Source organism: Microtetraspora malaysiensis (genome assembly GCF_001528665.1).
Lineage (GTDB): Bacteria > Actinomycetota > Actinomycetes > Streptosporangiales > Streptosporangiaceae > Microtetraspora_A > Microtetraspora_A malaysiensis.
The window spans coordinates 283,603-340,387 of record NZ_BBYJ01000008.1; the positions used below are offsets into that span (position 1 = coordinate 283,603).

Sequence of the window (56,785 nt, forward strand, 5' to 3'; positions counted from 1 at the left end):
ACCGCGCGGTCAACGACCGGTTCGCCCGCGCCGCCGCCGACGCCGCGGCGCCCGGCGCGGTCGTCTGGGTGCAGGACTACCAGCTCCAGCTCGTCCCCGCCATGCTGCGCCGGCTCCGTCCCGACCTGCGCATCGGCTTCTTCCTGCACATCCCCTTCCCGCCGGCCGAGCTGTTCTGGCAGCTCCCGTGGCGCAGGGAGATCCTCGAGGGCCTGCTCGGCGCCGACCTGGTCGGGTTCCAGCGGCCCGGCGGCGCCTCCAACTTCGTCCGGCTCTGCCGCCGCCTCCTCGGCCTGCCGAACCACCGGAACGAGCTGCAGGTCGAGGGCCGCACCGTCCGGGCCGAGGCGTTCCCCATCTCGGTCGACTTCGGCGACCTGGACCAGCTCGTCCGTGAGCCGCACATCCTCGCCCGGGCCAAGGAGATCCGGGCCGAGCTCGGCGACCCCGAGCACGTGCTGCTCGGCGTCGACCGGCTCGACTACACCAAGGGCATCGGCCAGCGGCTCAAGGCGTTCGGCGAGCTGCTCGGCGACGGCGCGATCCAGCCGGGGGAGGCGGCGTTCGTGCAGGTCGCCACTCCCACCCGCGAGCGGGTCGCCGAGTACATCCGGCTGCGCAACGACATCGAGTTGCGGGTCGGCCGGATCAACGGCGAGTACGGCATGCTCGGCCGCCAGCCCATCAACTACCTGCACCAGTCGTATGACAAGAACGAGCTGGCCGCGCTCTACCGCGCCGCCGACGTCATGGTCGTCACCCCGCTGCGCGACGGCATGAACCTGGTGGCCAAGGAGTACGTCTCCTGCCGCTACGACCTGCGCGGGGCCCTCGTGCTCAGCGAGTTCGCCGGGGCCGCTGACGAGCTGCGCCAGGCCTACCTGGTCAACCCGTACGACATCGATGGGATGAAGCGGGCGATGTTGGCCGCGATGCGCGCGACGCCGCACGAGCTGGCCCGGAGGATGCGCTCGCTGCGGCGCCGGGTGGCCACCCACGACGTCGACAAGTGGGCGGGGGACTTCCTCACCGCGCTGGAGAACGGCTGAGGGTCAGAGCTTGGTCTCGGTCTCGGACTTCCACGAGTGCCACTTCTTGGCCGCGGCGCGCATCGCGACGATGCGGGCCACCTCCATGCCCAACCCCATCACCACGGCGTAGGCGATGGCCTCACCCAGGCTGATGTCCAATGAGTCCGCGCTGGCCGGAGGCTTCTTCCCGGTCGTCTTCTGCCAGGCGAACGTGAGCACCTTGCGCGAGGCGAAGCCCACGCCGAGGCCCACCAGGCCGCCAACGATCTTCCATGTCATATCGGGCTTTTCCGCCGCGCCTGATTCGTGGCCGGCGTGCGTGATTTCCGCCATGATTCCTCCTCGGTAACGACCCTAGTCTCTCGGTACGGCGCGCCCGCCGACGCCATACCATTAGTCGGCATGACCGAACAGCCACTGCGCACCGCCGCCATGCCCGAGAAGCCCACTCTGGATGGACTCGAGGCGGTATGGGTAGCGCGCTGGGAGTCGGACGCCACCTACCGCTTCGACCGGTCCCGCACCCGCGACGAGATCTACTCGATCGACACGCCGCCGCCCACGGTCTCCGGCTCGCTCCACGTCGGGCATGTCTTCTCCTACACCCACACCGACACGGTCGCCCGCTACCAGCGGATGAGTGGGCGCGAGGTCTTCTACCCCATGGGCTGGGACGACAACGGCCTCCCCACCGAGCGTCGCGTGCAGAACCACTTCGGCGTCCGCTGCGACCCCTCGCTGCCGTACGACCCGGACTTCCAGCCGCCGGCGAGCGGGGGCAAGGGCGCCAAGGGGCAGGTCCCGGTGTCCAGGAAGAACTTCATCGAGTTGTGCGAGCGGCTCACCGCCGAGGACGAGAAGGCGTTCGAGGAGCTGTGGCGCCGTCTCGGCCTGTCCGTGGACTGGTCCCTGACGTACGCCACGATCGGTGAGCGGGCGCGGGTCGCCTCCCAGCGGGCGTTCCTGCGCAACCTCGCCCGCGGCGAGGCCTACCTGTCCGAGGCGCCCACGCTGTGGGACGTGACGTTCCGCACCGCCGTGGCCCAGGCCGAGCTGGAAGACCGGGAATGGCCCGGCGCCTTCCACCGCATCGGGTTCGAGCTGTCGCCCGAGCAGCGCGAGCAGGGCTTCGGCGACCGGGTGTGGATCGAGACGACCCGCCCCGAGCTGATCCCCGCCTGCGTCGCCCTGGTCGCGCACCCCGACGACGAGCGCTACCGCCCGCTGTTCGGCAGCACCGTGCGCACGCCGATCTTCGGCGTCGAGGTGCCGGTCCTCGGCCATCATCTCGCCGAGCCGGACAAGGGCTCGGGCATCGCCATGATCTGCACGTTCGGCGACGTCACCGACGTCACCTGGTGGCGCGAGCTCGACCTGCCCACCCGTCCCATCATCGGCTGGGACGGCCGCCTGCTGGCCGACCCGCCGGACGGCGTGCCCGCCGAGCCGTACAAGGAGCTGGCCGGCAAGACCGTGCACAGCGCCCGCGAGCGGATCGTGGAGATGCTGACCGAGTCGGGCCACCTGGACGGCGACCCGCGCAAGATCGAGCGCCCGGTGAAGTTCTACGAGAAGGGCGACCGGCCGCTGGAGATCGTCACCACCCGCCAGTGGTACATCCGCAACGGCGGACGTGACGTCGAGCTGCGCCTCGCCCTGCTCGACCGCGGCACGGAGCTGCGCTGGCACCCGCCGCACATGCGGGTCAGATACGACAACTGGGTCGAGGGGCTGGCCGGCGACTGGCTCATCTCCCGGCAGCGCTTCTTCGGCGTGCCGATCCCCGTCTGGTACCCGCTGGACCGCGACGGGCAGCCCGTCTACGACGCGCCGATCCCGGCCGGCGAGGCGTCCCTGCCCGTGGACCCGTCCATCGACGTGCCCCCGGGCTTCACCGAGGACATGCGCGGCAAGCCGCTCGGCTTCGTCGGAGACCCCGACGTGATGGACACCTGGGCGACCTCGTCGCTGTCGCCGCAGATCGCGGCCGGCTGGGAGCGCGACGACGATCTGTTCCGCCGGGTCTACCCCATGGACCTGCGCCCGCAGGCCCACGAGATCATCCGGACCTGGCTGTTCTCCACGGTCGTCAGGGCGCACCTGGAGCACGGCGGCCTCCCCTGGAAGCACGCGGCGATCTCCGGCTGGATCCTCGACCCCGACCGCAAGAAGATGTCCAAGTCCAAGGGCAACGTGGTCACGCCCCTCGCCCTGCTGGAGCAGTACGGCTCGGACGCGGTGCGCTACTGGGCGGCGAACGGCCGGCCCGGCACGGACACCGCGTTCGACACCGGGCAGATCAAGATCGGCCGCCGGCTGGCCATCAAGATCTTGAACGCCTCCCGTTTCGTGCTCGGCTTCGGCGAGGTCCCGTCGGGCGAGGAGCGGGTCACCGAGGCGCTCGACCTGTCCATGCTGGCCGCGTTGCGCGCGGTCGTGGCGGAGGCCACCGAGGCGTTCGAGGAGTACGACTACACCCGGGCGCTCGAACGCACGGAGCGCTTCTTCTGGGAGCTGTGCGACGACTACCTGGAGCTGGTCAAGGCCCGCGCCTACGACGGGAACGCCTCGGCCGTCACGGCGCTGCGGCTCGCGCTCGGCGTGCTGCTGCGGCTCTTCGCGCCGTTCCTGCCGTTCGTGACGGAGGAGGTCTGGTCGTGGTGGCGGGGCGGTTCCGTGCACCGCGCCGCCTGGCCGACGCCGTCCGAGATCGACGCCGTGGTCGCGGACGGGGGCGACCCGGCCGTGCTCGGCGCCGTGGCCGAGGTGCTGCGCCGGGTGCGCAAGGCCAAGTCCGAGGCCAAGCTGTCCATGCGGGCGGAGGTCTCCCGGCTCGTCGTGTCCGGCCCGCACGCCCGGCTCGTCCGGCCCGCGCAGGATGACCTGTGCGCGGCGGGCAACGTCGAGGAGTTCGTCCTCGACGCGGCCGGAGACGAGCAGGTGGTGTCCGTCACACTCGCGGGGTGACATGGCGCGATGTTCGTCGTCGGATGAATATTCGGCTGCGCGCATCGGGGGGTGACGTGTCAGTCTGGACGTTGTGATCCCGGAAAAGCAACGTCGCACCCTTCACGTGCCCCCCACACTGCTCACGCTGGCTGTGTGGGGGGCCTGCCTGATCGTGCTCGGCGTCGTGATCTACTTCTTCTGGCAGATCATCGGCCGCGTCGGCATCATCGCGTTGCCAGTCGCGGTGGCCTTCCTGCTGACGGCGCTGCTCTACCCGGTCACCGGACGGCTGCGCCACGTGATGCGGCCGATATACGCCACCTGGCTCACGATGCTGCTCTTCTTCGCGGTCATCGTCGGCATCGGGTTCCTCATCGGCGTCCGGGCCAACGAGGAGGCGCCGCGGCTCATCGACCAGATCGCCAAGACCTCGCACGAGGTGCAGAACTGGCTGATCCACGGGCCCTTCCAGCTGAAGGAGTCCCAGATCACCGGCGTCGTCGACGAGCTGACGAAGCAGCTCACCGAGCGGCGCGGCCAGATCACCGGCACGGTCATCACCGGGGCCACCGCCGTGATCGAGGTGCTCGCCGGCATCGTGCTGATGCTCTTCGTGACGTTCTTCTTCCTCAAGGACGGCGACCGCATCTGGAACTGGTTCCTGCGCGCGTTCGGCGGCGCGGCGCCCCGGGTGGACCGCGCCGGCCGCTCCGCCTGGCGGACGCTCTCCCACTACGTCCAGGGCACCGTCGCGATCTCCGCGATCCACGGCCTCGTCATCGGCGCCACCCTGGCCGTGCTGGGCGTGCCGCTGTGGGCGCCGATCGCGGTGCTGGTCTTCATATCGAGCTTCATCCCGATCGTCGGCATCCTCTTCGCGGGCCTCGTCGGCACGCTCGTGACGTTCGGCTCGCAGGGCTGGCTGGCCGCCGTGATCTTCATCGGCATTCTCATCGTCGAGCAGCAGCTGGAGAACCACGTCCTGCAGCCGCTCATCGTCGGCCGCGCGGTGGAGTTCCACCCCCTGGCGATCATCCTGGTGCTGGGCGTCGGCGGCGTGATTTCCGGGATCGCCGGGGCGGCCGTGGCGGTCCCGGTGTCCGCGGTCATCTACCGCGTGCTGCAGGAACTGCTGCGCCGCGAGCCGCCCGCGCCCGCGCCCGCGGCGGCGGCGCCCCCGGAGTCGCCGCCGCTGCACCCGGAGGGAAACGAGCCCGGGGAACGCTCCACACAGGCGCCGCAGCAGCCTCCGAAATCACCGCCGCACCACCCGGAGGAAGACGACTCCGGGGAACGCTCCACGCCGGAGCCGCCCGCCACCGGAGAGGCGGTATCTCCCCAGCGCAACGGGTAGTGTTCTGGCTCATGAATGTTGAGGTGCTGATCCACCGTCTCGACACGGGGCTCCCGCTTCCCGGCTACGCGCACCCCGGCGACGCCGGGGCCGACCTGTACGCCGTCACGGATGTCGAGTTGCTGCCGGGGGAGCGGGCCGTGGTCGGCACCGGGGTGGCCATCGCCCTCCCGGACGGGTACGCCGCTTTCGTGCACCCCCGCTCGGGGCTCGCGTCCAAGTACGGCGTCACCCTGGTGAACGCGCCGGGCACGGTCGACGCGGGGTATCGCGGCGAGATCAAGGTCACCCTCCTCAACACCGACACCAAGGAAGCCGCCCGGCTCAAGCGCGGCGACCGCGTCGCCCAGCTGGTCATCCAGCGGGTGGAGAGGGCATCCTTCCACGAGGTGGAACGGCTGCCCGGTTCCGTACGCGGGGCGAACGGGTTCGGCTCCACCGGTCGTTGATCAAAGGCGAGCACAGGTCCTAAGGAGTGTGAACGACGTGTTCGGACGCCGCCGGCGCACGGAGGAGGAGACGGCACGGGCCGTCCCCGAGAGGGAGTTCGCCGCTCCCGCGCGCGAATCAGGTCCATGGGACGCCGACGAGGGCCATCCCGAGAGCGAGCGGGTCGACCTGGGTGGTCTGCTCCTGCCCGTCGGCCCCGGGTTCGAGGTCCAGCTCACCGTCTCGGGCGACAGCATCGTCGGCGCCGTCGTCCTCGTCGAGGAGAGCGCCCTGCAGGTGCAGGCGTTCGCCGCGCCGAAGCGCAGCGGCATCTGGGACGAGGTCCGGGCGGAGCTGGCCCGCGAGGTGGCCGCCCTGGGCGGCAGCACCGAGGAGCGCGAGGGGCCCTTCGGCACGGAGCTGGCCGCGCGGGTCCCGGCGGAGGGTCAGGAGCCGCAGCCGGTGCGCTACATCGGCGTGGACGGGCCGCGCTGGCTGCTGCGGGCGGCGTTGAGCGGCCGGGCCGCGCTCGACCCGGACGCGGCGGCGACCCTCGAAGGGGTCGTCCGCGACGTCGTCGTCGTCCGCGGCGACGAGCCGATGGCGCCGCGCGAGCCCATCGAGCTGCGACTGCCCTCGGAGGCCAGGCACGCCATGGAGCAGGAGCCCTCGCCCGACGAGTTGCGGCCGTTCGAGCGGGGTCCGGAGATCTCCGAGATCCGGTGAAACCCGGACCGCGCTTCGCCGCCTCCCATCGCCTACGCTTGGGACTGCATGGACACGGAGCGAGCTCGGTGAGCGCGCGGAGTTCCGGGCGGGCGCCCCACGAGGTGGGAGCGTCCCCGGCGGCGAAGCGGCCCGCGGGGCCCGCGAGGAGACGGTGAACGATCGATGAGCACGGCGGAGCCGGTGAAGAAGGGCCGACTGCGCGGGTTCTTCCAGCGGCTGACCAGCACCCAGGCCGAGTTGGAGGCCGAAGAACTCCGCGAGGACCTCGGGCGGCACGGCGCGACACCCATCGCCTCCTGCGCGGAGCGGCAGCGCTCCTGCGTCGCAGGTACGCTACGGACCGTCACGCTTCGGCCTCGGGGCGGGGCACCCGCCCTGGAGGCGGAGCTGTACGACGGATCCGACGTGATCGATCTGGTCTGGCTCGGCCGCCGCAAGATCGTCGGCATCGAGCCGGGCCGCGTGGTCCGCGCCGAAGGCCTGATCAGCGTTCAGGACGGCCGTAAGGTCATGTTCAACCCACGGTACGAGCTGCGCCCCGCCGGAGGGCAGTGATCAGCTGGGAGCGCGCGTGAGCGCGCTCGCCCGGCGGGCCGACGCGAGTGACGCGCCGCGCGGCCGGATGTGCCGGTCGCGACGCGAGGAGGATTCATGAGTGCAGCGGACGTCACGGCGACGCACGACGCCCACGACACTGTCGAGGCCGCCCTTCGGGCACAGCTCGGCAGGGCGCTCGGCGGCGCGAGAGGGATCGTCGAGGCGGCGGTGCCCACGATCGCCTTCACCGTGATGTGGGTGACCACCAACCAGCTCAAGCCCTCGCTGATCGTCAGCGTCGCCGCCGCGGTGGTCCTGCTGCTGGTGCGGCTCCTGCAGCGCAGCACGCCGCAGTTCGTGATCAACAGCCTCGTCGGCATCGCCGTCGGCGCGTTCTTCGCCACCCGCAGCGGCGACGCGAAGGACTACTTCCTGCCCGGCATCCTCTACAACGCCGCGTACGCCGGGGCCATGCTGGTGTCGATCGTGACCCGATGGCCGGTGGTGGGCTTCCTCATCGGCTCGGTGACGGGGGACCCGACGGCGTGGCACAAGGACCCCGGCATGGTGCGGCTCTGCTCCAAGCTCACCTGGCTGCTGATGCTGCCCTGCCTGATCCGCGTGCTGGTGCAGCTCCCGCTGTACATGTTCGACCAGGTGGTCACGCTCGGCGTCACCAAGATCGCACTGGGCTGGCCACTCCAGGTCGCCGGGCTGGCCGCCATGGTCTGGGTGCTCGCCCGGGGCCGTACGCCGCTCCAGAGTACGGCCGGCTGAGACCCGCCGGTTGAGAGCGGGGCCTGGGGCGGCCCGTCACGAGCGCGCCCCAGGGGCCGCGGCGGCGCCGGGGCTCAGCGCCCCGACAGCAGCTCGGCCAGCTCGTGCTCGACGTCCTGGTTGGCCACGAAGAGCAACTCGTCGCCCGCCTCCAGCGGGTCGTCCGCGGAGGGGACCAGGACGCGGCCCTCGCGCAGGATCGCGACCAGCGCCGCGTCCACCGGCCACGGCACCGAGCCGGTCCGCTGGCCCACCACGGGCGCGTCCTCGGCCAGGGTGAGCTCGACCAGGTTCGCCTGGCCCTGACGGAAGGTCATCAGCCGGACGAGGTCGCCCACGCTGACCGCCTCCTCGACCAGCGCCGACAGCAGGCGCGGCGTCGAGACCGCCACGTCGACGCCCCAGGACTCGTTGAACAACCACTCGTTCTTGGGGTGGTTGATCCGGGCGACGACCCGCGGCACGCCGTATTCGGTCTTGGCCAGCAGGGAGACGACCAGGTTGACCTTGTCGTCGCCGGAGGCCGCGATCACGACCTGGCAGCCGTTCAGCCCCGCCTCGTCGAGCGAGGAGATCTCGCAGGCGTCGGCGAGAAGCCACTCCGCCCGCGGCACGCTGTCGATCTTGATGGCCCGTGGGTCGACGTCCATGAGAAGGACCTCATGGCCGTTCTCCAGGAGTTCGGCGGCGATGGAGCGCCCGACGGCGCCCGCGCCCGCGATGGTGACGCGCATCAGTGCTCACTCTCGGACGGTGCGACGGTCAGCACCTTGTTGATCCGGTCCATGTCGTTCTCCGCGGCGATGACGTGCAGGATGTCGCCGTCCTGGATGACGGTGTCGTCCTTGGGCACCAGGGACTCCCCCATGCGGTTGATGAAGGCGACCCGGCCGCCCGTGGCCTCCTCGACCCTGCGGGTTCGGGTCCCGATCCAGCCGGTGTTGAACGCCATCTCGGCCAGGATCACCGTCCCGGTGGGGTCGCGCCAGAGGGGCTCGGCGCCCTCCGGGAGGACCCGGCGCAGGATCTGGTCGGCGGTCCAGCGGACCGTCGCCACGGTCGGGATGCCGAGGCGCTGATAGACCTCGGCCCGCCGGGGGTCGTAGATACGGGCGACCACGTTGTCCACGCCGAAGGTCTCGCGGGCCACTCGCGCGGAGATGATGTTGGAGTTGTCGCCACTGCTCACCGCGACGAAGGCGGACGCCGTCGCCAGCCCCGCCTCCTCCAGGACGTCGCGGTCGAATCCGACCCCGGTGACCCTGCGGCCGCGGAAGCCCGCGCGCAGCCTACGGAAGGCCTGCGGGTCACGGTCGATGATCGCGACTGAGTGGCCGCTGTCCTCCAGGATGTGGGCGAGAGTCGATCCGACCCGACCGCATCCCATGATCACGATATGCATGCTCTCCCGCCGTTGGGTAGAGGCGGTCTCCTTCGAGCACAGTATGTCTCCCACAGCGGGCGCCGGGTGCGCGGGGAGCCGAGGTGAAGGACTAGCATCGACAGTCGTGTCAAAGGTGACGGACCTCGTCAAGCGGCTCCTGGTGGGGCGTGCGCTTCGCAGCACGCAACTCCATGACCAGTTGCTTCCCAAACGCGTCGCACTTCCGGTTTTCGCCAGTGACGCACTGTCCTCCGTCGCGTACGCGCCGCAGGAGATCCTCGTCATCCTCTCGCTGGGCGGGGCGGCGTTCTACAGCTTCAGCCCGTGGGTGGCCGCGGGCGTCGTGCTGGTCATGCTGACCGTGGTGGCCTCGTACCGGCAGAACGTCCACGCCTATCCGAGCGGCGGCGGCGACTATGAGGTGGCGACCACCAACCTCGGGCCGAGCGCCGGGCTCACGGTGGCCAGCGCCCTCCTCGTGGACTACGTCCTGACGGTCGCGGTCTCCGTGGCCAACGGCGCCGACTATGTGGGCGCCACCGTGCCCTTCGTCGCCGAGAACCGGCCGCTGGTGGCGATCGCGATCGTGGTTCTGCTGACTGTCATGAACCTGCGCGGCATTCGCGAGTCGGGCATGGCGTTCGCCGTCCCGACGTACGCGTTCATGATCGCAGTGATCGGCATGGTGTTCTGGGGGCTGTTCCGGCTGCTCGTGCTCGGAGACGAGCTGCGCGCCCCCACCGCCGACTACAAGATCGTGGCGGAACAGGCCGACATCGCCGGGTTCGCGATGGCGTTCCTGGTGCTGCGCGCGTTCTCGTCCGGCTGCGCCGCGCTGACCGGCGTCGAGGCGATCAGCAACGGCGTGCCCGCGTTCCGCAAGCCCAAGAGCAAGAACGCGGCGACGACGCTGCTCATGATGGGCGTCATCGCGGTCGTCATGTTCAGCGGCATCATCTACCTCGGCCTCAAGTCCGGGGTGAAGCTGACCGAGCCGGCGAACGTCGCCAGGGACATTCTGATCAACGGCCGTCCGGCCGGGACGGGCTACTACCAGCAGCCGATCATCGCGCAGGTCGCGTCCGCCGTGTTCGGCGACGGCTCGATCCTGTTCGTCGCGATCGCTGCGGTGACCGCGCTCATCCTGTTCCTGGCCGCGAACACCGCGTTCAACGGCTTCCCCGTGCTCGCCTCGATCCTCGCCCAGGACCGGTACCTGCCGCGCCAGCTCCACACCCGCGGCGACCGGCTGGCCTTCAGCAACGGCATCGTCCTGCTCGCCGCCGGCGCCTGCCTGCTCATCTGGGCGTTCCAGGCCGACGTCAGCAAGCTGCTCAACCTGTACATCCTCGGCGTCTTCGTGTCGTTCACGCTCAGCCAGATCGGCATGGTCCGACACTGGACCCGGCATCTGAAGACCGAGACCGATCCCAGGACGCGCTTCCGGATGCACCGCTCCCGAGTCATCAACGGGTTCGGCGGCGTCATGACCAGCGTTGTGCTGGCCGTCGTCCTGCTCACGAAGTTCACCCATGGCGCGTGGATCGTCTGCATCGCCATGCCGGTGCTGTTCCTGATGATGAAGGGCATCCGCCACCACTACGACCGGGTGGCCGAGGAGCTGGCCGCGCCCGAGGGCGAGATCGACGAGACGCTGCTGCCCGCGCGCAACCACTCCATCGTGCTCGTGTCCAAGATCCACAAGCCGACGCTGCGCGCCCTCGCGTACGCCCGGGCCACCCGGCCGTCCACACTGGAGGCGGTCACGGTCGGCGTGGACGCCGCCGAGGCGGCCAAGCTCCAGGAGGAGTGGGACCAGCGCGGCATCCCGGTGCCGTTGAAGATCCTCGACTCGCCCTACCGGGAGATCACCGGGCCGGTGCTCGACTACGTCAAGTCGCTGCGCCGCAAATCGCCCCGTGACGTCGTGACCGTGTACATCCCGGAGTACGTCGTGGGCCGCTGGTGGGAGCACCTGCTGCACAATCAGAGCGCGCTGCGGCTGAAGGGGCGGCTGCTCTTCAAGCCCGGAGTGATGGTCACCAGCGTGCCGTGGCAGCTCGCCTCCTCCGACCGGCTCAAGGGGCGTCCCGAGGCGTTCGCGCCCGGCGCGGTACGACGTTCGCACGGCGATGTGAAGAAGGGCGATAACAAGGCATGAGCCGAGATGTGATCGGCGGGGGGAGCACGATGGCGATCGAACTGACGGTGGGTCAGGTCGCGAACGGCGGCTGGTGCGTGGCCCGCCATGAGGGCCGGGTCGTGTTCGTACGGCACGCGTTGCCCGGCGAGCGCGTGATCGCGGAGGTCACCGAGGAAACGGCGCGGTTCCTGCGCGCGGACGCGGTCGAGATCCTGGAGGCGTCGCCGGATCGGGTGACCCCGCCCTGCCCGTTCAGCGGTCCGGGGCGTTGTGGCGGCTGCGACTGGCAGCACGCGTCGCCCGAGGCCCAGCGCCGGCTCAAGGCGGCCGTCGTCGAGGAGCAGCTCGCCCGGCTCGCGGGCGTCGAGCGCCGGGTCACGGTCGAGGAGGTGCCCGGATCGGCGGGCGGGCTCGGCTGGCGGACGCGCGTCCAGTTCGCCGTCGACCGGGACGGCTCCATCGGCCTGCGCCGCCACCGCTCCCACGACGTCGAACGCGTGGACCGCTGCGCGATCGCCCATCCGGCGGTCGAGGAGGTCGGCGTGGAGGCGCTCACCTGGCGCGGGGCGGCGGGCGTCGAGGTGGTGGCCGCCTCCGGCGGCGACCACGCCGTCATCGTCACCCCGAAGCCCGGCAGGAGGGTGTCCCTGCCCGACGTCGACGCCGCGGTCCTGATCGACGAGGGCAAGCGGGGGACGCGCGCGCTGCACGGCCGGGCCTCGATGACCGAGCGCGTCGGCGACCGGGACTTCCGGGTCACCGCGAGCGGATTCTGGCAGGTGCACCCCGGTGCGGCCGCGACCCTCCTCGACGCCGTGCTCGACTTCGCCCGTCCGAAGGCGGGGGAGTGGGCGCTCGACCTGTACTGCGGCGTCGGCCTGTTCGCGGCAGGGCTTGCCGAGGCGGTGGGGCCGGAGGGCGCGGTGCTGGGCGTCGAGTCGGACCCGCAGGCCGTGCAGGACGCCCGGTGGAACCTGCGGGACCTGCCGCAGGCCGTCACCGAGCGGGGCAAGGTCGAGGAGGCGCTCGACCGGCTGGAGATCGAGCGGGCCGACCTCGTCGTCGTGGACCCGCCGCGCGCGGGGCTCGGACGGTCCGTGGTGGACCGGGTGGCCACGCTGGACGCCCCCCGGATCGTCTACGTCTCCTGCGACCCGGCCACCATGTCCCGGGACATCGCGTGGTTCGCCCCGTACGGTTACCGCCTGGCGGACCTGAGGGCGTTCGACCAGTACCCGATGACCCACCACGTGGAGTGCGTCGCGCTCCTGGTCAAAGAGTAAACAGGCGGACCGGGTACTCCGTCGAGGGTGGGTTCAGCTCAAGACGGCGTCGCTGCCGGCCCCGGGCGCGCACCGCGCGCATCGGGGTCGGCAGCGTGCTGTCGTACTGGTCAGCTCGGGTTGAGCTCGTCCTTCCAGAGCTCACGCTCGTCCCGGCGCGGGTCGGAGACGATGGAGTCGCCCGGCTTGTTGTCGCGATAGAAGGTCATCACCGGGCGTTCGGTGGTGTTGTAGGGGGTCCATCCGGCGAGATCACCGGTCTTGACGAACTCGACCCAGCGTCCGTGCAGAGCATCCGCGAGATCTTGGGGCGGGTTCGGGCCGGTGAATTCCTCGCTGTCGGGGTTGTCGAGCGTGTCCCAGGCGAAGGGCAGCGGCAGGCTGTGGCAGGCGCCGAGCTTGACCCGCAGGGTGTTGGGCGCGGTGGGTGAGCGCCAGCCGAACTCGAACACATGGGTGGTCGCCGCATCGGCGCGGGCCTCAGCGACGCGGTAGGTGGGGATGCGGAACATGCGGTCGGTCAGTGCCGCGCAGGCGATGCCGGAGGGCGCGTTGCGGGCGTACGGCTCGATGTTGGTCTCGGCGTAGCGGTCGTAGAACCCGGCCGGGACACCGTAGACCTCGGTCCTGGTCCGGAACTGCTTCGCGCCGGGCCAGGCCACCATGAACGTGGGGACGACGAAGAGCCGGAACTCCTCGACGGTGGTGCCGATCAGCATCGGCACATCAGCGCCCCGTCCCTCGGCGATGGCGTCGATCGGCAGTCGCGGCACCACATCGCCGTCGATCACCGGCATGAGCGACATCCCGCACGAGGCGATGGTGCTCGCCCCGTACTGCTGCGGATCGGCAGTGGTGGTGACGTCGTCGGCCACCTTGTCCTGCGCCGAGACCAGGTCGGCGATGTCCACCGAGGCGAGGGCCCGGGCGGTCGGTTCGACACCCAGCCGCGCGGCGATGGCGGCGGTGACCAGGGCGGCGTCCTCGCGGGTCTGGCCGATGTGCGCGCTGCCGCTTTCGACGATGGCCTGGTGGAACAGGCCCTGGTCGAGGGAGAGCAGGGTCAGCACGCTCATCGCGCCCGCGGACTCTCCGGCCACGGTGACGTTGTTCGGGTCCCCGCCGAAGTTGGCGATGTTGTCCCGCACCCATTCCAAGGCGAAGATCTGGTCGAGCAGGCCACGGTTGGCCGGGACGGGCGCGTCGTCGATGTAGGCGAAGCCGTCCACGCCGAGGCGGTAGTTGATGGTGACGCAGACCACGCCGTCGCGGGCGAAGGTGGCGCCGTCGTAGGCGGCCACCGCGGAGGAGCCGGTGGTGAACGCGCCACCGTGGATCCACACCAGCACCGGTGCGTCACCGTGGACGTCTGGACTCCACACGTTCAGGTTGAGGTAGCCGTCCCCCGGGACGACCGGGTTGTGGAACAGCTCGCCGAGCTTCCCCCTGAGGACCGGCTGCGGCGGGGTCGGGCCGAACTCGTGCGCGTCCCGCACCGTCCTCCATGGCTTGGGTGACACGGGCCGGCCGAACCTGTTCGGCCCGACGGGGGCGGCTGCGTAGGGGATGCCGCGGAAGGAAGAGATCCGGTTCTCGATCAGCCCCGACACCGGACCATAGGCGGTCTGGACGTCAACCGTGGTATGCGACATGGCACTCCTGGCGGCCGGGAAGGGGCGGCGAACGCTCGCGCGGGCGGCCATCCCCCTTCGAGCACCGGCCCGGCCACCAGTCGCGCCAGGCACCACATGACTACCCAGGGTGATGGCTATTCACCCGAAAGTGACGAGATCCATCTATATCCTGAAAAGTCCCGCCGCCAGGCGGGCGACACCGGTCCGGGAAACCCTCGACTTCGCCGCCGCGGGATGCCGTACGCGGAGTGCTGCCGATCAGGGGTTGACGCCGGACGGTTATAGATCCCTCGCAAACAGTGATCAAATTAGAGAAATCGGCACATCTCTCCGTTCGGGGTGGGGAATCTCCTCCTCCGCAGACATACGACACGGCCCGGTCGGCCGGGCGGTCACGATCACGGGGGGAAGCATGAAGCAAGAAGGCAAGATCACGGCGGAGATGCAGCGATGCATCGACAAGTGCATGGAGGTGCACAGCTGCTGTGAGCAGACCATGACCCACTGTCTCCAGCGGGGCGGCAAGCACGCCGACATGGCGATGATGGGCGCCCTGATGGACTGCTCCGACATGACCCGCATCTGCGGCGACATGATGATGCGCCAGTCGCCGATGGCCATGGAGATGGCGTCGCTGTGCGCCCGGGCCGCGGACAAGTGCGCCGAGATGGCGATGTCCATGAGCGACGGCGACCCGATGATGCAGAAGTGCGCGAACACGTGCCACGAGTTCGTCCAGATTGCCCGCAAGATGTCCCCGGCTCGCGCCTGATCTCGGCACCGCCCGCGTCGCCCCGTTCCGCCGCCGCGGAGCGGGGCGTCGTCGCGTCGGGCGTCCCGACCGCTCCGCCCCGGAGGGGCGGCCTCGGCAAGCGGGATGACGGGCTATTTCTCCGCGTACGACCAGGAGTGCCAGGAGGTGACCTGGATCAGGATGACGGGACCGGCGGGCGGCCGCTCCTGGTACTGGGCGTACTTGGCGACGAGGGGGGCCAGGGCGGGCGGCCGCTCCGCGTCATCCTCGACGACCGTGGCGAACCCGTCCGCCCGGACCCACCACAGCTCGATCCAGTCGTCGGAGTAGTGGTCGGCCAGCACGCACACGTTCGGGTTCTCCTCGATGTTCCGGAGACGGCGCAGGCGTGTCGTGCTCTTCGGCTTGTGGTCGACGGCCGTGACGATCGTGTCCCCGGTGAGCGCGAACGTGACGGGCACCATGTGGGGGACGCCGACGCCGCTCACCGTGGCCAGCCGGGCCACCCGCGCCTCCTCCAGCAACCGTCGTGCGTCCATCTCCCCATTGAAACAGCGGCCGGGCGATCAGGATCCGGCGGCGCCCAGGATCCGGCTCACCTCGTCGCTCGGCCGGGCGCCCCGGACCGAGACCCAGGCGAGGCCGTTGCGCGCGCGGAAGCCGGCCAGCCGCCGCGCCCGCCCGCCGCCGAGGTCCGCGGGGGAGGTCAGCACCGGGGCGAGTGCGATCCGCTGCCACGCCGCCCGCCCGGTCAGGCCCAGCACATCCTCGAACTGGGCCTGTACGGCACGGGCCGCCACCGCCAGCCGGTGCAGGTTGCCGGACGCGCCCGTACGGAGGGGCACGAGCAGGTTGACGGCGCGGATCTCCACCCCCGCGGCGCGTACGGCGCGCAGCATGGCGGCGTCGGCGGCGGACAGGCCCGACTCCGCGGCGGGGAGCGTGAAGGTGACGGCGAGCGGTCGCCCGGTGGTCGCGGCCTCCTGCTGCAGCAGACCGAGCGCCGCCGCCCGCCGGGCGGTCGTCGCCGCGTCGGCCGAATCACGCACCTCGAAGTCGATGACGGCGGGGTCGAAGGCCCCGATCACCCGGCGGTAGGCGGCGAGCAGCCGGTCCGGCTCGGGGCAGGTCTGCGCGAGCTCCTGCCCCGAGGGGCCGCCGAACGCGATCCCGGCGTCCCCGCCCTGCGCGCGGAGCGGCCCGAGGCGGTTCGCGACGGGGTTCCGGCCCTGCTCGGTGACGCCGCCCCAGCGCGGCGTGCAGCCGTCCGGCCCGGAGGTGAGATGGCCGAGGCTGTACCAGCCGGCGCCGGTCCGGCGGGCCGCCTCCGCCAGGTCGAAGCCGGGTTCGCGCACCGCGTCCACGAAGACGACGTAGCCGGCGGGGCCGCCGGTCCGCGCCCCCACCCGGATCGGCGTAACCGGCCGGGACGGGTGCCAGGTGGCCGCGCCGGCGCTCACCGCGGGCACGGGGGCGGTCGCGGCGGGGCTGGGCGCCGCGGCGGCGACGCCGGGGACGGGAGTGGCGGCGGAGACCGGGACGGAGGCCGGCATGTCGGGGAGTGCCTTGGCGGGCAGCAGCCACATGACGTATCCGGTGCCGGCGGCCAGGGCAACGGCGGCCAGAGCGACCAGGGGGCGCGGAGGCGTCCCCGGCTCGCGCTCACCTCGGGCGGAATCCACGCGTTCACCACCTGGAGTCATATTGCGACTACGTTACGCGCACGATGTGTGGACCATATCAACCACGCCGGAGTGGCCGGGGAGATAATGGCCGGATGAAGCTGAGGATCTTCACCGAGCCGCAAGAGGGCGTGACGTACGACGATCTGCTCGCCGTGGCGCAGGCCACGGAGCGGCTGGGGTTCGACGCGTTCTTCCGCTCCGACCACTACCTGCGCATCCGCCCCGGCGACCCCGGCCCCGGCTCGACGGACGCCTGGGTGACCCTCGCCGGTCTGGCCAGGGAGACCTCGCGCATCCGGCTGGGCACGCTCGTCACGCCGGTGACCTTCCGGCTGCCCGGCCCCCTCGCCATCAGCGTCGCCCAGGTCGACCAGATGAGCGGCGGCCGGGTCGAGCTGGGCCTCGGCACCGGCTGGTTCGAGGCCGAGCACACCGCGTACGGCATCCCGTTCCCGCCGATGGGCGAGCGCTTCGACCGGTTCGAAGAGCAGCTTGAGATCATCACCGGGCTCTGGGGGGCGACCAAGCCGTACTCCTTCGAGGGTGCGCACTATCGTGTGGAGGAGTCCCCGGCGCTGCCCAAGCCCGCGCAGCGGCCCCGGCCGCCCATCATCATCGGCGGCGGCGGAGCCCGCCGCACTCCTCGGCTGGCCGCCCGGTTCGCGAACGAGTTCAACCTGCCGTTCCGGACGCCGGACGAGACCCGGCAGGCGTTCGGGCGGGTGCGTGCGGCGTGCGAGGCGGTCGGGCGCGAGTCCATGGTCTACTCCGCCGCGCAGACGGTGTGCGTCGGCCGCGACGAGGCCGAGATCGCCCGGCGGGCCGCGGCGATGGACCTGGACGTGGCGTCGCTGCGCGCGGGCGGCCTCGCCGGGACGCCCGCTGAGGTCGTGGAGAAGATCGGCCGGTTCGCGGAGCTCGGCGCGGAGCGGATGTATCTCCAGATCCTGGACCCCACCGACCTCGACCACCTGGAACTGATCGCCGCCGAGGTCATGCCGCACGTGTGACGTCCGCGCCCGGACCGGCGCCCGCGTCCGGGCAGCCGGTCCGGGGGATCGGGCGCGGGCGTCGTGGAGATGCGGCAAACCGGTGGAAAGCGCGGGAGATGGTGCGGAATGCTTGATCCGTGCTTCTCACGATCTCGACCGTTTCCTCCGTGACGTCCCGCCCGGCGACCGATCTCGGCTTCCTCCTGCACAAGCATCCCGATCGGGTGCAGGAGTTCGCCCAGTCGTTCGGCACGGCCCGGGTCTTCTACCCGGAGGCGACGGAGCGGCGCTGCACGGCGGCGCTGCTGCTGGACGTCGACGCGATCCGGCTCGCCCGCTCTCGCGGGAAGACCGCGCCCGACTTCAGCCTGGGCCAGTACGTCAACGACCGTCCGTACGCCGCCTCGTCACTGCTCGCGGTGGCGCTCGCGGACGTCTTCCGTACGGCTCGGGCGGGGCGCTGCGCCGCCAGGCCAGAACTGGCGGCGGCGCCGCTGCCGCTGGAGATCCGCCTGCCCGCGCTGCCGTGCCGCGGCGGCGCGGCGCTCGCCCACCGGCTGTTCGAACCGCTCGGGTGGGAGGTCGCGGCGGAGGCCGTGCCGCTCGACGAGGGGTTCCCCGAATGGGGCGACTCCCGGTACGTACGGCTCGCGCTGCGCGGCGAGGTACGGCTGGCCGACGCGCTCAACCAGCTTTACGTGCTGCTCCCGGTGCTGGACGACGCCAAGCACTACTGGCTCGCGGGCGACGAGGTGGACAAGCTCATCCGGGCGGGTGGGGGCTGGCTGGCCGGGCACCCGGAGAAGGGCCTGATCACCCGCAGGTACCTCGGCCGCCGCAGGGGGCTGGAGCGCACCGCCTTCGCCCGGCTGGCCGAGCTCGGCGACGACGTCGAGGAGGCCCTTGAGCCGCCCGTGGACGAGGAGGTCGTCCCGGAGCGGGAGGACAGCGCCACCGGGACGGATGACTTCACCGGGGCGGATGTGAGCGACCCGGAGGCCCCGGCCGTCGCCGGGGGCCCGGACGGGCGCACGACCGAGCACGCGGGCGAGGCGCCGCACGACTCGGCGGCTTCGGACACTCCGGACGGGGACGCCACCGGCCCGGACGCCGCCCGCGTACCGCTGAACGTCCTGCGTAGGGACGCCGTCGTCGCCGCCGTCGAGGAGCTCGGCGCGCGTACGGTGATCGACCTCGGATGCGGGTCGGGCCAGCTGCTGGCGGCGCTGCTCGCGCGACCGGCCTTCACCAGGATCGCCGGCGCCGACGTGTCCACGCAGGCGCTCGCCATCGCCGCGCGCAAGCTCAAACTGGACCGGATGCCGGACGCGAAACGGGCCCGCCTGGAGCTGTTCCAGGGCGCGCTCACCTACGCCGACCCCCGGTTCGCGGGATACGACGCGGCGGTCCTCATGGAGGTGATCGAGCACGTCGACCCGCCCCGGCTGCCCGCGCTGGAACGGGTCGTCTTCGGCTCGGCGAAGCCCGCGCACGTCGTGGTGACCACGCCCAACCGCGAGTACAACGTGCGCTACGACTTCCTCGGCGAGGGCCGGGCGATGCGCCACCCGGACCACCGGTTCGAGTGGACGAGGGCCGAGTTCGCCGCGTGGGCCCGCGCGGTGGCCGACCGGTACGGCTACCGGGTCGCGTTCCGGGCGGTGGGAGACGACGACCCGGATGTCGGGCCGCCCACACAGATGGCGGTGTTCAGCGTGGCGGGGGAGAGGAGCGAGGGCGATGGTTGAGATCAAGGTCCCGGAGATGGGCCTGGTGGTGCTCGTCGGCGTGTCCGGCAGCGGGAAGTCGACCTTCGCGGCCCGGCACTTCGCGCCCACCCAGGTGATCTCGTCGGACTACTGCCGGGGCCTGGTCTCGGACGACGAGAACGACCAGTCCGCCACCCCGGAAGCGTTCGACCTGCTGCACCACATCGTCGGGGTCCGCCTGCGGCGCGGCCTCCTCACGGTCGTGGACGCCACGAACGTCCAGTACGAGGCGCGCAAGAAGCTGATCGAGCTGGCGAAGAGCCATGACGTGCTCGCCGACGCCATCGTGCTCGACGTCCCCGAGGGCGTGGCCGTCGCCCGCAACGCCGTACGGCCGGACCGGGACTTCGGGCCGCGGGTGGTCGTCCGGCAGAACAAGGACCTGCGGCGCTCGCTCGCCCGGATGTCGAAGGACGGCTTCCGCCGGGTCCACGTCCTGCGCGGGGACGAGATCGACCAGGCGGTCATCGCGTACGAGCGGGCGTGGACCGACAAGACCGAGCTGACCGGCCCGTTCGACATCATCGGCGACGTGCACGGCTGCCGGTCGGAGCTGGAGGCGCTGCTGCGCGCCCTCGGCTGGCAGGTCGGCGCCGCGGGCGCGGTCCACCCCGAGGGGCGTACGGCGGTGTTCGTCGGCGACCTGGTCGACCGCGGGCCGGACACCCCGGGCGTGCTGCGCCTCGTCATGGGCATGGTGGCGGCCGGCACGGCATTGTGCGTCTCCGGGAACCACGAGCAGAAGCTCGTCCGGGCGCTGGGCGGGCGCAAGGTCACGGTCGCGCACGGCCTGAAGGAGTCCCTGGAGCAGCTCGCCGCCGAGCCGGAGGAGTTCCAGCGTGCGGCCAGGGCGTTCATGGACGGCCTCATCAGCCACTACCGGCTCGACGGAGGGCGGCTCGTCGTCGCGCATGCCGGGCTCAAGGAGGCCTACCACGGGCGGGCCAGCGGCCGGGTCCGGTCGTTCGCGCTGTACGGCGACACGACCGGCGAGACCGACGAGTACGGCCTGCCGGTCCGCTACCCGTGGGCGGAGGAGTACCGGGGCCGGGCGATGGTCGTCTACGGCCACACGCCGGTGCCGGAGCCGGAGTGGGTCAACAACACGATCTGCCTGGACACCGGCGCCGTGTTCGGCGGGCGGCTGACCGCGCTGCGCTACCCGGAGCGCGAGCTGGTCTCCGTGCCGGCGGAGCGGGTCTGGTACGAGTCGGTGCGGCCGCTCGGCGTGCCGAAGGCCGGCCGGGAGCCGGGCGCCCTGCGGATCGGCGACGTGTCCGGCACCCGCTATGTGGACACGCGCTTCAGAGGGCGGATCAAGGTCCGCGAGGAGAACGCCGCCGCCGCTCTGGAGATCATGAGCCGGTTCGCGGTCGACCCCCGCTGGCTGGTCTACCTGCCGCCCACCATGGCGCCGCCGGAGACGTCCACGCGCGATGGCTTCCTGGAGCACCCGGCGGAGGCGTTCGAGGAGTTCGCCGCGGCCGGGGTCACGCGGGTCGTGTGCGAGGAGAAGCACATGGGCTCGCGGGCGATCGCCGTACTGGCCCGGACCCCCGAGGTGGCGGCCAAGCGGTTCGGGATCACGGACGGGAGCGCGGGCGCCGTCTACACGCGCACCGGGCGGCCGTTCTTCGGCGACGGCCGGATGGGCGAGCTGGTCGACCGGCTGCGCGAGGAGGCGCGTCCGCTCTGGGACGAGCTGGTCTCGGACTGGGTCGTGCTCGACTGCGAGCTGCTGCCCTGGTCGGCGAAGGCGGAGGAGTTGATCCGCCGCCAGTACGCCTCGGTCGGGGCGGCGGCGCGGGCCGCGCTGCCCGACGCGGTCGCGGTCCTGTCCGCGGCGGCCGGGCGCGGCCTCGACGTCGGCGACCTGCTGGAGGGCACCCAGCGTCGCCTCGACAACGCCGCGCGCTTCCGCGACGCGTACGCGCGGTACTGCTGGCCGGTGTCCGGGCTCGACGGGGTGCGGCTCGCGCCGTTCCAGGTCCTCGCCTGCGAGGGACGGGCGACGGCGGCCACGGAGCCGCACTCGTGGCACCTGGAGGCGCTGTCGCTGCTGACCGGCGAGCCGGACGGGTCCCCGGAGGCGACCGCCGGCCGGCTGTTCGCGCCGACCCGGCACGTCTTCGTGTCCCTGGACTCGGAGCGGGAGCGGGCGGACGCGGTCGAGTGGTGGTCGGCGCTGACCGAGGCCGGCGGCGAGGGCATGGTCGTCAAGCCGGTGGACGTCGTCACCGGCCGCGTGCAGCCGGGCCTCAAGGTGCGCGGGCGCGAGTACCTGCGGATCATCTACGGCCCGGACTACACCGAGTCGCTCGACGTGCTGCGGCGCCGGTTCCTCGGCAAGAAGCGCTCGCTGGCGCTGCGGGAGCACGCGCTCGGCCTGGAGGCGCTCACCCGGCTCGCGGAGGGCGAGCCGCTGTGGCGGGTCCACGAGCCGGTCTTCTCCGTGCTGGCCATGGAATCCGAGCCCGTGGATCCACGCCTGTGATGTCCTCGGGTACGCGGCCGGGGCCGGGGGAAGCCGCGACGGGGGTCGGGGACCTGGTGCCCCGGCACCTCGTCCTGTCCGTGGTCGTCGGTTCGCGCGCGTACGGCCTGGCCACCGCGGACAGCGACGTGGACCGGCGGGGCGTCTTCGTGCCGCCCACGCCGATGTTCTGGCACCTGGACAAGCCGCCCACCCACGTGGAGGGGCCGCGCCCCGAGGAGTTCTCCTGGGAGGTCGAGCGGTTCTGCGTGCTCGCGCTCGGGGCCAATCCCACGGTCCTGGAGTGCCTCTGGTCGCCGCTCGTCGAGCACGCCACCGAAACCGGGGCACGGCTGCGCGCGATCAGGAAGGCGTTCCTCTCGATCCGGGCCGAGGAGACCTTCCTCCGGTACGCCGACGCCCAGTTCCGCCGGATCAGCCCGGAACGGCCGAAATGGAAGCAGGTCATGCACATGATCAGGCTGCTGATCAGCGGCCGCCACCTGGTCCGCGAGGGCGAGCCGCTGCTGGACATGTCCGGGCAGCGGGACCGGTTGCTCGCCGTCCGCCGCGGCGAGGTGCCCTGGCCCGAGGTGGTGCGGTGGCGCGCCGACCTGGTCGCGGACCTCTCCGGGGGCGGCGGCCCCGCCGCACTGCCCGCCGAGCCGGAGCGGGCCGCGGTCGAGGCGTTCCTGATCGACGTGCGCAGGAGCGCGCTGTGACCGCCGTCCCACCCGCCTGGCTCGCCGACGCGGGCCGTCGCGGTGCGGTCTGACATGGCCGGGTCCTCCCGGCCCGCGTAAGGAGACACACCATGTCGGCTCCCGCCGCCGGCCCGGAACTCGGTGCCTTCCTGCGGGCCCACCGGGCCCTGCTCAAACCGGAGGACGTCGGGCTGCCCCCCACCGCCCGCCGCCGGACCCCCGGCCTGCGCCGGGAGGAGGTCGCCTCCCTCTCCGGCGTGAGCATGGCCTGGTACACCTGGCTGGAGCAGGGCCGGGTCATCGCCTCACGGCAGGTGCTGGAGTCCGTCGGGCGGGTGCTGCGGCTCGACGATGCCGAAATGCGCCACGCGTTGCGGCTGGCCGGGTACTACGAGCCGGAGACGAGCGCGTCCCGCGAGCCCGTGCACGTGGCGCTGCAGCCGATGCTGGACTCCTGGCCCACCAGCCCTGCCGTCCTGCTCGACCGGAACTTCGACCTGGTCGCCTGGAACACCGCGTGGACGGCCGTGTGGGGAGAACCCTCCGCGGTGGCGGCCGACCGGCGCAACCTGCTGTGGTTCGTGGTCGCCGACGAGCGGATGCGCGGGGTCCTGCGGGACGCCGACTGGGAGCCGTTCGCGATGAGCGTCTTCCGGCATTTCCGCGCCCAGGCCGGCGCGCGCTCCTCCGACGAGCGTGTCGGCGAGCTGTACCGCCGGCTGGCCACGGACGTGCCCGAGCTGAGTCACTGGTGGAGCTGCCGCTCGGTGGGAGAGCTCACCACCCGCGTCGTGACCGCCGCCCCGGCCGGCAGTGAGCCGATCCGCTTGTCCCTGTCGTCCCTGCGCCCGGTGGACGATCCGGCGTCGCTCATCCTGCTGTTCACCCCGGCCGGCCCGGCCGACGCGGCCGGCGTCTCGGCCCTGGTGAACCGGCCCCTGCGCTCCGTCGGCCGGGAACGCAAAGCGGGCTGAAGGCGCGACCGCGGGGGGGGAACGGATCACCACGCCCTCAGGCCTGTTCCGGTGCTCCCATCGGATCGACGAGCAGTTCACGGTCGGCGTTACGCCGCAGCCGGGTGCCGACCATCAGGCCGCCGAGGGAGGCGACCAGCGCCAGGACGACGCCCACCACCGCGGTGGCCATGGACAGATCGGAGAACAGGCCGATCGCCCACGCGCCCACGCCGGTACCGGCGTACATGGTGGAGGTGAGCCAGGCGCTCGAGGTCGCCCGCAGTTCGGGGGCGGTCGTACCCGCCAGCGTCTGCTGGTCGATGACGAAGCCGCCGCTGGCCACGAACCACAGAGTGACGCCCACCAGGGCCAGGACGAGACCTGGGCCCCAGACCGTCACGGCGATGCCCACGGCCAGCAGAAGGCTCCACACGGCGAGCATCGGCAGGTGCGTACGGCCCCGGGCCCGCGCCCGGTCGCCCAGGCGCCCGCCGGCTGTCGAGCCCACGATGCTGCCGACGCCGACGAGCACGCTGACCAGGCCGAGCGTGCTGACGGACAGGTCGAAGCGCTCCGTGAGAACCGCGCCCATGAAGGTGTAGGCGCCCAAGTTGGCGGCGTTGAACGCGGTGTTGACGAGCAGCGAGGCGCGCAGCGCGGGGTGCCTCCAGGCCGCGAACACCGCTCCGGCACCCATGCCGCGCGCGGCCCGGGCCCCGCCGGCCGGGATCTGCGTGAGCAGCGCCGGGACGACCAGCAGGGTGCCGATGGCCATCGCCCAGAAGGCGGCGCGCCAGCCGGAGGCGCCGGCCAGGAAGCCGCCCAGCGGCACGCCGAGCACCTGCCCGCACGAGAAGAACGCCATGCCCAGGCCCAGAGCGCGCCCGCGTACCGCGTCCTCGGTGGTCTCCGAGATGTGCGCCCAGATCGCGGGACCCGCGGAGGCGGCCGCGATGCCGGCCAGGGCGCGCGAGAGCACCAGGAGCGGCAGGCCGTCGGACAGTGCGGCCGCCGCGTTCGACAGCAGGAACAGCAGCGAACCCGCGAGCAGGGTGCGGCGGCGTCCGACACGGTCGCTCACCAGGCCGAGGAAGGGTGCGCACACCGCGTACACCAGGACGTACGCCGTCACGCTGTACGCCGCCGACTGTTCGCTGATGCCGAGGTCTCCGGCGATCGTCGGCAGCAGCGGAGAAACCAGAAAGGTCTCGGTACCGAACAGGAACAACAGCAGGAACACCGAGGCGTACGGAGCCCAGCGAAAACGCGCTGGGGCGGCGGAATCGGAGGGATGACTGTCCATGGGACGAACTGCCTTTCGCATGGGAGCGGGCGGGGGAATCCGGCTGCCGGCTCGTCCACCTTCGCGATCCCCATGCGGGTCAGCCAGCCAGGCGTTGGTCCTGTTAGTGGAAGTAATGGGGTGAACGCCTGGCTGGTTCGGATCCGTCGTCGTACACGACCCCGAGCAAGCGCAAGGGGGCACCACCTCTCAGACAGGTGGTGCCCCCTTCAGGGCCGTGGCGCGTCCCGGAGGTCTCAGCGCAGGTTGTGGACCCGCTTGTACTCCAGCGTGTAGGCCAGCTTGCCGGGCTTGGCGTCGGAGTACGGCTTGCTCAGCTTGTCGAACTCGCCCTTGTCGGCGGCCTTGCCGCCGTTCCACTGGTCCAGCGCGCCGAGCTCGGTGGCGGTGAAGCCGTTGTCGACGGTGGTGTTCTTGGGCAACGCGGCGATCTTCTCCGTCAGCGCCTTGACGGTGGCCAGGTAGCTGCCGTGGTCGTTCTGGTTCCACTTGGCCAGGTCGATCGGCTTGGCGTCGCGGACCCAGCTGCCCCAGTAGAACTCCTGGAACGGCAGCCCGTTCTGCGCGTAGCCGATGTCGCGGCCGAAGTAGAGCAGGCTGCGGTACTTGTCGTCGGTGAAGTTGGCCAGCCCCACGCCGGTCGGCAACTTGTTCACGGTGACCGGCTTGCCGTTGGGGTCACGCAGCCACACCCACTTGTGCGCCCGCATCTGGTTCCAGAAGTCCTGACGGGTGAGGGTGCTCAGGTTGGCCTGTACCCGCAGCCGCACGTGCAGGCCGGCACCGCCGTCGGGGGTCTCGATGAAGGAGGTGAGCGTGTGGTGCCCGTCGGTGAGGAACGGCTCGCCACCGGGGCCGATGACGACGGTCTTCATGGCGGCGATGCTGTCCGCCGTCTCCGCGCCGACCGCGAGCTGACACGTGAACGAGGACGGGTCGTTCAGGCGCGCGCCGGGCGACACCGACGCCGCCGCTACCCGGCCATCGGCCTCGCACCAGTCGTCGAACTTCTTGTTGATCGCGTCCTTGCCGAGGGTGTAGCGGCCGAGCTTGTAGTACACCTCGTCATAACCCAGCGACGGCTGGGTCGGGTGCACGTCACCGATGCGGACATCGAGCAGGTCATCGGCCTTGGCACACAGGTACTGCGCGAACGGCGTGCTGCGATTGTCATGGTTGCAGAACGACGGCCGGGTCCCCGGCGCACCGGGTGCGGCGAGTGCGACCGGCGCCACGGCGGCACCGGCCCCGACGGAGACGGCGAGGGCCGCCCCAAGCACGGAGGCCCGGCGGTACGAAGATCTGAAGCGCATGTCACGTGCTCCTCGTCGGCAATGCATATGTCGACGGAGAGGGTGCCGGTAGCGGACCAACACGCGAGATCGTGATCCTGACATCCAGGAAAACCGGGGACGAACATCGTTGATCCTGGGGGATTTGTGGAGTTCTTCCGGATTGGCGAGCCTCCTGTACCGTGCCCGTGTGATCAATTCGGTCGATTTGGTGATTTTTGACTGTGACGGGGTGTTGGTGGACAGTGAGCCCATCGCCGTCCGTACGCATTCCGCGGTGCTGACGGAGCTGGGCTGGCCGATCGACGAGGCCGAGGTGACCTCGTTGTTCGTCGGGCGGTCGACGGCTTCCATCAACGAGCTGGTCGAGGAGCGACTCGGGCCTGAGCTCACGAAGGAGGCAGAGAGTCGTTTCCGGCGGCTGCACCACGAGGCGGTGGAGGCCGGGCTGACCCCCGTGGACGGGATCGTCGAGGCGCTGGACGCCATCACGTCGCCGACATGCGTGGCGTCCAGCGGCAGTCACGACAAGATGCGGCACACTCTCGGTCACACCGGCCTGTATCACCGGTTCGACGGGCGGATCTTCAGTGCGACCGAGGTCGCCAGGGGCAAGCCCGCGCCCGACCTGTTCCTGTTCGCCGCGGCACGGATGGGCGTGGCGCCGTCCCACTGTGTGGTCGTCGAGGACAGCCGCTACGGCGTCCAGGCCGCTCGGGCGGCAGGTATGCGCGCCTTCGGTTACGCCGGTGGGCTCACCCCCGCCGCCTGGCTCGACGGACCCGGCACCACCGTCTTCGACGACATGCGCAAGCTGCCCGCGCTCCTGGAGGAGCAGTGAGCGGGCGGCAGATCCCGGGAATCGCGGGGTATCACAACGAGGCGGACGCCCTCGCCGAACAGTACGAAAGCGTCCCGTTCTCCGACGTGCATGGGGACACGATCCAGCTGTTTCCCGCCCAGACCAGCCGCATTCTGGACATCGGGGCCGGGACCGGACGTGACGCGGCCGCGCTCGCCGCGCTGGGTCACCGGGTCGTGGCCGTCGAGCCGACCCCGGAAATGCGCGGGCACGGGCAGCGGCTCCACGCGGACCAGCCCATCGAATGGATCGATGACCACCTCCCGGACCTGGCGCGACTCGGTGGCTCCGACCGCGAGTTCGACCTCGTCCTGCTCACCGCCGTCTGGATGCACCTCGACCGCCCGGAACGGGAACGGGCGATGGCGAGGATCGCCGATCTTCTCGCCCCCGACGGCATCGTGATCATAATCCTGCGGCACGGGCCGATCCCGGCGGGACGGCACATGTTCGACGTCACCGCCGAGGAGACCGTCACGCTCGCCGAAAGCATCGGCCTGCGCACCGTTCACCGGGGCAGCCGCCCGGATCTCCATGGCCGGCGAGGAGTGCACATGAGCACCCTCGGCTTCCGGGCCGTGCCGTGACCGGCAGGGTTTGCCCGGGCAAAAACTGACGGGAGGGGCACTGGCTAGCATCGGAGGGTGCCTCCCGTTCCGCCGCCCACGCCCGCCGATCTCGAAGCGGCGCGGGACGCCGTGATCGACGACGTGCTCGGGCCCGATCTCGACGTGCTCTTCTGCGGGATCAACCCCAGCCTCTACTCGGCCGCGACGGGACACCACTTCGCCCGGCCGGGAAACCGGTTCTGGCCCGCGCTCCACCTGTCCGGCCTCGTGCCGCGCAGGCTGGCGCCGTACGAGCAGCACCTGCTCCCCGGTTACGGCCTCGGCATCACCAACCTGGCGCCCCGGGCGACCGCACGCGCCGAGGAGCTCACGGCCGAGGAGCTGCGCGAGGGCGCCGAGCGGCTCGCCCACCTGGTCGCGGAGATCCGCCCGAGGGTCCTGGCCGTCGCCGGGGTCTCCGCGTACCGGCTCGCGTTCGGGCGGCGCAGGGCCGCGATCGGCCCGCAGGACGAGGAGATCGCGGGCAGCGAGGTGTGGGTGCTGCCCAACCCGAGCGGGCTGAACGCGCGCTGGACCCTGGACGGCATCGCGGCCCAGATGCGCCTACTGCGCCGGCCTTCCTGACCGGCGCGCGCCGGGACTGAACCACTCATCGGTGGGAACGCGTGCCCGCCGCGGCCGGGACACGGCCCCTGTCACCTCTGCTCGGGGAGGTGGCAGGGGCTTTCGTCATGCCGGGCGTTCCGCCGGGGCCTGACCTTCAGCGCGCAGCGCGACCGGATCGGTGACGCCTCCGGGGCAGTAGGTGGCCGCGACGTCCCATCCGGCCCGCCGGGCGCCCGCCTCGTACGCGCTGCGCAGGAAGTCGAGCACGGTCCCGCGCGGATCGGCGGCGGCACGGGCGTCCGCGTAGCGCAGGATCGCCAGATGGCTGCCCCGCAGCGGCTTCCACCGGGCCTCGGGAGGGCGGAGCGGCTCCTTCTCCAACCCCGGCGGTTCCGGCGCCGTATAGGAGTAGAAAGCCGGTTCGGGCACGTCGGGGTCGCCGAACCAGAACCCCGCGCTGATCACCTCTCGTGAGTACGCCTCGCGGGTCACCACGTCGACCTGCGGCTCCTGGTCCACGCGGCGCTCGGAGAATCGGGTGACCGCGATGTCGAAGGTGTGCCAGAAATGGTGGACCGGGCTGATCTTCCCGGAGAAGCCCGCCGCATAGAGTTCGAGCACCTGGGCGACCTGGCTGAGCACCTGCCAGTAGCGGGTCACCATGGTCGTGTCGTACGCCCGGTGGACGGTGTCCTCGGCGAAGGGGATGTGGTCTTCAAGATCGAACGGCGTCGCCCGGATGGGCACGTCGATGCCGAGCCGGTTCAACTCGCCGAACAGCTCGTGGTAGAACGACGCGACCGAGTGGCCGGGCATGGAGAACGAGGCGGTGCGTCCGTCGATGACGTTCACCACGAGCCGGTGATCGACGAAGTCGAAGTCGATGGCGAAAACGGGCGTCCGGTCATCCAGTCCGCCCATCGGGCGCGTGGTGGTGCCCCGCCCGGTCAGGTGGAAGGGCACGTTCCACCAGTGGTTGCGGCGGACGCCCGCGGCCAGCCGTACCTTGCCCACGATCTGGGCGAACCTGTGGACCGTCGCCTTGCTGTCGGCCCAGGCCTCCAGCGGGATGTCCGGGAAGATCTCCATGGGGCGCACTCCTTCACGCGGTTAAACCACACTCGGGGCATCCCCCGGAGTGTGTCACGGCAAGGCCATCGCAGGGGACCGCGATGTCCTACCGCTGTGGGTTTCCGCCTCGTGCCGGTGACCGAGCGGGGTGAGGTGGTACGAAACGACCGACTTACCTCACACGTTCGCGCTGGTGACGGGCCGCATCTCGGGGCGCTTGGCGGTGCGGCCGTCGCCGGAGGAGCGGCCTTGGATGCGGCGGAGGATCCACGGCCCCAGGAAGGCGCCGGCCCAGGCGAGTTCGACCCCCGCGCGTCGCCATATCGGCATGGGCGGGAGCGGTGGGAGGGGATCGGCCCAATTCGGGTCGGCGCCGGGGACCTTCAGGGCGTCCGCGACGGCCGCGGCTATGCGCGCGTGACCGAGTGAGGTCGCGTGAATGCGGTCGTCGCTCCACAGGCGCGGATCTGTGGTGATCGGCTGGTGGAAGGTGTCGACCAGGGTGGCGCCGTGCCGTTCGGCCATGACGCGAATGCGGTCGTTGAAGTCGAGGACCTTGGGACGCAGGTGGCGGGCCAGCGGCGCGATTTTGGCGACGTCGGGAAAGGTGAAGGTGACCACGGTCGCGCCGGAGGCCGTCAACGCCTTCAACATGGCCTCCAGGTCGGCCGCCACGGCGGTGGCGTCGAAGCCGGGGCGGACCAGGTCGTTCATGCCCGCCATGACGGTGACCAGGTCGGGGTTCAGCGCGAGGGCGGCCTCGGCCTGTTCGGCTCTGATCTGGGCGGCGAGGCGCCCCCGGACGGCGAGGTTGGCGTACCGGAAGTCCGGGTGGTGGGTGGCGAGGGTCTCGGCCAGGCGGTCGGCCCAGCCCCGGTAACCGGTCCTTTCGGCGCCGTCGTTGAGACCCTCGGTCTGGCTGTCGCCGATTGCGACATAACGCTGGTACGGCATGGCTACTCCGCGGGGATGTTGGTGCGGTGATCGAGGATGGCCACGGCCCGGCGGATCCAGCGGACGTTCTCGCGTTCGAAGGCCAGGCCGCGGAGCAGGGTCAGGTACGGGCCGATGCGGTCGGCCTGCGTGAGGTGTTCCTCCTCGGTGCGGCCGTTCAGGAGGCGTGCGCGGAGGCGTTCGAAGCGGGCGATCTTGGCTTCGGCCCAGCTCATGCGTTCACGGAGGGCGTTCTTGACGGCTTCGATGTCACCCGCGTCGACCGCCTGGACCTGCACCATGAGCTCGTCGCGGATCGCGCCGGGGTGTGGCGGCGCGGCGGTGAACTCGTGCAGGGCGCGGCGGCCGGCCTCGGTCAGGGAGAACAACCGCTTGTTGGGACGGCGGTCCTGCTGAACGACCCGGCCCCGGATCAGCCCGTCGGCCGCCATCTTCTCCAGCTCCCGGTAGAGCTGCTGGGGGGTGGCCATCCAGAAATTGGCCACCGACGCATCGAAGCTCTTGGCCAGGTCGTACCCGGATGCCTCACCCTCCAGGAGTACGGCCAAGACGGCATTGCGCAACGACATGCCCTGAACGTAGCACCTGATGTACCCATATATGCGAATAGTCAACTAAGTGACTATTCGCGGGGGCTTGCCAGGCCGGACATGACCGGTGACGACTACGCCTCGAAGCCGAGCCCTACCTGACCGCTACGCCGCGGCGCTCCGGAGCTTCGGGAGCCCCGGGCCGTCCCGGGCGCCGGACCCTACTTTCGTCAGGGGTGGTTGTGGCGGATCGCCGGATCTTTCGGAGGCGGCCGATTTCTAGCGTGTCCTTCCGTGAAACGAAAGCTCATCACCTTCGCCCGGCGGACCGGCCTGGCCGCGTCCCTCGCTGTGTCCCTCGTGTCCCCCTTGACCTTGTCCCTCGCGGTGGCCCCCACCGCGGCCACCGCCGTATCTGGGCTGACCGCGCCCGTGGGCGGTGAGCCGTCCCCGGCCGCCATCGACGCCTACCTCGCCGAGGCCATGGAATCCACGGCTCTGCCCGGGATGTCCGTCGTCGTGACCCACAACGGGAAGATCGTGCACGCCGCCGGGTACGGTCACGACTCAGCGGGCCGGCCCGTCACCGAGAGCACCCCGATGCGCGTCGCCTCGCTCAGCAAGTCGTTCACCGCCATGGCCGTCATGACCCTGGTCGACGACGGCAGGCTCTCACTGGACAAGCCGGTCGCCGAGCAGCTGCCCGAGTTCCGCCTGGCCGACCCGCGAGCCCGCGGCATCACGCTGCGGCACCTGCTGAACCAGACCTCGGGCATCTCCGACGGCACCGTCGACATCCGCGCGGCGGAGTCCGCGACGACCCTCGCCGGCTACGTGGCCGCGCTGCGCGGCGGCACCCTGGCCGCCGACCCCGGCACCCGCTGGGCGTACTGCAACGTCAACTACGAGGTGGCCGCCCGGCTGGTCGAGGTCGCGGGCGGCATGAGCTTCGGCGCGTACATGAAGCAGCGCGTCTTCGGGCCGCTCGGCATGACCGGCAGCGCCGTCGGCGATCAGAAGGTCAGGCCGTCCAAGGGGTTCAACTCACTGTTCGGGGCCTGGGTGCCGCGGCCGGAGCTGCGCGACTTCCTCTACGGCGGCGGCGCGGGCGGCGTCATCACCGACGCGGCCGACATGGGCAAATGGCTGATCAGTCAGAACGGCGCCGGCGCACAGCTGGTGCGGCCGGAGAGCCTGACGACCATGCACACCTCCTCCGGCGTACGCGACTACGGCATGGGCTGGGGCCGGGAGACAGTGGACGGCGCCGACCTGCTCGTGCACTCGGGCAACCTGTTCACGTACACCGCCGTGGAGGCGATCGCTCCGGACACGGGGTACGGCTTCGCCGTCATGACCAACGGCGCCGGCCTCTACGACGACGTCTACGACGTGCTCACCGGGCTTGTGGCGATGAGCCGGGGCAGGACCCCGGAGGTGCCGGGCGGCGGCCGGCAGCAGGCCGAGCTGGTCCTGGGCCTGATCGCGCTGGCCGCGGCGGGGCTGGGCGTGCTCGGCGTGCTGCGGTCGCGCCGCTGGGCGAGCCGGCGCACGGGGAGTCCCGCGTGGCGGGTCGGGCTGCGCCTGGTCCCGGCGCTGCTGCCGGTGCTGCTGTTCGCGCTGTACCGGGACCTGATCTCGTTCCTGATGAACGGCCGGACCGTCACCTGGGAGCAGCTCACCTACTCCGCCGCGCCCATGACGATCACCTTCGCCGTCGCGGCCGCGGCGGGCGCGGCCACCGTCGTGACGCGGCTGCTCAGACTGCGCGAATCGCGATCGGTAGTCTCATCGCGGTGAGAAACCGTGTGATCCTGGCGGTGATCGCCGAGATCAGCGTCGTCAACGGGCTGCGCCTCGACGACGTCCCGCCGTGGCGGCAGCTTCTGTTCGCCGTGCTGGCCGTCGCCGCCTACCTCCATGGACGTCACCTGCCCGAACGGCGCGACGGGCTGCTGCTCGCCGTCGCCGCGACGCCCGGGGCGGTCTTCGTCGTGCCGGACTTCTGGGAGGGCGTCACGGCACTGATGGCCCTCGGCCTCTTCGTGGTGCTGCCGTGGCTCGCCGGACGCTTCCGGCGGCAGCAGGCCGAACTGGTGCTGGCGGGCCGGGAACGGGTGGCCCGGCTCGAACGCGAGCAGGAGCTGATCGCCGAACGCGCCCGGCTCCGGGAACGCGCCCGCATCGCCGCCGACATGCACGACTCGCTCGGTCACGAGCTGGCACTGATCGCGCTGCGCGCCGGAGCGCTGGAACTCGCCGCCGACATGACCGAGCCGAACCGGGAGGCGGTGGCGCGACTGCGGGCGTGCGCGGTCACCGCGACCGACCGGCTCCGCCGTACGGTCGGAGTGCTGCGGGAGACCGGCGCCGCCCCCGCGGACGTGACCGGAGGGGTGGGCGACGTGGCGAGCCGGACGCCGACTCAGCCGCCGGACGAGACCGTCGAGGCGCTGGTGGATCGCGCCCGCGACGCCGGGATGGCGGTCGAGTTCCGGCACGACGGAGAGCCGGCGGCGCTGCCTCCCCTGGTGGACAGGGCCGTCCACCGGGTGGTGCAGGAGTCGCTGACCAACGCCGCCCGGCACGCGCCCGGCGCGGACGTGCTCGTCCACGTCGAGCGGTCCGCCCGGGCGGTCGCGGTCACGGTGCGCAACTCCGCGGCTCGCCACGAGCCCGGGCCGCCCGGCGGCGGCAGCGGCCTGGCGGGTCTGCGCGAGCGGGTACGGCTGCTCGGCGGCACGCTGCGCGCCGGACCGCACGAGAGTGGGTTCGCCGTGACGGCACGGTTTCCAAGCGGCCAGGGAGAAAGCGAGGTGAGCCGGTGATCCGGGTGGTGCTGGCCGACGACGAGCCCATGATCCGGGTAGGGGTGCGGTCGATCCTGACCACGGACCCGGAGATCGAGGTGGTCGCCGAGGCCGCGGACGGGCGCGAGGCGGTCGAGCTGGTGCGCGCGCACCGGCCCGACATCGCGATGCTCGACATCCGCATGCCCCGGCTCGACGGCCTGTCCGCCGTCACTGAGCTGCGCGCCGCCGTACCCGACGTCGCGATCATCGTGCTGACCACGTTCGACGAGGACGAGTACGTCTCCCGAGCGCTCGCCGAGGGGGCCGCCGGTTTCCTGCTCAAGGCCGCCGACCCGCGCGAGCTGATCATCGGGGTGCGGGCGGTCGCCGACGGCGCGGCGTACCTGTCGCCGAGGATCGCGCAGAAGGTCATCGCGCGCCTGGGCGGCGGCCGGCTCTCCAGAGCGGACACCGCACGCAGGCACGTGGAGACGCTGACGCCGCGCGAGCGCGAGGTGCTCGCCCTCGTCGGCCGGGGCCTGTCCAACCAGGACATCGGCCGCGAGCTCTTCCTCTCGGAGGGCACCGTCAAGTCCCACGTCAGCGCGATCCTGCTCCGGCTCGGTCTGAACAACCGCGTCCAGGCCGCGATCGTCGCCTACGAGGCCGGCCTGGCACACGCCGACCCGGGCTGACCGCCGCGACGATCAAGCGACCTGATCGGTTCAGGATCGGCCGCTGTGCCGGTGATTCCGGGGGAAGCGGCGGTGGTGGGCGAAGCCGAGCACGGCCATCGCGATCCAGGCGAAGAAGAGCAGCTTGAGCGCGGCGAACAGCGGCCAGGTCACCCCGGACACCAGCGCCGCGGTGACGAGGCCCGCGACGATCAGGAAGGCGACCGGCGGCGGGCCGCCGCGGCGCCTGCCGTACGGTCCGCGTCGTGCCTCGGCCGCGTGGCGGCTCCACAAGGCGGGGCCGAGGCCCCACGGGCCGGGCCGGTGTCCCGGTCCACGGGCCGCCCACGGGGCGAGGCCGGGGCCGACCGCGGTCCACGGGCGGTGGCCGGTCCCGGCGTCCCGCGGGCCGTGTTCCGGCTGGTCGGCGGCCCAGGGAAGGTGACCCGCCCCGCCGGGGTGCCCCCGGTGGCCCGGAGCCCAGCGGGCTCCCTCCTGTCCGCCGCCCGGCTCCCGGCCGTACCCGCCGGGCAGGTCGGCGGTCACCCGGCGCAGGTCGCCCTCGGTCTTCGCGGCGAGCGTGGCGTCGAGGCGCTCGTCCAGCTCCTCGCGGGTGATGCGGCCCTGGGCGAACGCGTCGTGCAGCGCCGCGGTCACCTCGTCGCGCTCGCGGTCCCCGATGCGGAGCCCGTCACGCGGTGCCGGTTCCGGCCGGGACGTCGAAGGCCTTTCCGGCCGCGAAGAAGACGGCTGCTCGGAGGAAGACATGTCGATCACCTCACCTCGTCGTGCGGGAAACCCGCGGTGCGGTCGTGGGAGGAAGGGGACACCGCGCGTCACTCGTCCTCGGTGTCGCCGTCGGCCAGGATGTGGTAGAGCTTGCGGCGGGTCTCGGCGAGCACCTGCCGGGCCTTGCTGACCTGGCTCTCGCTGCCGCTGTGCGCGATCTGGAACAGCGCGGACGCGGCCTGGCGGGACATGTCGAACAGCTCGTGCACGTTCTCGCCGATGTCCGGCGTCATCTCCTCCCAGGGGGCGCGGACCTCGTCCGGGTGCTCGGCGATGTAGGTCTGTCCGGCCTCGGTCAGGCGGAAGGTCTTGCGCCCCTCGGCCTCGTCGGAGCGGACCAGTCCCTCGTCGGTGAGCTGCTGGAGCGCGGGGTAGACCGCGCCGGGGCTGGGCTTCCAGCCGCCCTGGCTGCGCTGGGCGATCTCCTGGATGATCTGGTATCCGTTGCGGGGCTCCTCCGCGAGCAGGGCGAGGATCGCGGCGCGGACGTCGCCGCGCTTGGCCTTGCGCCCCCGGCCGAAGCCGCGCCCGCCGAACGGGAAGCCCGGGCCGCCGAAGGGGCCGCCGGGACCGAAGCCGCCGCCGAAGGGGCCGCGCCCCCACGGTCCTCCGCGGTGCCGGCGCTCGTGCGCCCCTCCCTCGTCGTGCGGGCCGTGGTGGCCGGGGTTCCAGGTCGCGGCGCCGTGGCGCGCGGCCTCGCGGAGGGCTTCCCGCATCCCGTGGCCGATGTGGTGGAGGGCCCATGGCCCCCTCATGGCATACGCGTGGTTCACGTTCGTCTCCTGACGTTCCTTCGATTGTTCTTCGATGCTTCAACGATATATCGAGAACATTACTGGAGCAATCCCCTAAATGCGACAGGCCGGTCCCCGGTGGTGGGGGCTGGAGTGGATCGACCCGGCGGGGTGAGGTCGCTATGCTGACACCATCTAAATGATTTTGGTGGTGTTGATGATCGAGGATGGCGCGGTTGCCACCGGCACGGACGAAGCCGGGGCATCCGGCACGGGGAACGGCGGCGCGGACCGGGCGCGCTCCGAGGCGCCGGAGCCGGTCGCCGGACCGGGCGGACCGTCCCGGGCCCGCAGGAACGAGGTCGTGCTCGTCGCGTTCACCGCGATGACCAACCTGGCGGACGGGGTCCTGAAGATCGTGTTGCCGCTGCTCGCCGTGGGGCTGGGCGGCTCGCCGGGCCAGGTCGCGCTGGTCGGTCTCACGCTCACGCTTCCGTGGCTGGTCGTGTCGCTGCCGGTGGGCGTGCTCGCCGACCGCGCGGACCGGCGCGCACTCGTCATCGGGGCCGACCTCGTCCGGCTGGCGGCCGCGGCGGGCCTGCTCGCCGCCGTCGCGGCGCAGGCGTCCTCCCTGCCCGTCCTGTACGCGTGCGGGCTGGTCGTCGGGCTCGCCGAGGTCGTCGCCAACACCGCCGGCGGCGCCCTCGTGCCCGCCGCCGTCCCGCCGGAGCGGCGGGCGCGGACGAACGCCTGGATCGCCGGGGCCGAGACGCTGGCCAACGAGTTCTGCGGTCCCGCGGTGGGCGGGCTCCTCGTGGGGCTGGGCACGGCGGTCGCGCTGGGCTCCGTCGTGGCCGCGTTCGCCGTGGGCGCCGTGCTCATCGTCATGCTGGCCGGCCGGTTCCGACCCGCTCCCGCCGCGTGTACCGGCGAAGGCGCCGGGACGGGCGGCGTGGTCGCGGAGATCCGGGAGGGGCTCGGCTTCGTGTGGCGGCACCGCCTGCTGCGCACCCTCACGTTGACGATCGCCGTGCTCGCCGCCTCATGGAGCGCGTGGCTGGCGCTGCTGCCGTCCTACGCCGCCTCGGTGCTGGAGACGGACGCCGCCGGGTACGGATTCCTGATCAGCGCGATCGGGCTGGGCGGGCTGGCGGGGGCGGGGCTGGTCACCGCGATCAACCGCCTGCTGGGTGTCAGGTGGGCGCTCTTCGCCGACCTCGTCGGGACGTTCCTCATGATGGGCGTGCCCGCGATCTTCCCGGCGGCCTGGGCGGTGGCGGCCGCGGCCTTCGCCGGGGGCATGGGCGGCACGCTCTGGACGGTCAACTCCCGCACGATCGCGCAGGCGCTCGTTCCCGACCGGCTCCTCGGAAGGTACGGCGCGGCCTCCCGGCTGCTCGGCTGGGGGACACTTCCGGTCGGCGCGGGCCTCGGCGGACTGCTCGCCGAGATCTTCGGGATCCGGACGGCGTTCGCGCTGTTCGCCGTGATGGTGGTGATGCTCCCGATTCCGTTCTTGCGGACCGTAACCACGGCGGAACTGGCCAGGTCAGCGGGGTCGTGACCTAGATCACAAGAAATCAGTGCAAAACGCGGGAACAGGTCCCGAGACCAAAGCGTTGCCACCCATAGACGGGGTTGTTCTGCTCTGAGAGGGCTGGGGGGTGCTCTTGGAGCGGAACGATCCCGTCTTTATTTTTGCCCCGTTCTGACCGGTCACGCCCGATCTCCAGGCCGCGCCGTTCCGGGGTCAGGGGGAGCGAAGAACACGACGCGTGATCCGTCCTGCCGCTCCGTCCATGGAACGCGCCACGCATGAGCCACGCACGGTAAAGATCGATTTTGTCGACCCTTTCCCGTAGCATTACCAGGCGTGATCTGGACATGATGGGACACTCGCACTCACTGAGCGGGGCGGTCGTTTGGCTCGGGGTCGCGCCCGGCCTGGCCGCGCTCCCGGCCGTCGTCGCGCCGGAACTCGCCTCCGTGACCACCAACATGCTCAGCCCGACGGAGCTGATCGCCGGAGCGCTGGTCTGCGCGGGCGCCGCCATGTTGCCGGACCTCGACCATCCCAGCGCCACGATCGCGCAGACCTTCGGGCCGGTCACCTACTGGCTGAGCAAGGGGGTCAACGTCATCAGCGGCGGGCACCGGCACGCCACGCACTCGTTGTTGTTCGCCATCCTGATGGGCCTTGGAACGTACTTCCTGGCCGACAACTATCCGATCGGGCGCGACGTCATCGTCGTTCTCATGATCGGTCTGTCGCTGCGCGCCATCGGCATCGGGGTGCCGGGGAAGACGCTCACGTCCGCGGTGGTCAACATCTTCCTCACCGCCGGGGTCTTCGCCACCTTCCTTCTGCTGGGCGTGGGCTACGCCTGGCTCGGGCTGGCCATCGCCGTCGGCTGCCTGACCCACATCGTCGGCGACTGCCTGACCGAGCACGGTTGCCCCGTGTTGTGGCCGATCAAGGGCCGGTGGGTCCTGCCGTACAAGATCGGGTTCAAGACGGGCAAGGCGTTCGAGCAGAAGGTGCTCGCGCCCGCGCTCTCGCTGGCCGTCGTCGCCCTGCTCTGTCTGCGGCTCATGCCCGCCTGACCGTCCCGTCGAGGAAGCGCCGGCGGGGCGGGTGGGGCGAGCGTCCGCCCGTACGAGCGACGGGATTTCCCCGAAAAACCGGATAATCCGCCGACACAGTCGGCGCGCGGCGGGAGATCATGGCGGCATGGGCAACGCCTCCAGGACCACGGTCACGCTCGTGCTCGCCGTCGCGGCGCTCGCCGCCTGTGGGACCGGAGGCGCTCCTCCGGCCGGGCGGTCCGCGCCGTCGCTCGCGGCCGACGGCGGCGCCCTGTCACCGTCGCCGGGAGTTGGGAGGAGCATGAACGGAGCGTCCCCGGGGCGGGAGGCCCTGTCCCGCGAGCAGGCCGCCACGCTGGCGAGCCTGCGCAAGGTGGACGACCACCCCTTGTGGACGATGACCTTCCAGGGCGGATACGACCGCCTGGCGACGGTCACGCCCACACTGACACCGGACACGTTCGGCTGCTCGCTGTTCGCCGCGCACGGTGACCCGGCGGCGCCGGTGTTCGGCCGGAACTTCGACTTCGACCACCAGCCCGCGCTGCTGCTGTTCACCTCGCCGCCGGACGGCTACGCCTCGGTCTCCATGGTGGACGTGTCCTACCTCGGGCTGAGGTCGGACGCCGACTTCACCACCGACGCCGGGCGGCGGGCCCTGCTCCGCGCTCCGCTGCTGCCGTTCGACGGGATGAACGCGAAGGGCCTGGCCGTGGGCATGGCCACCGTGCCCGAGGCGAAGCCGACCTTCGACGGCAAGCGGCGCACCGTCGGCAGCCTGCGCGTCCAGCGCCTCGTGCTCGACCAGGCGGCGACCGTGGACGAGGCGATCGCCGTCTTCAGCCGGTACAACGTCGATTTCAGCGACAGCCCGCCGCTGCACTACATGTTCGCCGACGCGCAGGGGCGGTCGGCGGTCGTCGAGTTCTCCGGCGGCGAGATGGTGGTGCGGCGCGGCGAGGGCCCGTGGCAGGCCATGACGAACTTCACCCTGGCGACGTCCACGGAGGAGAGCCGCCGGGCCGATCAGCGCTACCGGACGCTGAGCGAGGCCCTGGAGAGCAGCGGAGGCAAGGCGTCGGACGACCGGGCCATGGATCTGCTCGCCGACGTCCGGCAGGGCCACACGCAGTGGTCGATCGTGTACGGCCAGAAGAGCGGAGAGGTGCGGCTGGCCACCGGCCAGAGGTACGGCACCGTGCACCGGTTCCACCTTCCCGCCGGCTGACGCGCCCGCGAGCACCGGGACGCCGCGGACGGTCCGGTTCGGGAGGCGATCGGGGATTTAATTTGATATCAAGATATCTACCGAGATATCTTGATATCGAGAGACTCCCAAGCCGGTTAGGTGAACCTAACTGTCGGATGCGATCCGAGGGTGCGGGAGGATGCGAAAGCGAACTTTGACAGCCCGGAACCTGGGGAGGCGAAACGTCGTGTCCGAAAACAGCTTCGGCAGCCGCGACACGTTGCGCGTCGGTGACGCGTCCTACGAGATCTACCGGCTGGATGCCGTCGAGGGGTCGGCGCGCCTCCCGTACAGCCTGAAGACTCTGCTGGAGAACCTGCTCCGCACCGAGGACGGCGCGAACATCACCGCCGACCACATCCGCGCCCTGGCGAACTGGGACCCGAACGCCACGCCGAGCGTCGAGATCCAGTTCACCCCGGCCCGCGTGATCATGCAGGACTTCACCGGCGTGCCCTGCGTCGTCGACCTCGCCACCATGCGCGAGGCCGTACGCGACCTCGGCGGCGACCCGGCGCGGATCAACCCGCTGGCCCCCGCCGAGATGGTCATCGACCACTCCGTCATCGTCGACTACTTCGGCGGCCCGGACTCCTTCGCCCGCAACGTCCAGCGGGAGTACGAGCGCAACCACGAGCGCTACCAGTTCCTGCGCTGGGGCCAGACCGCGTTCGACGAGTTCAAGGTGGTCCCGCCGGGCACCGGCATCGTCCACCAGGTGAACATCGAGCACCTCGCCCGCGTCGTCATGATCAGGGACGGCAAGGCCTACCCCGACACCTGCGTCGGCACCGACTCGCACACCACGATGGAGAACGGCATCGGCGTCCTGGGCTGGGGCGTCGGCGGCATCGAGGCCGAGGCCGCCATGCTCGGCCAGCCGATCTCGATGCTGATCCCGCGTGTCGTCGGCTTCAAGCTGACCGGCAAGCTCCCGGCCGGCGCCACCGCCACCGACCTCGTCCTCACGATCACCGAGATGCTGCGCAAGCACGGCGTCGTCGGCAAGTTCGTCGAGTTCTACGGCGAGGGCGTCTCCAGCGTGCCGCTCGCCAACCGCGCCACCATCGGCAACATGAGCCCCGAGTTCGGCTCCACCTGCGCGATCTTCCCGATCGACGGCCAGACGATCAACTACCTCACGCTCACCGGCCGCTCGGCCGAGCAGGTCGCCCTCGTCGAGGCGTACGCCAAGGAGCAGGGCCTCTGGCTGGACCCGTCCGCTCCGGAGCCGGTCTTCTCCGAGTACATCGAGCTGGACCTGTCCACGGTCGTCCCGTCGATCGCCGGTCCGAAGCGTCCGCAGGACCGCATCGCGCTGGCCTCGGCCAAGGAGGCCTGGCGGGCCGCCGTCCGCGACTACGTCCCGGGCGACAGCATCCAGGGACCGGCCGACGAGGCGTCCGCCGAGTCGTTCCCGGCGTCGGACTCCCCGGCGATCTCGCACGGCGGCGCGGGCGACGCCCCGCACGCCGCCCGGCTCAACGGCGGCCGTCCGAACCGGCCGACCCCGGTCACGCTGGCCGACGGCACCTCGTTCGAGGTCGACCACGGCGCCGTCGTGATCGCCGCGATCACCTCCTGCACGAACACCTCGAACCCGTACGTCATGCTCGGCGCGGCCCTGCTCGCCAAGAACGCGGTGGACAAGGGCCTGTCCCGCAAGCCGTGGGTGAAGACGTCGCTCGCGCCCGGCTCCCAGGTCGTCACCGGCTACTTCGAGCGTTCCGGCCTCCAGCCGTACCTCGACAAGCTCGGCTTCAACCTCGTCGGCTACGGCTGCACCACCTGCATCGGCAACTCCGGCCCGCTGCCGGAGGAGATCTCGGCCGCCGTGCAGAGCTCCGACCTCGCGGTGACCGCGGTGCTGTCCGGCAACCGCAACTTCGAGGGCCGGATCAACCCGGACGTCAAGATGAACTACCTGGCGTCCCCGCCGCTCGTGGTCGCCTACGCGCTGGCCGGCACGATGGACATCGACCTCAACAACGAGCCGCTCGGCGTCGGCGCCGACGGGCAGCCGGTGTTCCTCAAGGACATCTGGCCCTCGCCGGAGGAGGTCTCCGCCGTCGTGGCCGAGTCGATCGGCCAGGAGATGTTCCTGCAGGACTACGCCGACGTGTTCAAGGGCGACGAGAACTGGCAGTCCCTGCCGATCCCGACCGGCAACACCTTCGAGTGGGACCCGGCGTCGACGTATGTGCGCAAGGCGCCGTACTTCGACGGCATGCCCGCCTCGCCCGAGCCGGTGACGGACGTCCACGGCGCCCGCGTGCTCGCCCTGCTCGGCGACTCGGTGACCACGGACCACATCTCGCCGGCCGGCTCGATCAAGGCCGACTCGCCCGCCGGGCAGTACCTGCGGGAGAACGGCGTCGCGGTCAAGGACTTCAACTCGTACGGCTCCCGCCGGGGCAACCACGAGGTCATGATCCGCGGCACCTTCGCCAACATCCGGCTGAAGAACCTGCTGCTGAAGGGCGTGGAGGGCGGCTACACCCGCGACTTCACCAAGGGCGGCGAGCAGTCGTTCATCTACGACGCCTCGCAGAACTACCAGGCCGCGGGCATCCCGCTGGTGATCCTGGCCGGCAAGGAGTACGGCTCCGGCTCGTCCCGTGACTGGGCCGCCAAGGGCACCGCGCTGCTCGGCGTCCGCGCCGTCATCGCCGAGTCGTACGAGCGCATCCACCGCTCCAACCTCATCGGCATGGGCGTGCTGCCGCTGCAGTTCCCGGAGGGGCAGAGCGCGGCCTCCCTGGGCCTGACCGGCGAGGAGACCTTCGACGTCGTCGGGGTCGAGGAGCTGAACACAGGCGACACGCCCGCCACCGTGACCGTGCGCGCCGGGGACGTCGAGTTCCAGGCGGTCGTGCGGATCGACACCCCGGGCGAGGCGGACTACTACCGCCACGGCGGGATCATGCAGTACGTCCTGCGTTCGCTGCTCGCCAAGAGCTGAGCGGCCGGACGCGGAACCCGGCCGCCTTCCCGGCGGCCGGGGCGTGTCCCCAGGCCATCTCCGCCGGGCACGCACCGGGGTCGTGAACCTCGAACAGGCCGCGGAGCCGTCCGGGCAGGGACACCCTCCTTCCCCGGACGGCTCCGGTGTTTTCTAGAGCATCTCGCGAACCCACTCGGCGATCTCCGACACCACGTCAAGGGAGACGCCGCCGATCCTTGACCCGAATCGTGCGGGAGAGATCGCTCGCACCTGCTCAACCATCGCCCAACTGGACTTCGGCAGACCGGTTCCTTCCGGCTCTATCTCGACGTGCGTCTCCCAGCCCCGGAACCGCGTGGTGAGGGGCACGGCGAGCACCGGATCCCAGACGGTTCTGATAGTGCGATCGTTGCTGATCACGAGCGCGGGCCGGACGTATCCCTGTTCCCGGCCCGCAGGCTCACCGAGGTCGGCCCACCAGATGTCACCCTGCCTGATCTGCACGGCCACCCTCCGGGGGTGTGATCACGCCCTCCCACTCGGGGGCTATGCGCCCGGTCGGAGAAGGGCCACCGAGCCATAGGTCTTGCTCGGCGAGATACTCGGCCCAGCCTTCGGGGTCTTCCCGTCGGGTTCGTTCCATCTGCTCCGCGACCTTCTGCCAGCGGAGGTTCTTCTCCCGTTCTCTGATGGCGTCGTCAATCACTGCCGTCATGGACGTTCCTTCCTGTTCGGCGAGTTTCGCGATCTTGTCGCGTGTGACGAAGCTGACCCGGATCGTCGTCGTCTTGGGTTCGGTGCTCATACCGCTGAGGCTACGGCGATATCTACATAGCGGGCTACCACTCCGTCTCAAGACGATTTTAGTGACCGTCCGATTACTCTCGCAAGAGGATTCGATTACTGTCAGTGATTGTCCGGGTGTGTCACCTATGGCGGTGGAGGCACGGCGGGCAAAGCCGGGTTTCGGGCGGTGGTTAGCCTCGGCTGGCATGGATCACGATGTTCATTTCCTGCTCGTCGCGGGCCTGGCGGTCTGCGTCGGGGCGATCGTCCAGGGCGGCGTGGGTTTCGGTCTGGGGCTGGTCGCCGCGCCGCTGCTGACGCTGCTCGACCCGTCGGTCATGCCCGGGGCCGTCCAGGTGGTCAACGTCACGCTGCCGCTGTTCACGCTGGCCGCCGAGTGGCGCAGGGTGGACTGGCGCGGGCTCGGGTTCGGCGTGCTCGGCCGCCTGCCCGGCACGCTCGTGGGAGCGCTGGTGGTCGTCCACGTCAGCACCGGAACCCTGGGCGTGCTCGTCGGGGTGATGGTCGTGGTCGCGATCGGGCTCAGCGCGCGGTCGGTCAGCGTGCCGCGCAACGCGGCGACCCTGGTCGGCGCGGGCTTCTGCTCGGGGGTCACCGGCACCGCCACCGGCATCGGCGGCCCGCCGATGGCCCTGGTCTACCAGAGCGCCAAGGGGCCGCAGATCCGGGCGACCCTCGCCATGTTCTTCTTCCTGAGCGCCGCGCAATCCCTGGTCGTCCTGCGCGTGGTCGGCAAGCTGCCCGACCGGGCCGTCGTCGCCGGGCTCTCGCTGATCCCGTTCCTGATCGTGGGGTTCCTCGTCTCGCGACCGCTGCGGCGCTACCTCGACGGCGGGCGGACCCGCGCCGCCGTCCTCGCCGTGGCGGCCGTGTCGGCCGGAGCCCTCATCGTGCAGAGCCTGGCCGGCCAGGCCGGTTGACGACACATTTCTTGATTGTTACTGCGGACAACAAACGTTACATTCCTGTGTCTTTCAACAGCATCGGCCCTGGATTACGTTGTGCCAGACAACATTCACCGGTGTGGTGACCGCCGTGACCCGGCGGTGCCGTACCGGCTCGGCGCAGAGCTCGGCCACGTCCAGACCCCCAGTGTCAGAGAAAGGACCCAGGCAGTATGCGCAAGGGGATCCTCAGCATCGCCGCCGCGAGTGCGGCGCTTTCCCTCGGTCTCACCGCCTGCGGGGGCGAGAGCGGTGAAACCACCACGGCGCAGGCCGGCGACGCGCCCTCCGCGTCGGCGGCCGCGAGCGGCAAGATCGGCGTCATCCTCCCCGACAGCAAGTCCTCGGCCCGATGGGAGACCGCCGACCGCAAGTACCTCGAAGAGGCGTTCAAGGCCGCGGGTGTCGCCTACGACATCCAGAACGCGCAGGGGGACAAGAACTCGTTCCAGACCATCGCCGAGCAGATGATCACCGGGGGTGTGACCGTCCTGGCGATCGTCAACCTGGACAGCGGCACCGGCAAGGCCGTCCTCGACAAGGCGAAGTCGCAGGGTGTGGCCACCATCGACTACGACCGCCTCACGCTGGGAGGCAACGCCGACTACTACGTGAGCTTCGACAACACCGCCGTCGGCAAGCTCCAGGGCGAGGGCCTGGCCAAGTGCCTCACCGACAAGAAGGCCGACAAGCCGATCGTCGCCGAGCTGAACGGCTCGCCCACCGACAACAACGCCACCCTGTTCAAAGAGGGCTACGACAGCGTGCTCAAGCCCAAGTACGACGCCGGCGAGTACGTCAAGGGCCCCGACCAGTCGGTGCCCGAGTGGGACAACACCCAGGCCGGAACCATCTTCGAGCAGATGCTGACCAGCACGCCCAAGATCGCCGGCGTCCTCGCGGCCAACGACGGCCTCGGCAACGCCGCCATCTCCGTGCTGAAGAAGAACAAGCTCAACGGCAAGGTGCCGGTCACCGGCCAGGACGCCACCGTCCAGGGCCTGCAGAACATCCTCGTCGGCGACCAGTGCATGACGGTCTACAAGGCCGTCAAGCAGGAGGCGGACGCCACCGCGGGGCTCGCGATCGCCCTCGCCCAGGGCCAGAAGCCGCCCGCGAACGGCAGCGTCAAGGACACCGAGACCGGCAAGGACGTCGCCGCGGTCCTGCTCTCCCCGAAGGCCATCTACTTCGACAGCGTCAAGGACGTCGTGGCCGACGGATACGTCAGCAAGGACGAGCTGTGCACCGGCGACTTCGCCGACAAGTGCGCCGAAGCCGGAATCAGCTAACCCCCGTCCCGGCCGCGTACGGCTCGCGCTCCGTCGGCCGGGCGCGGGACACGCCGTGTGGCGCGTCCCGCGCCCGGCCCGCGAGCGGTGCCGGCCCCCGAACAACGGAGTAGTCCATCGTGTCCCAGGCACCTGTCCTGGACCTGCGCGGGATCCACAAGAGCTTCGGTCCCGTGCAGGTCCTTCACGACGTCGCCTTCTCGGTGTATCCCGGCGAGGTGACCGCGCTCGTCGGCGACAACGGGGCGGGCAAGTCCACGCTGGTGAAGTGCATCGGCGGCATCTATCCGATCGACTCCGGCGAGTACTTCTTCGAGGGCGAGAAGGTCCAGGTCGGCGGGCCCAGGGACGCGGCCGCCCTGGGGGTGGAGATCGTCTACCAGGACCTCGCGCTGTGCGACAACCTCGACATCGTGCAGAACATGTTCCTCGGACGGGAACGCAGGAGCGGCCTGATCCTGGACGAGGCCACGATGGAGGAGTTGGCGGCCAGGACCCTGGACGGCCTCGCGGTCCGTACGGTGACGTCGCTCCGCCAGCGGGTCTCCAGCCTCTCGGGAGGTCAGCGGCAGACCGTCGCGATCGCCAAGGCCGTCCTGTGGAACAGCAAGGTCGTCATCCTCGACGAGCCGACCGCCGCCCTCGGCGTCGCCCAGACGGCGCAGGTCCTCGACCTGGTGCGCCGTCTCGCCGACCGTGGGCTCGCCGTGGTGCTCATCTCGCACAACATGAACGACGTGTTCGCCGTGTCCGACCGGGTCGCGGCGCTCTACCTCGGCCGGATGGCCGCCCAGGTGAAGACCTCCGAGGTCACGCACTCCCAGGTCGTGGAGCTCATCACGGCCGGACGCAGCGGCGAGCTCGGCCTGCAGAACGGCAACGGAGCTACGTCATGACGACCACCATGGTTCCGGAGAAGGGCGCCGCCGGCGCTCCGGCCATCGCCCCGCACGTCCGCGGCTACGTGGAGCGTGTCCGGGGCGGGGACCTCGGCGCGCTGCCGGCGGTGACCGGGCTGGTCGTGCTCTGCGCGGTCTTCTCCGTCCTGCGCCCGGCGTTCTTGTCGCCCATCAACTTCGCCAACCTGTTCACCCAGGGCGCGGCGGTCGCGATCATCGCGATGGGCCTGATCTTCGTGCTGCTGCTCGGCGAGATCGACCTGTCGGCGGGCTTCGCCAGCGGCGTCTGCGCGGCGGTCCTCGGGGTGCTGCTCACCAACGAGGGCTGGCCCTGGTACGCGGCCGTGCTCGCCGCGATGGCGACCGGCGCCGCCATCGGCCTGGTGCTCGGCACGCTGGTCGCCAAGCTCGGCATCCCCTCCTTCGTGGTCACGCTGGCCGCGTTCCTGGCCTTCCAGGGCGTCGTCCTGCTGCTGCTCAAGGAGGGCACCAACATCTCGATCCGGGACCAGACGATCCTGGCGATCGCCAACAAGAACATGCCGCCCGTGCTCGGGTGGGTGTGCGTGGCGGCCGGCGTGCTGGCCTACGCGGCGCTTCAGATCATGCAGGCCCGCAGGCGGACGGCGCGGGGACTGTCCGCCGTCCCGACGTCGCTGATCGCCTTCCGGGTGGGCACGCTCGCGGTGATCTCGGGCGTCGCCGTCTTCCTGCTCAACCTGGAGCGCAGCCGCAACGCGGCCATCGTCTCGCTCAAGGGCGTGCCCATCGTGGTGCCGGTGATCGTCGTCCTGCTCGTCGTGCTGACGTTCGTGCTGCAGCGCACCGCGTACGGCCGGCACATCTATGCGGTGGGCGGCAACGCGGAGGCGGCGCGCCGCGCCGGTATCAACGTGGACCGCATCCGCATCTCGGCGTTCGTCATCTGCTCGTTCATGGCGTCGGCCGGCGGCGTCATCGCGGCCTCCCGGGCCAACTCGGTCGACCCGAACACGGGCGGCAGCAACGTGCTGCTGTTCGCCGTGGGTGCCGCGGTGATCGGCGGCACCAGCCTCTTCGGCGGCAAGGGCCGGGCGCTGGACGCCCTCCTGGGCGGCGCCGTGGTGGCGGTGATCGAGAACGGCATGGGCCTGATGGGCTACACCTCGGGCGTCAAATACGCGGTCACCGGCTGTGTGCTGCTGCTCGCCGCGGGTGTGGACGCCCTGTCCCGTAAGAGGGCGGCGGCCACCGGCAGGAGATGACCCCGCTAAGGTGGTCCCCGAACCATGAATCCCCGACGAAGCCCGGACGGATGATGCGCGCAGGTCCCTCACAGGAGGAGATCCGCAGGCACAACCTGGGCACCCTGCTCCGCCACGTGCACCTGAGCGGGCCGACGTCCCGGGCCGAGTTGGCGGGCCGCATGGGGTTGAACCGCAGCACCATCATGGCGCTCACCGCCGACCTGACGACGGCGGGGCTGGTGCGCGAGGAGCTGCCGCGGGAGACCGGGCGGGCCGGGCGGCCCTCACTGGTCGTGCGGCCCGAGTCCGCCCGGGTCTACGTGCTCGCCTTCGACGTGGGCGTCGACCGGCTGGTCGCCGCCCGGGTCGGCCTCGGCGGGGTGATCCTCGACCGCCGCGAGACGGTGCGGCCGCGCGAAGGCTTCGAGATGCCGGAGGTCGCCGCCGCGCTGGCGGGTTTCGCGCGGCAGATGCACCGCAAGACCCGCCCGGACACGGTCTGCGTCGGCGCCGCGGCGGCGGTCTGCGGCTCGGTCGGCCGGACGGACGGCGTCGTCAGGTTCGGTCCCAACATCGGGTTCAAGGACGCGCCGTTCGGCGAGGAGCTGTCGAAGAGGCTGGCTCTGGGTCTGCCGGTCACCGTCGGCAACGACGGCAACGTGGGCGCGATCGCCGAGCAGTCGCGCGGTGTCGGTCTCGGCTGCCGGGACCTGATCTATCTGCACGGCGACGTGGGCATCGGCGGCGGCATCATGGTGAACGGCCAGCTCCTCGGGGGCCTGGCCGGCTACGGCGGCGAGGTCGGCCACATGGTCGTCAACCCGGGCGGACGCCCCTGCGCCTGCGGCTCCCGCGGCTGCCTGGAGGCCGAGGTCGGGGAAGGCGCGCTCATGGAGCTGGCCGGCCACAGCACCGAGGTCACCGGCCGGGCGGCGGTGCGCGCGGTCGTCGACGCGGCCGGCCGGGGCGACGTGCGGGCGCAGGACGCGCTGCACCGGGTCGGCGACTGGCTCGGTCTCGGCGTGGCCAACCTGGTCAACATCTTCAACCCGGAGATGGTCATCTTCGGGGGCGTGCTGAGGGAGCTCTATCTCGGCGCGGCCGCCCAGGTCAGGAGCCGGATCAACACCTCGACGCTGGTCGCGTCGCGGGAGGACCTGCGGCTGCGCATCTCGGCGTTCAGCGACGACGCGACGGTAGTGGGGGCCGCCGAGCTGGCTTTCGCCCAGGTGCTCGCCGACCCCCTTGAGGTCCTTTCACGCCTCGCTTGAGGCCGCGGGGTCAGGCCACCCGTGCGTTCGGCGCCACCCAGGTGTTGCAGGCGCCGGGGGAGGCGGAGTTGAAGCCGCGCTCCAGCCACCAGGCCTGGTTGCGGCCCTTGCCGTGCGCCTTGTCCGTGGCGTTCTTGGCAGCCCAGTCCACCACGTAGTCGTACTCGCGCTGGTCCACGGGCAGGTAGTCCTCCGCGGCGCGGAGGAAGACGCCGGCGAAGCACTCCGCCTGCTGCTCCAGGCGGCTGCTCATCAGGTTCCGGGCGGTGGCGTTCCGCGTCCGGTTGTAGTTGCTCCAGTAGGCGCCGATGATCCCGCTGCGCTGCTGCACGTGGTGGCCGTACTCGTGCGCCATGGTCTTGGCCAGGACGAGCGCGAACGGGTCCTTGATCTGCGACTTGAGCAGGCGGACGTAGATCGTCCGGGAGTCAGGGCAGTAGTGCGCGGGGGACCAGCTCGTGAGCGTGCCGCACGGCGACTTCGTGCCGCTGGTCATGATCACGAGGCGGGGCCGGCTGAACCCCATGCCGACGGCCTTGAACTGCCGGGACCACAGGATGTCGTTGCACTTCGCGACGTACTGCAGGTAGCGCTTGATCGAGGCGGCGCTGCCCTTGCGCGGTTCCGTGGGGGAGCAGGCCACCTGCTTCGCCATGCCGGAGCGGTAGAGCTTGTTTCTGGTCTGGGCCGTGGGCGCCGAACTCGCGCTCTTGGCCGTATCGGTCGTGGCCGAGGCAGGCGCCGCCGTGCCGGTGACGATGAGACCGGCGAGCAGTCCTGGGACCACTGCGATGAGGGGGATTCGCATGGTCACGTGAGCTTATTGCACCAGACTGCCACTTCATGACCATCATCACGATTTGTTCGACGTTTTGTGACACGACCGGTACGGCCGGCCAGGGCGGTCGGCCGTACGTCGCCCCAGATCAGGCGACCTTCGACGCGGGCGCGGAGAAGGTGTTGCACACGGCCGGCGCGTTGCCGTTCCAGCCGCGCTTGAGCCAGTAGCGGATGTTCTTGGCCTTGCCGTGCAGCACGTCGCCGAGCGTGCGCTCCAGCAGGTCGTCCCAGTCGAACTGGTCGCGGCCCAGCGAGTGCCACACGCTGCCGATGAAGGCGCCGGAGAAGCACGCTGCCTGCAGCTCGATGCGCCGGCTCCAGGCGTAGCTCGTGGCCTTGCTCGCTTTGCGCGTCGCCCGGTCCGCGGCGGCGAGGATGCCGGCCCGGTCCTGGACGTAGTGTCCGTACTCGTGCGCGATCACCGCGAACAGCTCGAACTCGGACGGGTCCTTGAGCTGGTGCTTGTCGATGAGGATCCACATCGTCTTGTCCACCTGGCAGTACATGCCGGCCGCGTAGCCCGCCGGGTACCGGCCGCAGCCCGTACGCGCGGCCCCGGTGATGAATCGCACCTTGGGCTTGTTGAACGGCAGCTTCGCCTGCCCGAACTCCTCGCCCCAGGAGAGGTTGAGGCAGTCCATCAGGTGGTCGAGATAGATCTTGTACGAGTCGATGTCGTCGGGCTGGCGGTTCAGCTCCTTGCACTCGGTGAAGTCGAACTCGCCCGTCGCATAGATCGGGTTCTTGGTCAGCGCGGTCTTGCCGGTGGGTACAGGTCGTGCAGAACCGGAGGCGACGGCCGTGCCGGAAAGGAGAAGGCTTACGATCAGCCCCATGAGCAGCGCGATAAAGGATTTCCGCATGGAGTCAGGAGCGTAGGGGAAAGGTCAAGTTCCGGTAAAGCGGAAATATGTCGATTCTGCTTGAAATACTGTGACGCTTCAGTGCCACCCAGGGAAGCGTCACGATGTTCTCGAACTAGACTCAGCCTGTTCGACGGCGAGCGGGAAGGATGTTTCGTGGGGATTCTGGACACGGTGAAGGGTCCACAGGACGTCAAGCGCATAGACGCCGGCGACCTGCCGCGGCTCGCCGAGGAGATCCGCGAACTGCTGGTCTCGTCCTGTGCCAAGACGGGCGGCCACCTCGGCCCCAACCTCGGCGTCGTCGAGCTCACCATCGCCCTGCATCGGGTCTTCGAGTCGCCGCGCGACCCCATCCTCTTCGACACCGGACATCAGGCGTACGTGCACAAGATGCTCACCGGCCGGGCCGGCGACTTCGGCACGCTGCGCCAGGAGGGCGGCCTGTCGGGATATCCGAGCCAGGCCGAGTCCGAGCACGACCTGATCGAGAACTCGCACGCCTCCACCGCCCTGTCCTACGCCGACGGCCTCGCCAAGGCGTTCACGGTGCGCCGCGAGACCGGCCGCACGGCCGTCGCGGTCATCGGCGACGGCGCGCTGACCGGCGGCATGGCGTGGGAGGCGCTCAACAACATCGCGGGCCGCAAGGACCTCCCGCTGATCATCGTGGTCAACGACAACGGCCGGTCGTACTCCCCGACCATCGGCGGTCTCTCCAACCACCTGGCGTCGCTGCGGATGACGCAGAAGTACGAGGACGCGCTGGGGTTCGTCAAGGAGAACCTGGCCAAGGTCCCGGTGGTGGGCGCGCCCTTCTACGACGCCCTGCACGGCATGAAGAAGGGCATCAAGGACATCCTCGCGCCGCAGGTGATGTTCGAAGACCTCGGCCTCAAGTACGTCGGCCCGATCGACGGCCACGACCTGGAGGCGCTGGAGGCCGCCCTGCGCAGGGCCAAGGGCTTCGGCGGGCCGGTCATCGTCCACGTCCTCACCCGCAAGGGCCAGGGCTACTCGCCCGCGGAGAACCACGACGAGGACAACTTCCACAGTCCAGGCGCGTTCGACCCTGTCACGGGCGAGGAGCGTCCCAAGCCGCACAGCTGGACGAACGTGTTCAGCGAGGAGATCGTCCGGCTCGGCGCCGAGCGCCCGGACATCGTCGCGATCACCGCGGCGATGCTGTACCCGGTCGGGCTCGCCCCCTTCGCCGAGGCCTACCCCGACCGCATCTACGACGTCGGCATCGCCGAGCAGCACGCCCTCACCTCCGCCGCCGGGCTGGCGCTGGGCGGGCTGCGCCCCGTGGTCGCGCTCTACGCCACCTTCCTCAACCGGGCCTTCGACCAGCTCCTGATGGACGTCGCCCTGCACCGGCTGCCCGTCGTGGTCACGCTGGACCGGTCGGGCGTCACGGGCGACGACGGCGCCAGCCACAACGGCATGTGGGACCTGTCGATCCTCCAGGTCATCCCCGGCCTGTCGCTGGCCGCGCCCCGCGACGCCGTACGGCTGCGCGAGCTGCTCCGAGAGGCGGTCGCGATCGAGGGCGGCCCGTCCGTGGTCCGCTACCCCAAGGGCGCGGTCGCCGCCGACATCGCGCCCATCGGCAAGATCGGCGCGATGGACGTGCTGCGCTCCGGAGAGCCCGACGTGCTCCTGGTGGCGGTCGGCTCGATGGCCGAGACGTGCCTGGACGCGGCGGCTCTGCTGGACGCCCAGGGCATCTCCGCCACCGTGGTGGACCCGCGCTGGGTCAAGCCGCTCGATGAGGCGCTGGTCCCGCTCGCCGCCGAGCACAAGCTCGTGGTGGTCGTCGAGGACAACGGCCGGGTCGGCGGCGTGGGCGACGCGGTCGCCCGGATGCTGCGCGACGCCGACGTGGACGTGCCGGTGCGCACCTATGGCATCCCGCAGCGCTTCCTCGACCACGCGAAGCGGCCGAAGATCCTCGCCGAGATCGGCCTCACCGGGCAGGACCTCGCCCGGGAGATCACCGAGGCGGTGGCGCGGCGCTCGCCCGCACTCGAGGACGACCCGGCCGGCCAGGTCTGACACCCCCTCCCGGAAACGCGCGTGAACCGCGCGTTTCCGGGAACCTTGCAGGTCATCGCCAGTTGGGGGGCCTGCGTATGAGCCGGATGGCCATTTTTCGGACAAAGTCGGTCGAGCAATCGCTCCAAGACACCCAACTTGGGCACCGGCTCGTCCGCACCCTGAACGCCCTCGATCTCACCGTTTTCGGGGTCGGTGTCATCATCGGCACCGGCATCTTCGTGTTGACCGGCGTCGCGGCCAAGACCACCGCGGGCCCCGCCGTCGCGGTCTCCTTCGTCGTCGCGGCGATCGCCTGCGGTCTGGCCGCCCTCTGCTACGCCGAGTTCGCCGCCACCGTACCGGTCGCCGGCTCCGCCTACACCTTCGCGTACGCGACGATCGGCGAGTTCCCCGCCTGGATCATCGGCTGGGACCTGACGCTCGAACTCACCCTCGCCGCCGCCGTGGTCGCCTCCGGCTGGTCGGGCTACTTCACCTCGCTGCTGCGGAGCGTCGGCGTCAACCTGCCCCCCTCCATCGCGGGGGACACCGCCGTGGTGAACGTCCCCGCCGCGGCCATCGTGCTGTTGCTCACCGCCATCCTGATCGCGGGCATCAAAACGTCCGCCCGGTTCAACGCCGTCATGGTGACGATCAAGATCAGCGTCGTGCTGCTCGTCATCGTGGCCGGCCTGTTCTTTCTCAAGGCGGAGAACTACCAGCCGTTCATCCCCCCGTCCCAGGAGATCGCGACCAGGGGAGGGCTCGCCGCGCCGCTCATCCAGGTGCTGTTCGGGGTGCCGCCGGTCGCGTTCGGCGTCTTCGGCGTCTTCACCGCCGCCGCGCTGGTCTTCTTCGCCTACATCGGATTCGACGTGGTCGCCACCGCCGCCGAGGAGACCCGCGACCCGCAGCGCAACCTGCCGATCGGCATCCTCGCCTCCCTGGGGATCTGCACGTTCCTGTACGTCGCGGTCTCCCTGGTGGTCGTCGGCATGCAGCCGTACACGGAGCTGAGCGAGTCGGCGCCGCTCGCCGACGCGTTCCTCTCGGTCGGGCAGGCGTGGCTGGCCACGGTGATCAGCCTCGGGGGCATCGCCGGGCTCACCACCGTGGTGATGATCCTCATGCTCGGCCAGAGCCGGGTCCTGTTCGCCATGTGCCGCGACAGCCTGCTGCCGCACGGGCTCGCCCGCGTCCACCAGCGGTTCCACACGCCGTACGTGATCACGGTGATCATCGGGGTGGCCACCGCGACGCTCGCCGCGCTGATCCCGCTGGCCGCGATCGCCCAGCTGGTCAACATAGGGACGCTCTTCGCGTTCGTGGTCGTGTCCATCGGGGTGGTCATCCTGCGGCGGACGCGGCCCGACCTGCCCCGGGGGTTCCGCGCGCCGTGGGTCCCGGTGCTGCCGATCCTTTCCGTGCTGGCCTGCCTGTACCTGATGCTCAACCTGCCGGTGGAGACCTGGCTGCGGTTCGTCGTGTGGATGGCCGCCGGGATCATCGTCTACTTCGCGTACGGCGCCCGCCACAGCAGGGCGCGGCTAGCCGGCGACGCCCCGGATGAGCAGCAGCAGCCCGGTGACGGTCAGCAGCAGGGCGCTCCCTGCGAGCAGGACGCGATAGCCGCGCACCCCGAGGCGGTGCCGTCCCGCGCCGATCAGCGCCGCCAGCGCCGCCTTGGAACCGACCAGCAGCAGGTAGAAGCCGCCGGTGAACGCCAGCGAGGAGGCCGGGGAGCGGTCCCAGGCGGTGGCGAAGATCGGAGCGCCGACGGCGATCCAGAAGAGCCACGGGTGTGGGTTGAGCATGTTGACCGTGACGCCGCGCAGCAGCTCCCGGACGGAGGAGGGCGCGACGACGCCGGGCTCGGGCGGCAGGGCGGTACGGGCCTCACGGGCCGAGGAGACCCCCAGGTAGACGACGTAGAGGCCGCCCACGACGGACAGCGCGCGCAGGAACGCCCCGGGCAGCGCGCCGACGGCGGTGACCGAGAGCAGCACGGCGGGCAGGTCGGAGAGGAGGGGAACGCAGGCCAGCCCGAGCCCGGCCCGGAAGCCGCCCCGCAGGCTCGCCGTGATCACCAGGCCGAGCAGCGCCCCCGGCGTGACCCCGGCGCCCAGCCCGAGGCTCAGCCCCAATAACAACTCCCGCACCCGGAACCTCCCGCTTCGAAGGCTATCGAGCGGCCGTCCGCGCGCGGGAGTCCCCCGGAGCCGCCGATCCGCGGCTCCGGGGGACCAGGTGTACTTCTCGGCCGGTTTCCTAGGCCGGTACGGACGCCACGCCAGGGGCGAGGAATCGGGACCCGGTCACCGCCTCCGAGACGCCCGCACGGTCCAGGTACGGCGTGATGCCGCCGGTGTGGAACGGCCATCCGGCGCCGAGGATCATGCACAGGTCGATGTCCTGGGCCGCCGCGACGACGCCCTCGTCGAGCATCAGGCGGACCTCCTGGGCCAGCGCCTTCAGCGCGCGCAGCCGCACCTCCTCGCCGGTGGACGGTGACGAGCCGCCCTCGAAGAAGGCCCGCGCCTCCGGGTCGATCTGGAGGTCGGCGCCGTACACGCCGGGCTTGCCCGCGGCGACCAGCGCGGCCAGGTTGGCCGACACGCCGAACCGGTCCGGGAAGGCGGTGTGCATGGTCTCCGCGACGTGCAGCGCCACGGCCGGGCCGACGAGCTGGAGCAGCGTGAACGGCGTCATGGGCAGGCCGAGGCCGTCCAGCGCGTGGTCGGCGACCTCCAGTGGCGTGCCCTCGTCCACGGCCGCGATGACCTCGCCCATGAACCGGGTCAGCAGCCGGTTCACCACGAACGCGGGCGCGTCCTTGACGAGCACGGACGACTTCTTCAGCGTCTTGGCGACCGAGAAGGCCGTGGCCAGCGTGGCGTCGTCGGTGGCGTCGCCCCGGACGATCTCCAGGAGCGGCATCACCGCCACCGGGTTGAAGAAGTGGAAGCCCACCACCCGCTCCGGACGCCGAAGGCCGGAGGCCATCGCGGTGATCGAGAGCGAGGAGGTGTTGGTGGCCAGCACGCACTCGTCCGAGACGACCGCCTCGACCTCGGCCAGCACCTTGCGCTTCACGTCCAGGTCCTCGAAGACCGCCTCGATCACGAAGTCGGCGTCCGCGAACGCGTCCTTGGAGAGCGACCCGGTCACCAGGGCCTTGATCCGGCCGGCCTGGTCGGCGGAGACGCGGCCCTTGGCGCGCAGCTTGTCCACCTCGGCGTGGACGTAGCCCACGCCCTTGTCCAGGCGGGCCTGGTCGAGGTCGGTCAGCACGACCGGCACCTCCAGCCGCCGCGCGAACAGCAGCGCGAGCTGCGAGGCCATCAGCCCGGCGCCCACCACGCCGACCTTGGTGACCTTGCGGGCCAGCGCCTTGTCCGGCGCGCCGGCCGGCTTCTTCGCCCGGCGCTGCACCAGGTCGAACGCGTACAGCCCGGCGCGCAGCTCGTCGCTCATCAGCCGGTCGGCGAGCGCCTCGTCCTCGGCGGCGAAGCCCTCGTCCCTGGAGGCGGTCTTCGCCAGCGCGATCAGGTCGAGCGCGCGGTAGGGCGCGGGGGAGGCGCCCCGCAGCTTCATGTCCACCAGGAAGCGCGCGTCGGCGACCGCCTTGTCCCAGTCCCCCTCGTACGGCGCGCGGGTCACGGTCTCCTCACCGCGCAGCACCCGGGCCGCCCAGCGCAGCGACTCCTCCAGGAAGTCGGCCGGCTCGAACATCGCGTCGGCGACGCCCAGCTCGTACGCGTCCCGCCCCTTGATCATGCGGTTCTGCGAGAGCGGGTTCTCGATGATCAGCTTGATCGCCTTCTCCGGGCCGATCAGCCGGGGCAGGAGCTGCGTGCCGCCCCAGCCGGGCACCAGGCCGAGGAAGCACTCCGGCAGCGCGATGGCCGGCACCCCGGACGACACCGTCCGGTACGCGCAGTGCAGCGCGATCTCCAGCCCGCCGCCCATGGCCGCGCCGTTCACGAACGCGAACGTCGGCACGCCCAGCTCGCCGAGACGGCGGAAGACGTGGTGGCCGAGGGCGCCGATGGCGGCGGCCTCCTC

The 56,785-nt window shown here is 71.0% G+C and carries 50 protein-coding genes and 1 pseudogene (2 of these 51 running past the window's edge); 32 read left to right on the plus strand and 19 right to left on the minus strand.

The features are described 5' to 3' along the window. On the plus strand, positions 1-1,049 hold the 3' portion of the coding sequence (locus AWQ71_RS11520) for an alpha,alpha-trehalose-phosphate synthase (UDP-forming) (RefSeq protein WP_067131143.1). 328 nt of this gene lie to the left of the window's left edge; only the last 1,049 of its 1,377 coding nucleotides appear in the window; the start codon falls outside the window, past its left edge; its stop codon occupies positions 1,047-1,049. A 3-nt stretch (positions 1,050-1,052) separates the two neighbouring features. On the opposite strand, the gene AWQ71_RS11525 is transcribed toward AWQ71_RS11520, so the two are convergent. Further along, complete coding sequence (locus tag AWQ71_RS11525) at positions 1,053-1,364, minus strand: DUF4235 domain-containing protein (RefSeq protein ID WP_067131145.1); 312 nt, start codon at positions 1,362-1,364, stop codon at positions 1,053-1,055. Positions 1,365-1,433: 69 nt separating this feature from the next. On the opposite strand from AWQ71_RS11525, the gene valS reads away from it, so the two are divergent. From valS to AWQ71_RS11555, 6 genes are all read left to right on the plus strand, one after another. Then, the gene (valS, locus tag AWQ71_RS11530; protein WP_067131147.1) at positions 1,434-3,998 is read left to right on the plus strand and encodes a valine--tRNA ligase; all 2,565 of its coding nucleotides are present in this window, start codon (positions 1,434-1,436) and stop codon (positions 3,996-3,998) included. 106 nt (positions 3,999-4,104) lie between these two features. Then, entirely contained in the window at positions 4,105-5,334 is a 1,230-nt protein-coding gene (locus AWQ71_RS11535) for an AI-2E family transporter (protein ID WP_245658220.1), read from the plus strand. Between the two features lie 11 nt (positions 5,335-5,345). Further along, positions 5,346-5,783 (plus strand): dUTP diphosphatase, encoded by a 438-nt coding sequence (gene dut, locus AWQ71_RS11540; protein ID WP_067131589.1) that lies wholly within the window; start codon positions 5,346-5,348, stop codon positions 5,781-5,783. A 28-nt stretch (positions 5,784-5,811) separates the two neighbouring features. Then, positions 5,812-6,489 carry a DUF3710 domain-containing protein gene (locus AWQ71_RS11545; RefSeq protein ID WP_245658221.1) on the plus strand — a complete coding sequence of 226 codons (678 nt, stop codon included), beginning with the start codon at positions 5,812-5,814 and terminating at the stop codon, positions 6,487-6,489. 165 nt (positions 6,490-6,654) lie between these two features. Next, entirely contained in the window at positions 6,655-7,047 is a 393-nt protein-coding gene (locus AWQ71_RS11550) for an OB-fold nucleic acid binding domain-containing protein (RefSeq protein ID WP_067131149.1), read from the plus strand. Positions 7,048-7,143: 96 nt separating this feature from the next. After that, positions 7,144-7,806 carry a DUF3159 domain-containing protein gene (locus tag AWQ71_RS11555; protein WP_067131151.1) on the plus strand — a complete coding sequence of 221 codons (663 nt, stop codon included), beginning with the start codon at positions 7,144-7,146 and terminating at the stop codon, positions 7,804-7,806. A gap of 74 nt (positions 7,807-7,880) precedes the next feature. On the opposite strand, the gene AWQ71_RS11560 is transcribed toward AWQ71_RS11555, so the two are convergent. Next, positions 7,881-8,540 carry a potassium channel family protein gene (locus AWQ71_RS11560; protein WP_067131153.1) on the minus strand — a complete coding sequence of 220 codons (660 nt, stop codon included), beginning with the start codon at positions 8,538-8,540 and terminating at the stop codon, positions 7,881-7,883. Further along, positions 8,540-9,208: a potassium channel family protein gene (locus tag AWQ71_RS11565; protein WP_067131154.1), complete on the minus strand. Its 669-nt coding sequence runs from the start codon at positions 9,206-9,208 to the stop codon at positions 8,540-8,542. The genes AWQ71_RS11560 and AWQ71_RS11565 overlap by 1 nt, the downstream gene beginning before the upstream one ends. 106 nt (positions 9,209-9,314) lie before the next feature. On the opposite strand from AWQ71_RS11565, the gene AWQ71_RS11570 reads away from it, so the two are divergent. Both AWQ71_RS11570 and AWQ71_RS11575 read left to right on the plus strand, forming a co-directional pair. Beyond that, positions 9,315-11,351 carry an APC family permease gene (locus AWQ71_RS11570; protein WP_067131155.1) on the plus strand — a complete coding sequence of 679 codons (2,037 nt, stop codon included), beginning with the start codon at positions 9,315-9,317 and terminating at the stop codon, positions 11,349-11,351. A 29-nt stretch (positions 11,352-11,380) separates the two neighbouring features. Then, positions 11,381-12,616, plus strand: a complete 1,236-nt coding sequence (locus tag AWQ71_RS11575; protein ID WP_157570297.1) for a class I SAM-dependent RNA methyltransferase — start codon at positions 11,381-11,383, stop codon at positions 12,614-12,616. A 110-nt stretch (positions 12,617-12,726) separates the two neighbouring features. Here the strand turns inward: AWQ71_RS11575 and AWQ71_RS11580 are convergent, their stop codons facing one another. Continuing rightward, positions 12,727-14,268 carry a carboxylesterase/lipase family protein gene (locus tag AWQ71_RS11580; protein WP_067131162.1) on the minus strand — a complete coding sequence of 514 codons (1,542 nt, stop codon included), beginning with the start codon at positions 14,266-14,268 and terminating at the stop codon, positions 12,727-12,729. Positions 14,269-14,662: 394 nt separating this feature from the next. On the opposite strand from AWQ71_RS11580, the gene AWQ71_RS11585 reads away from it, so the two are divergent. Beyond that, positions 14,663-15,022 carry a four-helix bundle copper-binding protein gene (locus tag AWQ71_RS11585; protein ID WP_067131165.1) on the plus strand — a complete coding sequence of 120 codons (360 nt, stop codon included), beginning with the start codon at positions 14,663-14,665 and terminating at the stop codon, positions 15,020-15,022. A 113-nt stretch (positions 15,023-15,135) separates the two neighbouring features. Here the strand turns inward: AWQ71_RS11585 and AWQ71_RS11590 are convergent, their stop codons facing one another. Both AWQ71_RS11590 and AWQ71_RS11595 read right to left on the minus strand, forming a co-directional pair. Continuing rightward, positions 15,136-15,543, minus strand: a complete 408-nt coding sequence (locus AWQ71_RS11590) for a TIGR03668 family PPOX class F420-dependent oxidoreductase (RefSeq protein ID WP_067131169.1) — start codon at positions 15,541-15,543, stop codon at positions 15,136-15,138. Between the two features lie 27 nt (positions 15,544-15,570). After that, positions 15,571-16,686 carry a glycoside hydrolase family 18 protein gene (locus tag AWQ71_RS11595; protein WP_067131172.1) on the minus strand — a complete coding sequence of 372 codons (1,116 nt, stop codon included), beginning with the start codon at positions 16,684-16,686 and terminating at the stop codon, positions 15,571-15,573. Between the two features lie 95 nt (positions 16,687-16,781). Here AWQ71_RS11595 and AWQ71_RS11600 point away from each other — a divergent pair, with 95 nt between their 5' ends. The 5 genes from AWQ71_RS11600 to AWQ71_RS11620 all read left to right on the plus strand — a co-directional run bounded on the left by AWQ71_RS11600 (position 16,782) and on the right by AWQ71_RS11620 (position 23,601). After that, on the plus strand, positions 16,782-17,699 hold the full coding sequence (locus AWQ71_RS11600) for an LLM class F420-dependent oxidoreductase (RefSeq protein WP_067131175.1): 918 nt from the start codon (positions 16,782-16,784) through the stop codon (positions 17,697-17,699). A 119-nt stretch (positions 17,700-17,818) separates the two neighbouring features. Next, positions 17,819-19,429, plus strand: a complete 1,611-nt coding sequence (locus AWQ71_RS11605) for a 3' terminal RNA ribose 2'-O-methyltransferase Hen1 (protein WP_067131178.1) — start codon at positions 17,819-17,821, stop codon at positions 19,427-19,429. Next, entirely contained in the window at positions 19,422-21,944 is a 2,523-nt protein-coding gene (locus AWQ71_RS11610) for a polynucleotide kinase-phosphatase (RefSeq protein ID WP_067131181.1), read from the plus strand. The genes AWQ71_RS11605 and AWQ71_RS11610 overlap by 8 nt, the downstream gene beginning before the upstream one ends. Next, entirely contained in the window at positions 21,944-22,645 is a 702-nt protein-coding gene (locus tag AWQ71_RS11615) for a nucleotidyltransferase domain-containing protein (RefSeq protein ID WP_067131184.1), read from the plus strand. Before AWQ71_RS11610 ends, AWQ71_RS11615 begins: the two co-directional genes overlap by 1 nt. A gap of 92 nt (positions 22,646-22,737) precedes the next feature. Continuing rightward, positions 22,738-23,601: a helix-turn-helix transcriptional regulator gene (locus AWQ71_RS11620; protein ID WP_067131187.1), complete on the plus strand. Its 864-nt coding sequence runs from the start codon at positions 22,738-22,740 to the stop codon at positions 23,599-23,601. A 37-nt stretch (positions 23,602-23,638) separates the two neighbouring features. Here AWQ71_RS11620 and AWQ71_RS11625 read toward each other — a convergent pair whose 3' ends face one another. Together AWQ71_RS11625 and AWQ71_RS11630 are read right to left on the minus strand one after the other, a co-directional pair. Continuing rightward, positions 23,639-24,823 carry an MFS transporter gene (locus AWQ71_RS11625; RefSeq protein WP_067131189.1) on the minus strand — a complete coding sequence of 395 codons (1,185 nt, stop codon included), beginning with the start codon at positions 24,821-24,823 and terminating at the stop codon, positions 23,639-23,641. Between the two features lie 299 nt (positions 24,824-25,122). Then, positions 25,123-26,199, minus strand: coding sequence for a ParB/Srx family N-terminal domain-containing protein (locus AWQ71_RS11630; protein WP_067131192.1), 1,077 nt, complete (start codon positions 26,197-26,199; stop codon positions 25,123-25,125). Between the two features lie 190 nt (positions 26,200-26,389). Here AWQ71_RS11630 and AWQ71_RS11635 point away from each other — a divergent pair, with 190 nt between their 5' ends. The 3 genes from AWQ71_RS11635 to mug are packed head-to-tail and all read left to right on the plus strand — an operon-like array spanning position 26,390 to position 28,233. Then, positions 26,390-27,019: an HAD family hydrolase gene (locus AWQ71_RS11635; protein WP_281196096.1), complete on the plus strand. Its 630-nt coding sequence runs from the start codon at positions 26,390-26,392 to the stop codon at positions 27,017-27,019. Then, the gene (locus AWQ71_RS11640) at positions 27,016-27,627 is read left to right on the plus strand and encodes a class I SAM-dependent methyltransferase (protein ID WP_067131195.1); all 612 of its coding nucleotides are present in this window, start codon (positions 27,016-27,018) and stop codon (positions 27,625-27,627) included. Before AWQ71_RS11635 ends, AWQ71_RS11640 begins: the two co-directional genes overlap by 4 nt. Before the next feature lie 57 nt (positions 27,628-27,684). Then, a complete protein-coding gene (gene mug, locus AWQ71_RS11645) occupies positions 27,685-28,233 on the plus strand; it encodes a G/U mismatch-specific DNA glycosylase (protein ID WP_067131198.1) in 549 nt (182 codons plus the stop codon). 105 nt (positions 28,234-28,338) lie between these two features. On the opposite strand, the gene AWQ71_RS11650 is transcribed toward mug, so the two are convergent. The 3 genes from AWQ71_RS11650 to AWQ71_RS11660 form a co-directional block, all read right to left on the minus strand. Beyond that, positions 28,339-29,304, minus strand: a complete 966-nt coding sequence (locus AWQ71_RS11650; RefSeq protein ID WP_067131201.1) for a DUF5996 family protein — start codon at positions 29,302-29,304, stop codon at positions 28,339-28,341. 159 nt (positions 29,305-29,463) lie between these two features. Further along, positions 29,464-30,240, minus strand: coding sequence for an SGNH/GDSL hydrolase family protein (locus AWQ71_RS11655; protein ID WP_067131204.1), 777 nt, complete (start codon positions 30,238-30,240; stop codon positions 29,464-29,466). 2 nt (positions 30,241-30,242) lie between these two features. Beyond that, positions 30,243-30,809 carry a PadR family transcriptional regulator gene (locus AWQ71_RS11660; protein WP_067131207.1) on the minus strand — a complete coding sequence of 189 codons (567 nt, stop codon included), beginning with the start codon at positions 30,807-30,809 and terminating at the stop codon, positions 30,243-30,245. Positions 30,810-31,064: 255 nt separating this feature from the next. On the opposite strand from AWQ71_RS11660, the gene AWQ71_RS11665 reads away from it, so the two are divergent. Genes AWQ71_RS11665 through AWQ71_RS11675 form a run of 3 tightly spaced genes read left to right on the plus strand, consistent with a single transcriptional unit; the run spans position 31,065 to position 34,257 of the window. Continuing rightward, positions 31,065-32,570 carry a serine hydrolase domain-containing protein gene (locus AWQ71_RS11665; RefSeq protein ID WP_245658223.1) on the plus strand — a complete coding sequence of 502 codons (1,506 nt, stop codon included), beginning with the start codon at positions 31,065-31,067 and terminating at the stop codon, positions 32,568-32,570. After that, positions 32,567-33,598 (plus strand): sensor histidine kinase, encoded by a 1,032-nt coding sequence (locus AWQ71_RS11670; RefSeq protein WP_067131212.1) that lies wholly within the window; start codon positions 32,567-32,569, stop codon positions 33,596-33,598. The genes AWQ71_RS11665 and AWQ71_RS11670 overlap by 4 nt, the downstream gene beginning before the upstream one ends. Beyond that, positions 33,595-34,257 carry a response regulator gene (locus AWQ71_RS11675; protein ID WP_067131215.1) on the plus strand — a complete coding sequence of 221 codons (663 nt, stop codon included), beginning with the start codon at positions 33,595-33,597 and terminating at the stop codon, positions 34,255-34,257. The genes AWQ71_RS11670 and AWQ71_RS11675 overlap by 4 nt, the downstream gene beginning before the upstream one ends. A gap of 30 nt (positions 34,258-34,287) precedes the next feature. Here AWQ71_RS11675 and AWQ71_RS11680 read toward each other — a convergent pair whose 3' ends face one another. Then, entirely contained in the window at positions 34,288-35,004 is a 717-nt protein-coding gene (locus tag AWQ71_RS11680) for a DUF1707 SHOCT-like domain-containing protein (RefSeq protein ID WP_157570298.1), read from the minus strand. Positions 35,005-35,072: 68 nt separating this feature from the next. Then, the gene (locus tag AWQ71_RS11685; protein WP_245658224.1) at positions 35,073-35,798 is read right to left on the minus strand and encodes a PadR family transcriptional regulator; all 726 of its coding nucleotides are present in this window, start codon (positions 35,796-35,798) and stop codon (positions 35,073-35,075) included. Between the two features lie 178 nt (positions 35,799-35,976). Here AWQ71_RS11685 and AWQ71_RS11690 point away from each other — a divergent pair, with 178 nt between their 5' ends. The 4 genes from AWQ71_RS11690 (at position 35,977) to AWQ71_RS11705 (ending at position 42,556) form a co-directional block, all read left to right on the plus strand. Next, positions 35,977-37,323 (plus strand): MFS transporter, encoded by a 1,347-nt coding sequence (locus AWQ71_RS11690; protein WP_084258814.1) that lies wholly within the window; start codon positions 35,977-35,979, stop codon positions 37,321-37,323. Between the two features lie 320 nt (positions 37,324-37,643). Beyond that, positions 37,644-38,363, plus strand: a complete 720-nt coding sequence (locus tag AWQ71_RS11695; protein ID WP_067131224.1) for a metal-dependent hydrolase — start codon at positions 37,644-37,646, stop codon at positions 38,361-38,363. 127 nt (positions 38,364-38,490) lie between these two features. Continuing rightward, positions 38,491-39,573 carry a carcinine hydrolase/isopenicillin-N N-acyltransferase family protein gene (locus AWQ71_RS11700; protein WP_067131227.1) on the plus strand — a complete coding sequence of 361 codons (1,083 nt, stop codon included), beginning with the start codon at positions 38,491-38,493 and terminating at the stop codon, positions 39,571-39,573. A gap of 160 nt (positions 39,574-39,733) precedes the next feature. After that, a complete protein-coding gene (locus AWQ71_RS11705; protein ID WP_174550701.1) occupies positions 39,734-42,556 on the plus strand; it encodes an aconitate hydratase in 2,823 nt (940 codons plus the stop codon). Between the two features lie 153 nt (positions 42,557-42,709). Here the strand turns inward: AWQ71_RS11705 and AWQ71_RS11710 are convergent, their stop codons facing one another. Together AWQ71_RS11710 and AWQ71_RS11715 are read right to left on the minus strand one after the other, a co-directional pair. Beyond that, on the minus strand, positions 42,710-43,042 hold the full coding sequence (locus AWQ71_RS11710) for a type II toxin-antitoxin system PemK/MazF family toxin (protein WP_169806550.1): 333 nt from the start codon (positions 43,040-43,042) through the stop codon (positions 42,710-42,712). Beyond that, complete coding sequence (locus AWQ71_RS11715) at positions 43,023-43,343, minus strand: hypothetical protein (RefSeq protein ID WP_067131237.1); 321 nt, start codon at positions 43,341-43,343, stop codon at positions 43,023-43,025. Before AWQ71_RS11715 ends, AWQ71_RS11710 begins: the two co-directional genes overlap by 20 nt. 187 nt (positions 43,344-43,530) lie before the next feature. Here AWQ71_RS11715 and AWQ71_RS11720 point away from each other — a divergent pair, with 187 nt between their 5' ends. The 5 genes from AWQ71_RS11720 to AWQ71_RS11740 all read left to right on the plus strand — a co-directional run bounded on the left by AWQ71_RS11720 (position 43,531) and on the right by AWQ71_RS11740 (position 48,977). Next, a complete protein-coding gene (locus tag AWQ71_RS11720; RefSeq protein WP_067131240.1) occupies positions 43,531-44,265 on the plus strand; it encodes a sulfite exporter TauE/SafE family protein in 735 nt (244 codons plus the stop codon). A gap of 197 nt (positions 44,266-44,462) precedes the next feature. After that, the gene (locus AWQ71_RS11725; protein WP_067131243.1) at positions 44,463-45,581 is read left to right on the plus strand and encodes a sugar ABC transporter substrate-binding protein; all 1,119 of its coding nucleotides are present in this window, start codon (positions 44,463-44,465) and stop codon (positions 45,579-45,581) included. A gap of 119 nt (positions 45,582-45,700) precedes the next feature. After that, the gene (locus AWQ71_RS11730) at positions 45,701-46,477 is read left to right on the plus strand and encodes an ATP-binding cassette domain-containing protein (protein ID WP_067131246.1); all 777 of its coding nucleotides are present in this window, start codon (positions 45,701-45,703) and stop codon (positions 46,475-46,477) included. Continuing rightward, positions 46,474-47,724 carry a sugar ABC transporter permease gene (locus AWQ71_RS11735; protein WP_067131249.1) on the plus strand — a complete coding sequence of 417 codons (1,251 nt, stop codon included), beginning with the start codon at positions 46,474-46,476 and terminating at the stop codon, positions 47,722-47,724. The genes AWQ71_RS11730 and AWQ71_RS11735 overlap by 4 nt, the downstream gene beginning before the upstream one ends. Positions 47,725-47,777: 53 nt before the next feature. After that, on the plus strand, positions 47,778-48,977 hold the full coding sequence (locus AWQ71_RS11740; protein WP_067131603.1) for an ROK family transcriptional regulator: 1,200 nt from the start codon (positions 47,778-47,780) through the stop codon (positions 48,975-48,977). A 10-nt stretch (positions 48,978-48,987) separates the two neighbouring features. Here AWQ71_RS11740 and AWQ71_RS11745 read toward each other — a convergent pair whose 3' ends face one another. Together AWQ71_RS11745 and AWQ71_RS11750 are read right to left on the minus strand one after the other, a co-directional pair. Further along, positions 48,988-49,785, minus strand: a complete 798-nt coding sequence (locus tag AWQ71_RS11745) for a neutral zinc metallopeptidase (protein WP_157570299.1) — start codon at positions 49,783-49,785, stop codon at positions 48,988-48,990. A gap of 118 nt (positions 49,786-49,903) precedes the next feature. Continuing rightward, positions 49,904-50,680 (minus strand): neutral zinc metallopeptidase, encoded by a 777-nt coding sequence (locus AWQ71_RS11750; RefSeq protein ID WP_084258788.1) that lies wholly within the window; start codon positions 50,678-50,680, stop codon positions 49,904-49,906. 156 nt (positions 50,681-50,836) lie between these two features. Here AWQ71_RS11750 and dxs point away from each other — a divergent pair, with 156 nt between their 5' ends. After that, positions 50,837-52,738 (plus strand): 1-deoxy-D-xylulose-5-phosphate synthase, encoded by a 1,902-nt coding sequence (dxs, locus tag AWQ71_RS11755; protein ID WP_067131258.1) that lies wholly within the window; start codon positions 50,837-50,839, stop codon positions 52,736-52,738. A gap of 86 nt (positions 52,739-52,824) precedes the next feature. Beyond that, positions 52,825-54,246: pseudogene (locus tag AWQ71_RS11760) on the plus strand (amino acid permease); the annotation flags it as partial. Between the two features lie 21 nt (positions 54,247-54,267). Here the strand turns inward: AWQ71_RS11760 and AWQ71_RS44615 are convergent. After that, a complete protein-coding gene (locus AWQ71_RS44615) occupies positions 54,268-54,879 on the minus strand; it encodes a LysE family translocator (RefSeq protein WP_369407197.1) in 612 nt (203 codons plus the stop codon). Positions 54,880-54,988: 109 nt separating this feature from the next. Then, on the minus strand, positions 54,989-56,785 hold the 3' portion of the coding sequence (locus tag AWQ71_RS11765) for a 3-hydroxyacyl-CoA dehydrogenase NAD-binding domain-containing protein (protein ID WP_067131261.1). 306 nt of this gene lie beyond the right edge of the window; only the last 1,797 of its 2,103 coding nucleotides appear in the window; its start codon lies off the right edge, out of view; its stop codon occupies positions 54,989-54,991.

Coding starts and splice junctions, on each gene's coding strand:
- AWQ71_RS11525 (WP_067131145.1), bottom strand. CDS start 1,364: ATGGCGGAAATCACGCACGCCGGCCACGAATCAGGCGCGGCGGAAAAG.
- valS (WP_067131147.1), top strand. CDS start 1,434: ATGACCGAACAGCCACTGCGCACCGCCGCCATGCCCGAGAAGCCCACT.
- dut (WP_067131589.1), top strand. CDS start 5,346: ATGAATGTTGAGGTGCTGATCCACCGTCTCGACACGGGGCTCCCGCTT.
- AWQ71_RS11550 (WP_067131149.1), top strand. CDS start 6,655: ATGAGCACGGCGGAGCCGGTGAAGAAGGGCCGACTGCGCGGGTTCTTC.
- AWQ71_RS11555 (WP_067131151.1), top strand. CDS start 7,144: ATGAGTGCAGCGGACGTCACGGCGACGCACGACGCCCACGACACTGTC.
- AWQ71_RS11560 (WP_067131153.1), bottom strand. CDS start 8,540: ATGCGCGTCACCATCGCGGGCGCGGGCGCCGTCGGGCGCTCCATCGCC.
- AWQ71_RS11565 (WP_067131154.1), bottom strand. CDS start 9,208: ATGCATATCGTGATCATGGGATGCGGTCGGGTCGGATCGACTCTCGCC.
- AWQ71_RS11575 (WP_157570297.1), top strand. CDS start 11,381: ATGGCGATCGAACTGACGGTGGGTCAGGTCGCGAACGGCGGCTGGTGC.
- AWQ71_RS11580 (WP_067131162.1), bottom strand. CDS start 14,268: ATGTCGCATACCACGGTTGACGTCCAGACCGCCTATGGTCCGGTGTCG.
- AWQ71_RS11585 (WP_067131165.1), top strand. CDS start 14,663: ATGAAGCAAGAAGGCAAGATCACGGCGGAGATGCAGCGATGCATCGAC.
- AWQ71_RS11590 (WP_067131169.1), bottom strand. CDS start 15,543: ATGGACGCACGACGGTTGCTGGAGGAGGCGCGGGTGGCCCGGCTGGCC.
- AWQ71_RS11600 (WP_067131175.1), top strand. CDS start 16,782: ATGAAGCTGAGGATCTTCACCGAGCCGCAAGAGGGCGTGACGTACGAC.
- AWQ71_RS11610 (WP_067131181.1), top strand. CDS start 19,422: ATGGTTGAGATCAAGGTCCCGGAGATGGGCCTGGTGGTGCTCGTCGGC.
- AWQ71_RS11615 (WP_067131184.1), top strand. CDS start 21,944: ATGTCCTCGGGTACGCGGCCGGGGCCGGGGGAAGCCGCGACGGGGGTC.
- AWQ71_RS11620 (WP_067131187.1), top strand. CDS start 22,738: ATGTCGGCTCCCGCCGCCGGCCCGGAACTCGGTGCCTTCCTGCGGGCC.
- AWQ71_RS11630 (WP_067131192.1), bottom strand. CDS start 26,199: ATGCGCTTCAGATCTTCGTACCGCCGGGCCTCCGTGCTTGGGGCGGCC.
- AWQ71_RS11650 (WP_067131201.1), bottom strand. CDS start 29,304: ATGGAGATCTTCCCGGACATCCCGCTGGAGGCCTGGGCCGACAGCAAG.
- AWQ71_RS11655 (WP_067131204.1), bottom strand. CDS start 30,240: ATGCCGTACCAGCGTTATGTCGCAATCGGCGACAGCCAGACCGAGGGT.
- AWQ71_RS11660 (WP_067131207.1), bottom strand. CDS start 30,809: ATGTCGTTGCGCAATGCCGTCTTGGCCGTACTCCTGGAGGGTGAGGCA.
- AWQ71_RS11680 (WP_157570298.1), bottom strand. CDS start 35,004: ATGTCTTCCTCCGAGCAGCCGTCTTCTTCGCGGCCGGAAAGGCCTTCG.
- AWQ71_RS11690 (WP_084258814.1), top strand. CDS start 35,977: ATGATCGAGGATGGCGCGGTTGCCACCGGCACGGACGAAGCCGGGGCA.
- AWQ71_RS11695 (WP_067131224.1), top strand. CDS start 37,644: ATGATGGGACACTCGCACTCACTGAGCGGGGCGGTCGTTTGGCTCGGG.
- AWQ71_RS11700 (WP_067131227.1), top strand. CDS start 38,491: ATGGGCAACGCCTCCAGGACCACGGTCACGCTCGTGCTCGCCGTCGCG.
- AWQ71_RS11705 (WP_174550701.1), top strand. CDS start 39,734: ATGCGAAAGCGAACTTTGACAGCCCGGAACCTGGGGAGGCGAAACGTC.
- AWQ71_RS11715 (WP_067131237.1), bottom strand. CDS start 43,343: ATGAGCACCGAACCCAAGACGACGACGATCCGGGTCAGCTTCGTCACA.
- AWQ71_RS11720 (WP_067131240.1), top strand. CDS start 43,531: ATGGATCACGATGTTCATTTCCTGCTCGTCGCGGGCCTGGCGGTCTGC.
- AWQ71_RS11725 (WP_067131243.1), top strand. CDS start 44,463: ATGCGCAAGGGGATCCTCAGCATCGCCGCCGCGAGTGCGGCGCTTTCC.
- AWQ71_RS11735 (WP_067131249.1), top strand. CDS start 46,474: ATGACGACCACCATGGTTCCGGAGAAGGGCGCCGCCGGCGCTCCGGCC.
- AWQ71_RS11740 (WP_067131603.1), top strand. CDS start 47,778: ATGCGCGCAGGTCCCTCACAGGAGGAGATCCGCAGGCACAACCTGGGC.
- AWQ71_RS11745 (WP_157570299.1), bottom strand. CDS start 49,785: ATGCGAATCCCCCTCATCGCAGTGGTCCCAGGACTGCTCGCCGGTCTC.
- AWQ71_RS11750 (WP_084258788.1), bottom strand. CDS start 50,680: ATGCGGAAATCCTTTATCGCGCTGCTCATGGGGCTGATCGTAAGCCTT.